Source organism: Nonomuraea endophytica (genome assembly GCF_014203235.1).
Classification (GTDB): Bacteria; Actinomycetota; Actinomycetes; order Streptosporangiales; family Streptosporangiaceae; genus Nonomuraea; species Nonomuraea endophytica.
The window spans coordinates 1-54,710 of sequence record NZ_JACHIN010000021.1; the positions used below are offsets into that span (position 1 = coordinate 1).

The following is a 54,710-nucleotide window of genomic DNA, read 5'->3' on the forward strand; positions in this document are numbered from 1 at the left end:
ATGACGAACAGGTCGCCGGGGAAGCCCGCGACGATGTCGTCCTTGCCCTCGCCCAGCACGAAGGCCCCGACCATGAACGCGGCGACGAACGCCAGAGCCCCCATGTGAACGGGCAACACGGTGGCTACGAGGAACACTGCGGCTAGCACGATGATCGTGATGACTTGCACCGACATGCGGAGACTCCAGCGGTCGACGTGGGGGGTTTTCCATTATGTGGAAACTAATTTCCGCCTTGCGAGAGTATGACCCGGCTCACATTTGCCCGTCAAGACTTTTGCGCTCTCCGAAACCGCATATATTCCGTATTACGGTAGATCTTTTCCGCATCGTGGATGTACCTGGAGATGCCAGCGGCGGCACCGGTGAGCGCTCCACCGATGCCGCCGTGGTCCTGCTTCGCGAGCTCAGGAGATGCGGGTCGCCTTGTCCGCCGTCCTGCGGAACTTCGTGCCGTCCCACCTGTAGGTCTGGCTGACGTTCAGGTCGGGACAACATCTGGGGGCTCGGTCGCTGATCACCTTGCCGCGCAGGTGCACGAGCCCGCCGCGGATCGAGACCTTCATGGACTTGAAGTAGCGGTTCGTGCCGAGCTTCCCGAGCAGGTGAGGGGTCTTGGTTTTGGCGGCTCCGCCGTAGACAAAGGCGACCAAGGGGTTGCTCGACGTCGGGCTCGGGCACGAGGACACGACGACGGTCTCGCGGCGTCCGTCCCGGGTGACGTCGCCCACGGCCGCGACGGGGGCACGCACGACGTACCAGGCGGCTTTCGGCCGCGGCTTGGGACAGTTCAGCGCCGGCTCCACCACGGACGGCCAATCGACCCGGCTCGCGGCCGATGCCGCCGCGCCATCCGTGGTGGCCGCGCTGGCGACGCCGCCGCCCAGGACCATCGTCAGGGCGGCGACGCCCGCCAAGGCGCCGAATCGACGGCCGATGTGCTCGGTAGTTGAGTTCATAGTCAATCCGACGCGCGGAGTCCCGAAGATGTTGTGACGTATGGCCCCGTCTTCTCCATCGCCACGGCATTGCCGTTTCGAAATCAAAGTCTCATAATTAGTTTTTGAGACAGCGGTAGATCGTCGCCCTGGAGACCCCGAACCGAGGTGAAGTGGTAGTAGAGCGCTGCCTTGGTGATGCCGACCTGGTCGGCGATGGCCTGCATGGACGTGGCACGGTAGCCGCGGGCCGCGAAACAGGGTGCGTGCGGCGGCGAGGATCCGCTGCGGGGTGGCACGCGGGGCGCTCACGGGGTTCCTGAGAAGACGGCACTTACCTTGGGTCAGATTCTTGGCTATTCTACTTACCGTAAGTCAGTTCACTGAAGGGCCACACCATGTATGAACGCACGAAAGTGTCCTTCCAGTCGTCCGGCACCCCCTGCGCGGGGTATCTCTACCTGCCGGCCGGCGGGTCCGGGCGTCTCCCCTGCGTCGTGCTCTGCCACGGTTTCAGCGGCACCATGGACCGCCTGTACGGCTACGCCGAGCGCTTCGCCACCGAGGGCATCGCGGCGCTGGTCTTCGACTACCGCTCCTTCGGCGAGAGCGGCGGCGAGCCACGGCAGCTCGCCAGCATTGAAGGCCAGCACGACGACCTGCGCGCCGCCGTCGCCTTCGCCCGCGGCCACGAACGCGTCGACCCCGGCCAGATCGCGTTGTGGGGCAATTCGCTCGGCGGCGCGCACGTCGTGTCCGTGGCCGCCGACGACCCGGCGATCGTCGCCGTGGTCTCGCAGATCCCGTACAACGGCTTCCCCAAGCGGGTCGAAGGGCGGAGCACCGGCCAGACCCTCCGGGTTCTCGCCGCCATCCTCTGGGACACCATCCGCGGCAAGCTGGGCCTGCGGCCGTACTACATCCCGATGGTGGGCCGTCCCGGCGAGCTCGCCGTCACCACCACCCACGAGGCCGACGAGCACATCAGCACGCTCACCGGCGAGGGCGGCCAGACGTTGTGGCGCAACAGCGTCGCGCCCAGAGCGTTCATCCCCATGATGCGCTACCGCCCGGCCGAGGACGCCGCCCGCCTCACCCAGCCGCTCCTCGTCTGCATCGCCGCCGCCGACCGGGAGACCCCCGGCGAGACGACCCGCGCCCTGGCCAACAGCGCCCCCAGGGGCGAGATCCGTGAATACCCGGGCACCCACTTCAGCTTCTACACCGACCCGGGCATCCGCGACCAGGTAGCCGCCGACCAGATCACCTTCCTCCGCCGCCACCTCCCCTCCGCGGCCCCGGCCGCCTGAACAGGCCCGAGAGGCACGACCGATGAGTTTCGGGTGCTCAGCGTGTCTACATGGGTGGCAAGGAGCCGCACCGGCTCACCATGAAGACGCCAGAACCAGGAGCACCCCGTGGTCATCGTCGCAGGGCACATCATCGTCGAACCCCAGCACCGCGATTCCTACCTCGCTGATTGCGCGGACGTCGTCCGGCAGGCTCGCGGGGCCGCGGGCTGTCTCGACTTCTCCATCACCGCGGACCTGCTCGATTCCGGCCGCGTCAACATCTTCGAGCGCTGGGAGTCGCAGGCGGCCGTTGAAGCCTTTCGCGGCAGCGGCCCGAGCGACGACCAGGGCGCGGCGATGCTTTCGGCGTCGGTGGCCGAGTACGACATCGCCGGCGTGCGCTCTTTGACCTGACGGAATATCGACGCCGATAAACTACCGGCGACGGAGCCAGGGATCCTTTGACAATGGTGACCGCATTCAAGACCGGTAAAAGTCTCGTTGCTTTCCGGTCGGAGATCGGTTCGGATGCTGGTGGGGGTGCTGAGGCACAGCACCCCGGTTCCGTACCATGCAAGGAGAGATCGGCATGTCCCATGATGAGGCACGGCGTGTCTTCCAGGCGGTCGACACCTTTGATCCCGGTGAGTTCGTCAGGTTACTGGCCGAGGACGTCAGGATGGTGTTCGGCAACGCCGAGCCCATGCTGGGACACGACGCCGTCACCAAAGGGCTGCGGGGGTTCTACGCCACCATCGCCGGCCTGGCACACAAGATCGTCAGAACGTGGCAGGTGGACGCCGACACCGTCGCCGAGACCGAGGTGACCTACCAGCGGCTCGACGGCTCGCACGTCAGCATCGCGGCCGTGTCGATCTGGCACACCCGCGACGACGGCCTGATCTCCGACTACCGCATCTTCATCGACCTGGCTCCGGTCTATTCGGGCTAGCCCCGAAAGAATGGTGAAAGATTCTGTCCCCCTGGTTGAAGCGCCGCTTTAAAGCCGCCTGAACCAGGGTCCCGCAATGGGTCTTACCGATCGGGCACGGCGACCGCATCCCGGGCAACGCCTGAGGTCGCCGTGCCACAAGCCTCATGCCAACGCTCCGCACGTCACCGCGCCGTGCTTAAAGGGTCATCCCTATCCGGCTTTTAAGGCCGATCGCGCGAAAATGACTTCTGTTGACAGTGCGATGAGCCGTCATGTATCTCTTGACCGGGTGCCCGCATTCCGCCGCATGTTCATTATGAAAGTCGCGGGACAAAGCAAATTAAAATGCATTCCCTTAAAAGGGGTAAGATGAGTTCGCGGGAACTGGCAATAGCCGACAGAGTGATCTCGGACCGCTCCGGCGCATACGTCATCGCGGAGATCGGGCACAACCACGAAGGCGACCTGGAAAAGGCGGAGCGACTCGTGCTGAGCGCCGCCGTCAAGGGCGCGAGCGCCGCCAAGCTGCAGAAGCGCGACAACAAGACATTGTTCACCAAGGCGATGTACGCGCAGCCCTACGAAGGGCGGAACAGTTTCGGCCCCACCTACGGAGAACACCGCGAGGCTCTGGAATTCGGCAGGACGGAATACACGCACCTCGCCCAGGTGGCCAAGGAGGCGGGGATCGACTTCTTCTCCACCGCCTTCGACTTCCCGAGCGTCGACTTCCTGATGGAGTTCGACCCGCCGGCCATCAAGATCGCCTCCGCGGACCTCAGCAACACCCCGCTGCTCGGCTACGCGGCCAAGACCGGCAAACCGCTGATCGTCAGCACCGGCGGCGGCACCAGGGACGAGGTACGCCGGGCCGTCGACACCATCCTCCCGGTCAACCCGAACCTGGCCCTGCTGCAGTGCACCGCCGTCTACCCCGCCGGTCCCGCGGACCTGAACCTGTCGGTGATCACCCGCTACCGCGAGGACTATCCGGACGTCGTCGTCGGCTTCTCCGGCCACGACCTGGGCGTCGAGGCGAGCCTGGTCGCCTACACGCTGGGCGCGCGGGTCATCGAGAAGCACTTCACGCTCGACCAGAGCCGCCCCGGCAGCGACCACCACTTCTCCCTGACCCCGCCGCAGCTCGGCACGCTGACCGCCGCGCTGGACACGACCCGGCAGATGCTGGGCTCCCCGGAGAAGACCTGCTCGGCGCAGGAGCTGGCGGCGGTGCGCAAGCTGGGCAAGAAGCTGGTCGCCGCCCACGACCTGCCGGAGGGGCACCTGCTGACCGAGTGCGACGTCGCCTGCAAGTCTCCCGGCGACGGGCTCAAGCCGTACCAGATGGACCAGCTTCTGGGCAGGCGCCTGGCGGTTGCGGTGCGCGAGGACGAGGCATTCGAGATGGAGCAGCTCGCCGCCGGCCCACCCACCGCCAACGGATAGGTCCACGGAATGGCCACGACAGAAAAAGTCCCGTCCCTCTTCTCGCACCAGGCCTTCCGGCGGGTGTTCATGGCGGCGGCGGCCAGTCTGGTCGGCGTCGAGATCGCCTTCGTCGCGCTGCCGCTGGTCGCCATCTCGGCGCTGAACGCCTCCCCCGGCCAGGTCGCGGTGATCGGCGTGCTGGACACGATGGCGTTCCTGCTGATCGGGCTGCCGGCGGGCGCGTGGCTGGATCGGACCCGGCGGCGCTGGGTGATGGTCGTCGCCGACCTGGGCCGCGCCCTGCTCATGGCCTCGATCCCGATCGCCTGGCTGCTGGGCGTCCTGACGGTCTGGCAGCTGTTCGCGGTGGCGCTGCTCACCGGGGTGGGGCGGGTCTTCTTCGACGTGGCCAGCCTGAGCTACCTGCCGACGGCCGTCGGCCGCGATCGCCTGGTCCAGGCCAACTCCTACCTGCAGTCCTGGGACGCGGGCGCCACCGTGGCCGGCCCCAGCCTGGGCGGCTTCCTGGTGCAGCTCGCCGCGGCGCCCATCGCGATCGCGGTCACCGCGACGACCTATCTGTGGTCGGCGCTGTGCCTGTTCGGCATCCGGGTCAAGGAGCCGGAGCCGGAGCGCCGGGCCGATCGGCACCTGGCGCGCGAGGTCGGCGAGGGCGTCTCCTTCGTGCTGCGCCATCGGCTCCTGCGGCCGATCGCGCTGCAGGGCGCGGTCACCAACCTGTTCCTCATGGTGGGCATCATCTCGATCCCGCTGGTGTTCACCCGCCTGCTCCACCTGAACGCCGGCGACATCGGCATCTTCTTCACCTTCGGCGGCGTGGGCATCCTGATCGGCTCGTCGACGGCCAGGCGGGTGGCCGACCGCATCGGCTACGGGCCGTCGCTGTGGCTGGCCGGGCTGGTCGGCGCGCCCCTGTGCCTGCTGGTGCCGCTGGTCCAGCCGGGCGTCTGGCAGTGGATCACGTACGTGTGCTGGCTCGCGGTCACGCTGCGGATCGGCATGAACAACGTGGTCCTGGTCAGTTTCCGCCAGCGCATCACCCCCGACCGGCTGCTGGGCCGGATGAACGCCACCATGCGCTTCCTCATGACCGGTTCCCTGGCCGTCGGCGCGGGTGTCGCCGGCCTGGTCGGCCAGTTCGCCGGGGTGCGCACCGCGCTGTGGGTGTCGGTCATCGGCCTGACCGTGGCCTGGCTGCCCGTCTACTTCTCGCCGCTGCGGTGGATGCGCGAGCTTCCGTCGGAAGAGGAAGGTTCAGATGTTCGCTCCGATGACTGAGCGGTACCTGGCCGAGGTGGCCGAGGGCAATCGGGCGCTGCTGGAGGCCAAGGACGCCGCGCCGTTCGGCCCGGCCTTCCTCGCCGCCCACGGCGGCGACCTCACGCTGCCGCGCCCGCTGTTCGTGGACGCCGAGCCCACCCGCGCGCTCGCCGCCGACCTGCACGCCCTCTACGAGCTGGTCTTCCAGCTGCCCGCGCGGCTGTTCGACGGCGACTTCGACGCCTACCTGAAGGAGCTGGGCCTGGAGCCGGCCAAGCACGCCGTCCTGCGCCGCTACCGCGCCACCCCTCTGCTGTACGGCAGGGCGGACGTCTACCACGACGGCGACTCCTACAAGGCACTGGAGTTCAACGTCGGCAGTTCCCTGGGCGGCATCGACCGATCCGCGGTCGAGGCGGGCTTGATGCGCGTACCGGCGTTCCGTGACTTCGCCGAGCGCCACGGCCTCTCCTACGTGAACGCGGCCGCGCGCCTGGCCGAGGAGTGGCGTAAGGCGGCGGCCCCGATCACCGGCGGCGCCGATCCCGTGGTGGCGTTCCTGGAGTGCGACGGCGGGCTGGAGGTGTACCTGCCGATGGTGGAGTCGCTGCGCGAGGCGATGGCGGGCCAGGGCATCGAGATGCTGCTCGGCGAGGTCGGCCAGGTCACCGAGCGCGACGGCCGCCTGTGGCTGCGGGGTCGTCGGATCGACGTCGTGCTCCGCTATTACACGGAGAACGAGATCGTCTCCGGCGAGGCACCGATGGCGGCGGTGGAACGCATCGAGCGCCTGCACGAGGAGGGCCGGGTGGTGCTGTGGGCGACGCTGGACAGCGCGCTCTACCACAGCAAGGGCTGCCTGGCGATGCTCTCCGACGAGCGCTGGCGCGAGGCGTTCACCGCCGAGGAGATCGCGCTGGTCGACCGGGTGCTGCCGCTGACCCGCACGCTCAGCACGTCCCACTCGGTGATCGAGGGCGAGCGGGTCGACCTCGTCGACTACTGCCGCGAGCACCGCGACGAGCTGATACTCAAGCCGCGCGCGAACTTCAGCAGCACCGGCATCGTGGTCGGCTGGGAGAGCGGCGAACGCGACTGGCGCGAGGCGCTCGACGACGGCAGGACCACCGGCGCCATCGTCCAGCGCCGGGTACGCCCGAAGCCGTTCGAGGTCATGGATCCGCGGACGAACCAGGTGTCGCGATGGGTGGGCGTGCTGGGGCCGTTCGTCATGCCCGGCGGGCGCTACTCCGGCTGCTACGCCAGGGCGATGCCCGAGGGCGCCAGCATCGTCAGGGGGCTGGGAGCAGGACCGTCCACGGGGGTCTTCCTGGTCGAAGGAGCAGCTTTATGACCGACCGTGTGACCGAGGTCTACATCGAGCGCTGCGAGGCCGGCCGCAGCGAACTCGCCAAGGCGATGAGCGACATCCGGCTGACGGACAAGTTCGCCGCCTCCTGCGCGCACCGGCTGCTGCCGCGTCCGTTCTTCATGGCGCGCGAGCGCATCCTGGGCTTCGCCGACGAGCTGACGCGGCTGTTCGACGTGCTGGTCTCGCTGCCCGAGCGGCTGCACGGCGGCGACGTGGCCGCCTTCTGCGCCGCGCTCGGCTTCGACGCGCGCAGCTCGGCGCTGCTGGCCAGATTCCCGGAACGCCCCACCCTGTACGGCAGAGCCGACCTCTACCACGACGGCGAATCCTTCCGCCTGCTGGAGTTCAACTTCGGCAGCGCGCTGGGCGGCGCCGACCGTGCCCAGATCTCCGCGGCGCTCCTGGAGGTGCCGGCGTTCCGGTCGTTCGCCGTCGAGCACGCGCTGGACTTCGTGCACACCGGCGAGCGCGTGGCCGCGGCCCTGCGCGCGGCGGCGGCCCCGGTGACCGGCTCGCGCGATCCGGTCGTCGGTTTCGTGGAGGCGGACGGCGAGCTGGGAACGTACCTGAACCTGGTCGAGTCGTTCACCGAGGCGCTGACCGGGCTGGGCATCGAGGTGGTGCTGGGCGAGCTGAGCCAGACCGCCTACGACGGCACGACCCTGACCCTGGGCGGGCGGCGGGTGGACCTGGTGCTGCGCTACTTCAACATCGGCGAGATCATGTCAGCGTCCGGCGGCGAGCAGGCGGTGGAGCCGGTGCTGCGGGCGCACGCCGACGGCGCTGCGGTCCTGTTCACGACGCTGGCCAGCGAGATCTACAACAACAAGGGCTGCCTGGCGCTGCTGTCGGACCCCGGCTGCCGGGCGACCCTGTCCGCCGGGGAGCTGGAGCTGGTGGACAGGGTGCTCCCCTGGACCAGGCGCCTGGTCCCCGGCGACCTGCCGGAGCAGTGCCTGGACCAGCAGGACGACCTGATCATCAAGCCGTGGGCCGACTTCGGCGGCAGCGGCATCGTCGCGGGCTGGGACGTGCCGGCCGAGACTTGGCGCGCCGCCGTCGAGCAGGGCGTCGCCACCGGCGCGGTGGTCCAGCGCCGGGTACGCCCCCGCCCCGAACCCGTGGTCAACCCCGACACCGGCGAGCTGGAACTGTGGGCGGCCGCCTGGGACGCCTTCCTCACCCCGGAGGGCTACGCGGGCTCGCACATCAGAGCGCTGCCGCACGCGGAGGCGCCGATCATCGGCATGGGCGTCACCCCGGCCACGAGGACCACCGGCATCTTCCTTTACTGAAACCGTCCAGCGGCACCACAGACCCGGGTGGCCCGGGGCGCCTGAGCCCCCGGGCCACCCGATCCATGTCCGCGAAATCCCGGCGTTCGGCCCATACATCGCCGACGCACAGCGGATGTATTAACCACGACGCCGAATCTGTACTCACACGGACAACAACCCGAGGAGCACAGATGAACCGTTCCGTCGTACGCGCGCACCGCTACTCCATCGCCGAGGCCGACCTCGAGGAGTTCCTGGCCCGGCGCGGCTCGCTGATCGCCACCATCCGCGAGTCCCACCCCGGCCTCACCCACGCGGTTCTGATCAGGCTCGAGGACGGCACCTACACCGACACCTGGCACTGGGAGAGCATCGGCCAGATGGGCGCCGCCTTCGCGGACATGCCCAACTTCCCCGAGGCCCCGCTGACGATGGCGCTGACCAAGGACGCCACCGCCCAGAACGGCCAGGTCGTCGACGAGTCCTGAACGGCGAGCGATACCTTTCAAGTCCAGTTTCACGAAGGAGATCCACCATGAGCACTTACGAGGGATTCTCGGCCGAGGAGCGGGCCGCGATGAAGGACCACGCCACCGAGATGAAGAAGGCGGCGCGCCGCAGCACGAAGGCCGACAAGGCCGCCGAGGCCCTGCGGGACGTGCTGGAAAAGATCGCCGAGATGACGGAGGACGACCGCGTCCTGGGCGAGCGCGTCCACGCCATCGTCACCGCCGCCGCCCCGTCCCTCGCGCCCAAGCTCTGGTACGGCCAGCCCGCGTACGCCCTGGACGGCAAGCTCATCTGCTTCTTCCAGGCCAGGGCGAAGTTCAAGACCCGCTACGCGACGCTCGGGTTCAGCGAGGACGCGAAGCTGGACGAGGGCGCGATGTGGGCGACCTCCTACGCCCTGACCGAGATGACGCCCGAGGTCGAGGCCAGGATCACCGCGCTGGTGAAGCAGGCCGCCGGCTGAGGCCGCTATCCTCGGGAGCTCTCCCGCTCCCGGATTGGTGATCTTGCAGCGTATCTCCCCGCCGGCCGAAGCACCGGTCATCTCGGGCCGTCGCGTGATCGCGGCCGTGGTGTGCGTGCAACTGGCCGCCTCGCTGGGCTACTACGCGGTGATGGCCCATCTGGTCACGCACCTGCGCGCCGACGTCGGCCTGCTCGCCGGCACGATCGCGCTGGTGCTGGGCCTGCGGGTGGCGATGCAGTATGCGCTGTTCCTACCCTTCGGCTGGCTGGTCGACCGGATCGGTCCCGGCCTGGCCGGGGCGGCGGCGTGCGTGCTCAGGGTCGCCGCGTTCGGGCTGCTGGGGCTGGCCGACGGGCCGGGCGGGTTCGTGGCGGGCGCCTTACTGCTCGCGATCGGCGGGGCGTTGTTCCATCCCGCGGCGCAGACGCTGCTGGCCAGGCTGCCTGACGGGGTGCGGCCCAAGGGTTTCGGCGTCTACGTGGTGACGGGCCAGATCGCCGCGGTCGCCGGGCCGCCGGTCGGGCTGGTGCTGCTGGCGGGCGGGTTCGTGCTCGTGGCGAGCGTGTCGGCCGCCGCGTGGGCGGTGTCGGCCGTGTTGTTCTGGACGCTGCGCCGGGTGGGCGGCCCCGACGGGCGGGCCGAGGGCCTCATGCTCGCGCGGGGGGTGGCCGAGGTCGTGCGCGACCGGCCGTTCCTGCGCTTCGCCGTCGTCACCGCGCCGGGCACGCTGCTGGTCAGCCAGGCCGTGTCCGTGGTGCCGCTGAGCGTCGGCCACTCCGGCCTGATCACCCTCTTCTTCTGTACGGTCGCCGTCGCGACGGCAGGCGTGCAGCCGTTCGTGGCCGGGAGGGCGCGACGGCCCTGGGTGATGCGGGTCGGCATGCTCTGCCTGGGCGGCAGCTACCTGGTCCTGGCCGCCTACCCGGTGCTGCCGGGGTGGGAGGTGGTGGTGCTGGTGGCGGCGGCCGTACTGAGTGGGCTGGGCAACGGCCTGACCACGCCCGCGGCCTTCCAGACGATCGTCGGCCGCGCGCCCGCGGGGCGGGTCGGGGTCTACAACGGCATGTACGCGTTCGTGTCCGGGCTGGCGGCGTTCGCGGGCGGGCTGTTCGTCGGGCCGTTGTTCGACGCGGGGGCGGTGGCGGCGGCGCTGATCGGGCTGGCCGTGCTGGCGGCGGTGTCGGCCGCGGCCCATCGCTAGGCCGGGTCGCGCGCTCGGCGAGGTGTAGTCGGGGGCCCACTCGCTGATCACGACCGACACGTTGATCGGGACGGCGCCGGCCTGGATCATGCGGGCCTTGCCGCCCTCGTGGCCCTCGATGGTGATGCGGCGGAGCAGTCGCTGGCGAAGTAGACCTCGTACCCGTCCTTGAGCGCGCCCAGGACCGTCTGGGCGAGGCAGACCTCGGTCGACAGCCCCGCCATGATCAGCTTGCGGCGGCCGGTGGCCTCGACGGCGGCCTTCACGTTGGGGTCGGACCACGCGGCCGTCGTCGTGCGGTCGATCGGGGTGACGTCGGGGAAGACGTCGCTGATCCGGGTGAAGATCGGATCGGCGAGCGCCCCGCCCTGGGCGCCGACCGTGGTCAGCACGGTCGGCACCTCCAGGAGCTTGGCCGCGCGGGCCAACATGGCGACGTTGTCGAGCAGGGCGTTGCCGTCGAGCTGGAGCATCGAGGGCGACCACGTCGCCGCGATCAAGGAGTTGGGGGACTACTTCCCGACCCGCCTCCTCGGGGCCGAGCCTCCGGCCGGATTCCGCCTTACACCGGCCCCGTTCGACCTCGACCTGCTCGGCTGAGCCAGTCGGGACGCGTCAGGGCCGCCACATGGGCCAGAACCTGGCGCCGTCCGGCAACACGATCGGCCGGCGCTCGACGTAGCCGTGCCTGGCATACAGGCGGCTGCTCTCCGGGCTGGCGGACTCCAGGTAGGCGGGCAGGCCGTTCAGGGCGGCGTGGTGGTGGTCCATCAGGGCGCTGCCCAGGCCGCGGTTCTGGTGGTCCGGGTGGACGGCCAGGAACAGCAGGTGGTGGTGGGGCGCGTGGGGGTGGTGCTCCTCCAGGAGCTCGTCCACGGTCTGGAAGCGCTCCTGGTGCTCTCCCACCGCCTCCGCCAGGCGCCGGTCGTAGTCGTCCGGCGCCGGCAGGGGCTCCTCGCGGTGGAACCAGACGGCCGCGCCCAGCAGTTCGGACTTGTCGGTGATGAGGTCGATGTGACCGCGTTTGAGGGCGTCCTCGACGAGGATGGCCGCCCAGGCGGACATGACCGGCGCGCGCCGCTCGGGGTCGGAGATCATGTACGCCACGACCCCCAGACCGGCGAAGGCGGTGCCGACCAGGGCGGCCACCTGGTCGACGTCGGTGTAGGCGGCCCGGTGGACGACGCGGGACTCGGACACGGGGTGTGCTCCTTCGAGGGGTGGCGGGATCAGGACGCTACGGCCTTGGCGCCCTGGCCGATCTGCTGGTAGATGCCGGGGCGCAGGCGTTGCAGGACGAAGGCCCAGATCAGGCCGAGTACGGCGGCGATGCCGTACAGGCTGGGCAGGATGACCGCGAGCGGGTCGCCCTCGGGCACGCCGAGCAGGGTGGCGAAGTTGGTGATGGCCAGCCCGAGCATGACGACCAGGATGACGGCGGCGGCCACCGGGGCGAAGAGCGTGTGGGTGCGGGGTTCGGTGTGGGGGTTGCGGGCGAAGTAGATCGGCACGGAGATGGCGGTCACGGTGAGCAGCACCAGGATGCCGAAGCCGCCCAGGGTGCCGCCGAAGTAGAACAGCTGGACCATCGGGTCGAGTCCGAGGATGGCGTAGACGACGATGACCAGCAGGCCGAGGCAGCTCTGGGCGATGGATCCGGTCTTGGGGGCGCCGGTGCGGGCGGTGGTGCGGCCGAACACCTCGGGCAGCACACGTTCGCGGCCGAGCGCGAACAGGTAGCGGGCGCTGGTGTTGTGGAAGGAGAGCATGGCGGCGAAGGTGCTGGTGATGAAGAGGACCCGGCCGATGGTGGCGATCACGTCGCCCATGTGGTCGGCGGCGAGGATGAAGATGGTCTCCGCGCTGTCGCGGCGGGCAACGGCGGCGATGTTGGCGGGTCCGATGGCCACCTGCATGAGCCAGGACGACAGCGCGTAGACGCCGGCGATCACGGCGACGGACAGGTAGGTGGCGGCGGGGATGGTGCGGCGCGGGTCGCGCGACTCCTCGGAGAACACGACGGCGGCCTCGAAGCCGACGAACCCGAGGATGGCGATGACCAGCAGCGCCCCGATCCCGGGCGAGAACAACGCGGCCGGTGACAGCGCCTCCCAGGCCAGCGACGGCCCGGCGGGATGGAACAGGTCGGCCAGGTCGAACAGGAGGATGACCGCGATCTCGGCGATCAGCAGGACGGCCAGCACGCGGCCGTTGAGGTCGACGCGGGACAGGCCGAGCGCCAGGACCAACGCCCAGGCCACCAGGGCGATGAGCCACCAGGGCAGGGTGACGCCGAGCCAGGCCGCCAGCAGTGGCACGGAGGCGGCGCCGAACACGCCGTAAAGGGCGACCTGGATGGAGTTGTAGGCCAGCAGCGCCCCCCAGGCGGCGGCCACTCCGGCGGGACGGCCCAGGCCGTGGGTGACATAGGTGTAGAAGGCCCCGGCGTTGGCCATGTAGCGGGCCATCGCCACGTACCCGACGGCGAACAGCGCGAGGACCGCGCCGACCACGAGGAACGCGATCGGCAGGCCGGTGATCCCGGTGACGGCGTAGCCGGTGGTGACCACTCCGGCGATGACGCTGAGCGGCCCGGCGGCCGACAGCACGAAGAACGCGACGGCGGGCACGCCGAGGCGGTTGGCGGCCAGCGCGGCGGTGATCCGGTCGCCCGGGGGGTGGCGATGCTGCGTCGTCACGGGGGGTTCCTTTCCAGGGGGTCAGAGGCGGCGGGTGCGATAGGTGAGGACGGCGTTGCCGACGGCGGCGCGTACCTGGCGGGCCAGGACGCTCAGCGGCGCGGGCAGGGCGCGCAGGACGGTCGCCAGGTAGGCCTCGCCGGTGCGGCGCATCGCGGGGTCGTTCAGCAGCACGGGGGTCAGGCCGCACGCGTCGACCAGCGCGAGGAGCATCATGTCCTGGTCGGGGACGGGGCGGTGCGCGACCAGGCAGCCCCGCAGCCGCTCCGGGGGCCAGGCGGCCCGGCCGAAGACGGCGCGGGAGGCGTAGCGGTAGCGGGGCTGGCGGTTCCTGAGCAGGCGGGGCTGTTCGCGCACGAGCAGCCCGTCGCTGATGAGCCGGTCGGCGACCATGGTGGTGGCCTGGCTCTCCATGTAGGCCAGCCAGGTGGGGATCGAGGTGTGCTGCGGGTGCGCGACCAGCTCGGCCAGCACGCTGGCGGCCAGGGGGTCCTGGACGGCGCCCCGGCCGACGACGACGAGCTGCTCTTCGCGTACGGCCAGCCGCCCGGCGAACACCAGCTCGGTCAGCAAGGCTCCGGCCAGTGCCAGAGCGATGCCGTGCGGGTGCAGGCGGGGCTGCCCGGAAATGGTGACGTCCCAGGCGACCAGGAACAGATCGTCGGCCAGGGGAAGGACGGGTCGGGATGTCATGAGGATCGGAGGGGAACGAATCGGTCAGGCTGCTCCCTCGGGCGCGCGGGTGCGGGCTGTGGGGTGGCGAGAGGTGCCATCGACGGTGCGATCCATTCCGGGCCTCCTGTCGGGATTTGCCGGCATGCAAATCCGCACTTTTCCAACCCGGCTGATCATGGTGAATACACCCACAGGGCGTCAAGCATCACTTGACTCTTCACAAGTATCGGCATGAACATAAATCACGATATGTCTCTCCGTTAGCGCAGATGGCGCTTAACGTGGGGTTCTATGCCGGGCTCGCAGGTTATGAGGCCGCTATGAGGGCGATGGGCAATTTCGCCACGTCAAATGTGACTTGTCCTCACTTCAGGTGGGATGCCAGGCCGTCCAGGACACATTCGAGCCCCTCCTCGAACTCCCGCTCGCGGGCTTCGTGCTGGTCCTGGCCGCGCTGGCCCGCGTACAGGGCGGCGAGCCTGGGGTAGGACCTGACCGCCTCCTCGGCCGCGGGCCACAGGCGTTCTGCCCATTCCTGCTCGTTCTGGCCGCGCCGGGCCAGCCTCGTCAGCCACGCGGCCTCGCTGGTCGCCCGGCCGATGATGTAGGCCATGACCGTGTTCAGCGCCCGGTCGGCCGCCTTCAGGGAGAAGCCGCCCGCCTCGAACACCGCGAGCGTGCCCTCCGACATGCGCAGCACGTTCGGCCCCAGGTAGGCCACTCCGGCCTCGCCGAGCACGGATCCGATCCAGGGATGACGCAGCAGTCCCGCCCGCACGTTCCGGGCGAAAACCACGATGTCCGCCCGCCAGTCCTCCCCCGGCGCCGGCGGTTCGATCTCGCCGTAGACCTCGTCCACGACCAGTTCGAGCAATTCCTCCTTGCTGGCCACGTGCGTGTACATGGAGGTGGCGCCGGCTTTGAGCCGGGCGCCGAGCTTGCGCATGCTCAGGGCGTCGATGCCTTCGGCGTCCAGTAGCTCCAGCGCGGCGGCGACGATCTGCTCGCGGCTCAGCACCGGCTGCTCGCGCCGCTGAGGCCGCGGACGGGTCCACACCGACAACTCCTTCTCGCCGGACATGCCTTCTCCTCGTCTCGCGCACTCCCTCCCGCACAGTGTACGGCTTGCGCACACCCAACGCTGTCCGTACAGTGTGCGGAGTCCGAACACTGTACGGAGGTAGCCATGACAACCCCGTTTTCCGCCGACCGGTGGCAGGCCAGGCTCGACGAGCTGCGCGCCGCCCACCACGTGCCCGGAGCCACGCTGGCGGTGCTGACCGGCGGCACTATCCACGAACTGGCCAGCGGCCTGCTGCACCGCGGCACCGGCGTGCGCGCCACACCCGACTCGGTGTTCCTGGCCGGGTCGCTGGCCAAGGTCTACACCGCCACCCTCGTGATGCAGCTGGCCGCCTCGGGCGAGCTGGACCTGGACGCGCCCGTGGCCGCCGTGCTGCCCGAGTTCGGCACCCCGGACCCGGACGCCTCCGGGACGATCACGATCAGGCAGCTGCTCTCGCACACCGGCGGCATGACCAACGACTTCATGTACGACTCGGGGCGGGGCGACGACTGCCTGGCCCGATACGTCGAGGCCCTGCGCGGGGTGCCGCTGGACTGCCCGCCCGGCATGGTGCTGTCCTACGGCAGCTCCGGCTACGTGGTGCTGGGCCGGCTGGTCGAGGTGCTGACCGGCCTGACCTGGGACCAGGCCTTGAGGGAGCGGGTGTTCGAGCCGCTGGGGCTGGAGCGGTCGATGACGCTGCCGGAGGAGGCGCTGCGCTTCCGTGCCGCCATGGGCCACGTGGGCGAGCCCGGCCGGATGCCGGAACCGGCGCCGATCTGGGACATGATGCCGCGTTCGGCGGGGCCGTACGGGAGAGTGATCGTCTCGGCCGGGGACGTCGTGCGCTTCGCGAAGATGCACCTGGACGGCGGGCTCGCCCACGACGGCGCCCGGGTGCTGGCCGCCGACGCGGTCGCCGCGATGCGGCGGCGTGAGGCCGACAGCCTGGACAAGTGGTCCGTCTCGGCGGACGGCTGGGGACTGGGCTGGACCCTGCACGACTGGAACGGGGTGCCCGGGTTCGGGCATGACGGGAGCGCCGTCTCCCAGTTCTCCTTCCTGCGCGTGCTGCCCGGCGCGGGCGTGGCCGTCGCGCTGCTGGCCAACGGCGGTGCGGTCGGCCGCCTGTACTCCGACCTGGTCGGGGAGCTGCTCGAAGAGCTGGCCGGGGTACGCGTGCCGCCGCCCTTCGCCCCGCCCGCGAACCCGCCTGAGGTGGACCTGACGCCGCTGGTGGGGACATACCCTCGGGCCGGAGTCGTCACGACCATCAGCCGGGGCGCGGACGGCGGCGGGCGGCTGCGTTACGAGTTCGTCGATGAGATGCGGCACTTCGCGCCGCCGCTGGAGGCCGATCTGGTGCCGGTGTCGCGGACGGCGGCCGGCACGGTGTTCGCCGCCGTGGGCATGCCGGTCGGGGACGAGTTCTGGCCGGTGGTCTGCGCCACGCTGCCGGACGGCCGGCCGTACGTGCAGGTCGGCATGCGTGTAGCCGTCAAAGCCACCTGACCGGTCACTGGGTCGTGCCGGTGAACTCCGCCCGCGCACCCGCGATCACCGTGCAGGTCAGCGAGACAGCGATGATCATCTCGGCCCACAGGAAGGCCGCGTAGTCCACCAGGCAGCCGAACGGCGGGCTGCCCGGCGCGGTGCCGCGGAAGGCCGCCAGCGCGAACAGCGTCGCCGCCATCCACCCCAACGCCGGCCAGACCAGCCCACGCCGGCGGGAGATCAGGAACCAGGTCGCGATCACCACCGCCCCGGCCAGCGCCCACATGGCGGCCATCATGAAGAGCGCGAACAGCAGCACGCTGGTCGTCCGCTCGACCGTCACCCCGAAGTACGCCACTCCCCCGGCCGCCTCCGCCGCCACCCGCTGGGTGAACAGCGGGTCGCGTCCGGTCAGCGTCATGTTCACCGGTACGGCGGCGCCGTCCATCTGGGCGGCTACCTCGATCTCGCTCTCGTAGGCGTCGAAGGGGTAGTCGGCGGCCGATCCCCCGCTCAACGCCACCGGCACGTCCACGCTGGAGATCCGGGTGTGGGCCGGGAAGCGCAGATCGCCGCGGACCGGCGCCGAGGTGAGCAGCGTGAGGTCGGAGACCGGGGAGAGCCCGCCCGCCTCGGCCAGGTCGCCGCGCGGGACGACGAGCAGGCGCAGCGTCAGCTCCCTGGCGTTGGCGTCCACCCGCTGGATGGAGGCGCGGATGTCGACGCGGTCGCGGGCGGTGGAGGTCGCGGCGTGGGTCACGCCGAGGGTGCGGCGCTCGTCGATCTGCAGCCAGACGCCCAGCCCGATCGCCACGGCCGCGGCCACCACACCCGTCACCAGCAGCAAGCGCCGGGCCATGGCACCCCTCCGAACGAGCCTGCCAGCCCGTAGACGGTCGGGCCGGGCAGCCCGCAGATGGTCGAGACCGGCGGCGCACCGACGGTCGAGGCCGGCGGCCCGCTGACGGTTGAGAGCGGCGGGCCTCCAGTGGTTGAGCGTGGTGTGCCCGGGGTGGTGGGCGGGGCAACCGGGGCGGGGGACATGTTTAGTTCCGCTTGGGCATCTGCTGGGTCGCGCAGTGGATGCCGCCGCCGCCCTCGCCGAGGGTGTCGACGGGCACCTGGACCACCTCACGCCCCGGGTAGAGGTCGGTGACGATGGCGACGGCGTCCCTGTCGGCCTTCTTGTCGCCGAAGCGGGGCAGGACGACGCCGCCGTTGACCACGTAGTAGTTCACGTACGTGGCGAGGAAGCCCTCGCCGCGGCGGCCGATGTCGACCGGCTCGGGCAGTTCGACCAGTTCCAGCCGCTTGCCGCGGGCGTCGACGGCCCGGTCGAGCACCTTGCGGGCCTGGTCGTAGGCGCCGGTCCAGACGTCCTGGGGAGCGTCGTCGGGCGGGGTGCTGATCACCACGACGCCGGGCTCGGAGAACCGGGCCAGGGCGTCGATGTGGTAGTCGGTGATGTCCTTGCCCTTGACGCCCTTCACCCAGATGAAGGTGGTCGCGCCGACGGTCTGCGTGAGCGCGCGTTCGATGTCGGCGCGGCTCTTGCCGGGGTTGCGGTTGTCGTTGATCAGCGAGCTCTCGGTGGCCATCAGCGTGCCCGCGCCGTCGACCTCGATGGAGCCGCCTTCGGCGACGATCGGCGCCTGGATCCTGGTGACGCGCTCCCTGGCCAGGATCTCCCGGGCGACGTCCTTGTCGCGCGAGTGCTTCTGCTTGCGGCCCCAGCCGTTGAAGTTGAAGTCGACGCCGGCGATGTCCTTGCCGCGGAGCACGAAGCTGGGACCGGTGTCGCGCATCCACAGGTCGTCGACCGGGATCGGCACGACCTCGACCTGTGAACCGCAGGCCCGCTGGGCGGCCTTGACGTCATCGGGGTTGGCCAGGAGCACCACCGGCTCGAACTCGGCGACCGCGCGGGCGATGCCGGCGATGTCGTCACGCACCCCCGCGGTGTCGGACTTCCAGATGAGCTCGGTCGGCCACGACATGAACGTCTTCTGGTGCGGATGCGTCTCCTCCGGCATCAGCCATCCGGCGGCCTTCGGGCCGGGCTTCGGGGTGGGCCCCTGCTTCGCCGCCCCGCTTCCCGTCACGGACGTGCCGCAGGCGCTCAGCGCGCCCCCCATAGCGGCAAAAATCGCCGTTTGTAGCGTCTGACGTCGAGAAATACGCATCACAGTCCCCCTGACTGAAATTTTGGTTAGGAGCAGCCTAGCCCGGCGGCCGGGGTACCGACGCCAGCAGGAGCCGGGTGTAGGCGTGTCGTGGATCGGCCAGCACCTCCGCCGTCGTGCCGCGCTCCACGACCTCCCCCTGCCGCATCACCACCAGGTGGTCGGTGACCTGACTCACCACGCCGAGATCGTGGGTGATGAACAGGAACGCGGTGCCGGTCCGCTCACGCAGATCGGCCAGCAGGTTGAGGATCTGCGCCTGGACGCAGACGTCGAGGGCGGCGACCGCCTCGTCCAGGACCAGGACGGACGGCTCGACGGCGAGCGCGCGGGCGATGGCGACCCGCTGGCGCTGGCCGCCCGACAGGTGGCGCGGCAGCGCGTCCGCCTCCCGCTCCCCCAAGCCCACCTGGTCGAGAAGCTCCGCGATCCGCCGGGCGTGGTCGAGGTCGGGGAAGTGCAGCTTCAGGGTCTCCCGCAGCACCGTCCTGGCGCTGAGCCGCGGGTCCAGGGACAGGAACGGGTCCTGGAAGACGATCTGCACCGCACGGGCCAGGCGCAGCCGTTCGGCCCGCCCGCGCCGCCGTACGGAGCGGTCGGGCCGGCGTTCGGAGCGGTCGGGCCGGCGTTCGGAGCGGTCGGGCCGGCGTTCGGAGTGGTCGGGCCGGCGTACTGAGCCCAGTCGCAGGGAGCGGTCGTGACCGTCCACGGTGACGCTTCCGGCGTCGGGGCGCTCCAGGCCGAGGATGATGCGGGCGGTGGTGGTCTTGCCGGACCCCGACTCGCCGACGACGCCGAGCGAGCCACCTGCCGCCAGCGTGAAGCTGACGTCGCGGACCGCCCGGACGCTTCCGTAGGACTTGGACAGCCCGTCGACTTCAAGCACGCTCTCCTCCGGGGATGCTGTGGTGGCAGGCGACGATCCCTTCGCCGTAAACAAGCGGTTCGGGCGGGTCGTCGTGGCACTGCGGCGTCGCCCGGGGGCAGCGCGGGGCGAAGGCGCAGCCGGTGAGCTCGGTCCGCAGGTCGGGCGGCTGCCCGGGAATGGTGGCCAGCCGTGCCTGCCGCGTCTCCACTCTCGGGGTGGCCGCGAGCAGGGCCGCGGTGTAGGGGTGGCGCGGGCGGGTGAACAGCGTCGCCGCCGGTCCGCTCTCCGCGATCCGGCCCGCGTACATGACGTACACGCGGTCGGCGATGGCCGCGGCGAGCTCCAGATCGTGGGTGACGAACAGCAGCCCGGTCCCGTATCTCCGCCGCACCTCGGCCAGCAGCGCGACGATCTCGGCCTGGGTGGTGACGTCGAGCGCGGTGGTCGGCTCGTCGCACAACAGCAGCTTCGGATCGCCCATCAACGCCCCGGCGATCATGACCCGCTGCAGCATGCCGCCCGACAGCTGGTGCGGGTACTGCCGCAGCACCCGCGCCTCCAGCCCGACGGCGGCGACCAGCTCGCGGGCACGATCCTGCGATCCCGGCCGCCCCTCGACGAGGAAGTCGCCGATCCTGCGCAGCGGGTTGATGCCCGCCCTCGGGTCCTGGAAGATCATCGCGACGGTACGGCGCCGCAGCTCCCGAAGCCGGGAAGGGGCCAGCGCGAGCACGTCCTGCCCCGCGACCTCCACGCCGCCCTCGACCGAGGCGCCGTCGGGAAGCAGCCCGAGCACGGCCCGCGAGGTGAGGCTCTTGCCCGAGCCGGACTCCCCGACCAGCGCCACGGTCTCGCCCTCGCCCACGCTCAGCTCGACGCCGTCGAGGACGGGCCGCGCCGTGCCGGGCAACCACATCCGCAGGCCGTTCACGCGCAGCACGCTCATCCCCGCCTCCGTGACACCCGGTCGGCCCAGTGCTCGGCGACGACGTTGAACGCCACCACGGTGAGCACGATCGCCGCGCACGGCAGGATGGCCGAGAGGGGATGGCCCTGGAGCAGGGCGGACTGGCCGTCGTTGATCATCGATCCCCAAGTGGGTGTCAGGGGCGGCACGCCCAGGCCCAGGTAGGACAGGGCGGACAGGTCGAGCAGGGCGTAGCCGAAGTTGACCGACGACTGGGCGAGCACCACGGGCGCGATGTTGGGTATCAGGTGGCGTACGCAGATGGCCAGGCCGGAGAAACCCTGCACCCGGTACGCGGCCAGGTAGGGCAGCCGGCGTTCCGAGAGGGTGAGGTTGCGGGCCAGGCGGCTGACGTACGGCAGGTAGGCCAGGGAGAGGGCGATGACCGGGGCGGCCAGGCCGGTGCCGTACAGAGAGACGAAGACGATCGCCACGAGCAGGGCGGGGAAGGCGAGCAGCAGTTCGGCGGCGCGCGACAGGAACGTGTCGGGCCAGCCGCCGAACCAGCCCGCGGTGACGCCGACCAGGACTCCCGCGACGGTGGAGAACAGGACGACGGCGATCGGGCCCAGCAGCGAGGCGCTCGCGCCGGCGAGAAGCCTGGAGAGGGTGTCGCGGCCGGCGGCGTCGGCGCCGAGCGGGTGGGCCGGGGACGGGCCGGTCAGGGCGGCGCCGAGGTCGCTCGCGTTGGGGTCGGCCGGGGCGAGCCAGGGCCCGGCCAGCGCGACGGCGACCATCAGCGCGGCGAAGGCGAGGCAGGTCAGGTAGAGCCGGTTCCGGCCGGTGCGCAGGCCGGCGAGGACCGGGCGGTGGATGATCGGGTCGACGGCGCTCATCCGGCGTCGCTCCGCACGCCGAGCCGGACCCGGGGGTCGACCAGGGGGTAGCAGAGGTCGACGATCAGGTTCGTCACCGTGAACAGCGCGACCACCAGCAGCGTGATGGCCTGGACGACGGGGAAGTCCTTGACCTGCACGGAGCTTTCCAGCAGCGCGCCGAGCCCGCCGATGCCGAAGGCGGCCTCGACCAGCACGGTGCTGATGACCAGGCCGGACAGGGTCAGGCCGCTGACGGTGGCGACCGGGCCGAGCGCGTTGCGCAGCACGTGCCGGCGGATCACCAGGCGTTCCGGCAGGCCGCGGCTGCGGGCGACGGTGACGTGTTCGAGGGCGAGCTGGTCCTTCATGGCGCCGCGGGTGACCCGGGCGAGCCAGCCGGTCCAGTACAGGGCCAGTGCCAGTGACGGCAGCGTCAGGTGGTAGATCATGTCGGGCAGCCCGTCGCCGCTGCCGATCGTCGGGAACCAGCCGAGCTGCACGGAGAACACCCACAGCAGGCCGATGGCGGCGACGAACGACGGGGTGCCGAGCGCGACCGAGGTGCCGACGAGTACCGCCGAGTCGGTGGCGGGCCCGCCGACCGCGGCCAGCCGGCCCAGGCCGATGCCGAGGACCACGACCAGCACGGCGGCCATCGTGATGAGCAGCAGCGTGCTCGGCAGCCGGGCCTCGATCAGCCCGAGCACCGGGCTGCGATATTGCATCGACCGGCCCAGGTCGCCGGTGAGCACGCCGCCGGCCCACTTGAGATATTGCAGGAAGAACGGGTCGTCCAGGTGGTACTGGGCCCGGATCGCCGCGAGCGCCTCAGGGCTGGCCGCCCGGCCGCCGAGCAGGAAGGTCTCCGGGCGGCCGGGGGCCAGGTGGACCGCGCCGAACACCAGGAACGACGCGGCCACCAGCGTCAGCGCCAGCTCCAGCAGGCGCCGCAGGACGAAGCGGGCGATCATCCGGCCGCGCCCACGTCGGCCGCCCACGGGTAGTACATGTAGGCGATGGAGGTGGGGGCGCCGGTGATGCGCCGGCTGAGGTAGAGCGACGTGGGCCATTCGGCGACGGGGATCCACAGCACCTGCTCGGCCTCCTTCCGCCGCAGCCCGTCGGTCAGCGCCGCCCGCTTGACCGGGTCGTACTCGGCGACGGCCCGGTCGACGAGCGCGTCGTAGGCGGGGTCGGCGTAGCCCATGTAGTTCTCGAAGCCGTCGCTGCGGAAGATCGAGTAGCTGGCCAGCGGGTCGGTGATCGACAGGTAGTAGGTGCAGGGGAACAGGTCGACGGCCGCGCGGGCCTTCGGGTCGGAGAACAGCGCGGTGTAGGCGTCGGGCGCGATGGTCTTGAGCTCGACGTCGAGGCCGATCTCGGTGCCCGCCGCCTGTACGGCCGTGGCCAGCAGCGACACGTCGGTGCCGATGGGGCTGGTCGCCACGGTGATCTTCTTGCCGGTGGCGCCGGCCTGCCGGACGAGCTCCCTGGCCGCGGCCACGTCGCGCTTGGCGCCGGGCGGCGCTTCCGTCTGCTTCGGCCAGGCGTCGCGGGGCGCGGGGGCCGCGGCGATCGAGCCGACGCCCTGCAGGCCCGTCTTGACGAAGCCGTCGCGGTCCAGGGCCAGCGACAGCGCCCGCCGTACCCGGACGTCGCTCAGTGTGCCCTTGAGGTTGGTGAAGGCGAGGTTGACCGTGGTCAGGCTCTTGCCGAAGTAGAGCGTGCCCTTGCCGCCCGCGCGCAGGCCGGCGTAGCTGTCGGGGGCGATGAGGTAGCCGCCGTCGACCTCGCCGGTCAGCATCGCGTTGGTCCTGGCGGCCGGGTCGGTGATGAAGCGGAAGGTGACCTGTCCGGCTTTCGGCTTCTTGCCCCAGTAGCCGGGGAAGCGGTCGAGCGCGATCGACTCGCCCTTGCGCCACGGGCCGAGCCGGAAGGGGCCGGTGCAGTCGACGCCGCCGTCCGGGTTGCCGTAGTCGCGGCCCTTGGCCTGGACGGCGCGCGGGTTGACGACCGTTCCGGCCGAGGTGGCCATCCACTGGTTGAACTGGGAGTCCGGCCGCTTCAGCCGTACGGTCACCTCCATCGGGCCGCTCTTGCCGATCGAGGCGACCCGGTCGAAGGACTTGGCCCAGTAGGAGCCCAGGGCGGCGTCCAGGTGGCGGCGCAGGCTGAAGACGACGTCGTCGGCGGTGACCTCGCCGCCGCCGTGGTACTTCACCCCGGGCCGGATGCGGTAGACGAACGTCTTGGCGTCCAGCTGCTTCACCTCCTCGGCCAGGCCGGGCTCCAGGCCGAGCTGCGGGGTCCAGCGCATCAGGCTCTCGCAGACGTTGGACAGGATCATGTTCTGCGGGTAGTCGAAGGCGTAGATGTAGTCGAGCGTCGGCGGCTCGGCGTAGATGGACCAGGTGAAGCCGTCGATCTCGCCCTTGGCCGGCGGCGTCGTGGGCGACAGCGTGAAGCTCGGGCCGGCGGTGGAGTGGGGGGTGGCGGCCCCGCCGCAGGCCACCGCCAAGAAGGCGACGGCCGTGAGTGCTGCGATCCGCATGGGCTCTCCCTGGGGTCAGATCGGGCGGGTCAGCGCGCCGTAGAGCTCCGGCCGCCTCGTGTTGATCAGGCCGAACTCCAGCCAGTCGCGCCGCTGGTCCAGATCGAGGTCGGCGACGAGCACGGCGGGCCGGTCCCGCGGAGCGCGCAGCATCACGCGGCCGTAGGGGTCGGAGATGAACGACGAGCCGTAGAAGGTGATGAGCCCCTCCGCGCCGACCCGGTTGGGCACCACCATGAACAGAGCGTTGGCCAGCCCGTTGGCCGAGATGGCGTGCTCCCACATGGGCCGGGTGTCGAAGTGCGGCAGTTCCGGCTCCGAGCCGATCGCGGTCGGGTGGACCAGCACCTGCGCGCCCTCCAGCGCGTAGGTCCTGGCCAGCTCGGGGAACCACTCGTCCCAGCAGGTGGGGAAGCCGAACCTGGCGCCACCCACCTCCACCACGGGGAAGCCGGTGTCGCCGGGGCGGAAGCACAGGTCCTCGTGGTAGCCGGGGAAGCGTGGGATGTGCAGTTTGCGGGTGCGCGCCAGCAGTGTGCCGTCCGGGTCCACGCAGATCGCGGTGTTGTAGCCGAGGCCGCCGTCGGTGGCCCGCTCGTACAGGGAGGCGTGCACCGTCACGCCCAGGTCGGCGGCCAGTTCGGTGGCCAGCGCCGTGGTGGGGCCGCCGGGCAGGTCCTCCATGTAGCGGGCGGCGTCCTGTGCCCGCGTCTTGTCGGCGGCGAAGTAGGGGCTGCGGGTGAGCTCGGGCAGGCAGACCACCTCGGCGCCGAGGCCGGCGGCCAGGCGTACGCCGGTGCGCAGGGCCTCGTCGTGGGCCCGCTCGTCGGACTGCCAGCGCATCTGGACCAGGCCCACGCGTAGCAGCGTGCCGGGTTCCGCGCCGGGCCGGGCGGGTGAGCCGAGCGGCGAGCCGTAGGAGGTGAGTTCGACGTAGTTCACGACGCCTGCCCGGCGGCCGGGATCTGCTGGGTGACGCAGTGCACGCCGCCGCCGCCGTAGGCGATGACCGGGGTGCGCACGCCGACCACGGTGCGGCCGGGGAAGGCGCCGGCGATGACGGCCAGGGCCTTCTCGTCGGCCTCGACCCCGGCGACGGGGACGACCACGCCGCCGTTGGCCACGTAGAAGTTCAGGTAGCCGACCTCGATCCGCTCGCCCGCCACCTCGGTGAACGCGCTCTGCGGCAGTTCGACCAGGTCGAACGCTCTTCCGGCGGCGTCGGTCGAGGCCTCCAGGACCGCCTTGTTGGCGCGCATGCGGGCATAGTCGGGGTGCCCGGGGTCGTCGGGGAGCTGGATGAGCACCCTGCCGGGGGCGACGAACGCGGCGACGCCGTCCACGTGGCCGTCGGTCTCCCGGTCCTCCAGCCCGCCGTACGGCAGCCAGATCACCTTGGTGACGCCCAGCCTGGCCTTGAGCTCGTCCTCGATCTCGGCCCTGGTCAGGTCCGGGTTCCTGTTGGGGTGGAGCAGGCACTGCTCGGTGGTGATCAGCGTGCCCTCGCCGTCGACGGTGATCGCGCCGCCCTCAAGGATCATGCGGGACTCGACGCGGGCGACGCCGAGGCGGTCCAGGAGCAGGGCGGAGATCCGGTCGTCCCGGTCCCAGGGGTGGTGCTTGCCGCCCCACGAGTTGAAGCGGAAGTCCACGCCGGCGCGGGAGCCGTCCGGGCCGAGCACGAAGATCGGGCCGGAGTCGCGCAGCCACGAGTCGTCGATGGGCAACTCGACCACCTCGACCGTGTCGCCGCACCGCTCACGCGCCTGCTCGCCCTGGCCGGGCAGCGCCACCATCGTCACCGGCTCGAACCGCGCGATGGCGCGGGCCACCGCCGCGTACTCCTGCCGGGCGGAGGTGAGCACGTCGCCCCACAGGTCCTCCCGGGTCGGCCAGGCCATGAGGCAGCCGTCATGGACGGCCCATTCGGCGGGCATACGCATGATCACTCCTGTCTGAAAATTCAGTCAGCCTTGCGGAGTTGCTATAGTGCCCACCGACTGAAGATTCAGTCAAGGTGTCCCCGACCCTGCGACGTGAGGTGAAATGTCGTCAGATCGCCAGCGGCAGATCCTGGAAGCGGCCGTCCGCGTCATCGCCCACAGCGGCGTGCGCGGGCTACGGGTGGAAAAGCTGTCCGCCGAGGCCGGAGTCTCGACCGCGCTGATCTACTACCACTTCGGCGACCGCGCCGGGCTCATGCGCAAGACGCTGGAGTTCGTCAACGAGCGCGCCGGCCGCTACACGCACGAGGCCATGGAGATCGGCAAGGACCCGCGCGAGCAGCTCGAACTGCTCCTGCTCCTCGAACTGCAGGACACCCCCGCGGTCCGGGAGAACAGCGCGGCCTGGGGCGAACTGCGGGCCAGCGCGGTCTTCAACCCCGACCTGCGCGAGCCGCTCAGCACCTCCACGCGCGGCTGGGTCGACGACCTCGCCGCGATGATCAGGCAGGCTCAGGCGGCCGGGCTGGCCGCCGCGCGGGCCGATCCGCTCGACGTGGCGGAACGGCTGACCGCCCTGGTCGAAGGCGTGAGCGAACGCTGGCTCAGCGGCTCGATGACCCTGGAGCGGGCCCGCGAACTGGTGGAGGGCGCCGTCATCGCGGAGCTCGGGGAAGGGTCGAGTCACGTTCCACGAGACGGGTCGGCAGGGCCCGCGTGACGGGACCCTCCGCCCTGCCCTCCAGGAGGTCGGCGAGGAGCTCGGCTCCATAGCGGCCCATGAGGCGCGGGTTGAGGTCGATGGCCGTGATCGGCGGCTTGGCGGTCCAGAGGGAGGAGTGGTCGACACAGGAGGCGATGAGCATGTCATCGGGCACCCGGATGCCGCGCCGTTCCGCCGCATGGAGGATGCCGAGCGCGCCGCCCTCGGGCGCGCTGACGACGGCGTCGATCTCCGGGTGATCGTGCAGTAGCTGGTCGGCGGCCTGGTAGCGGGACTCCGCCGAGTCGACGAAGGGAGTCTGGCTGATGAGCGGAGGCTGACCGCGCGCGGCGCACCAGTCGAGGTAGGCGGCGCGCACGTCGCTGCCGAACGCGGTGTCGCCCGCCAGGCCGAGCAGGCCTGTCGTCGTGGCGCCCTGCCGCGCGAGGTGGCCGAGCAGTTCGTGTACGGCGGCGCGGTTGTCGGCCGTCACCACACCGGCGAACCTGGCCGGCGAGCCCAGGTCGCGCTCGCAGCTCACGATGGGCACGTCGAGTCCGGCCAGCGTGTCGAGCACGGGGTCGGTGAGCATGGGGTCGACGACGATCAGGCCGTCCAGGAGGTCGGCGGAAATCTTCTGCCGGGCGTCGGGCCTGATGGGCATCAGGGTCAGCGTGAGGTCATGGGCGAAGGCCGCGTCGGCTGCGCCGAGCGCGACGTTCATGTAGTAGTCGAGGCCGGAGGCGCGGTCGGGCAGATACAGCCCGATGGCGCCGGTGCGGCCCTGGCGCAGGCGGCGCGCGTTCGGGCTGGCGTGGTAGCCGAGGCCGGCGGCCACGGCGACGACGCGGTCCCTGGTGGCGGCGGGCAGGCGGCCCTTGCCGTTGAGCGCGTCGGAGACGGTGGTGATCGAGACGGCGGCCGCCTTGGCCACGTCACGGATCGTCACTCGCTTCGGCCTGCCCATGGTCGGAAATCTACCGCCTGACCGGGGCCCGAAAACTGAAAAAACGTTTCTGCAACGACTCTTGAAGAAACGTTTCTTCGCGCACACACTGTGGCCTCTAGGCACCGACGCCGCTCCAAGGAGGCCCCATGTCGCAGGCGGAACCCCTGGCCATCGAGCGACATTCGATCGACTGGATCCCCCTCTCGGAACGCCACGGCCGGCTGCCCAGCCTCGGCGCCATCTGGTTCGTGGGCAGCCTCAACCTCACCGGCTTCGCCACCGGCGTGGTCACCCTGTCCATGGGCGCCACGCTCGTCTGGACCGTCGTCGCCACCGTGCTCGGCTCCCTGTTCGGCACGTTCTTCATGGCCTTCCACTCCGCGCAGGGGCCGCAGCTCGGCCTGCCGCAGCTCGTGCAGTCCAGGCCGCAGTTCGGGTACGTGGGCGCGGCCCTCACCGTCTGGGTGTTCGCGCTGGTCAACTACATCGGCTACAACACCTCCGACGCGCTGCTGGCCGGGGACGCGATGCACTCGCTGTTCGGCCTGCCGGACTGGCTCGGGTACGTGCTCGCCGCCGCCGTCGCCACCGTGATCGCGCTGCTCGGCCACGACTGGATCCACGCCGTCAACCGGTGGCTGACCTGGCCGTTCGTCGCCGTCATGGTCGCCATCACGGTCGCCGCGCTGCTCACCGGCGGCATCCCGGGCTCGGCCTGGGAGGCGGGGCCGTTCGACGCGACCACGTTCATGCTGGTCTTCGTCTTCGTGGCCGGGTTCCAGCTCGGCTGGGCGCCGTACGTCTCGGACTACTCCCGCTACCTGCGTCCCGATATTTCAGTACGTCGCACGTTCTGGTGGACGTATTTGCCGAGCGCGTTGTCCGGCATCTGGGTGTTCGTCCTGGGAGCGGCGGTGTCGGCCGCGGCGCCGAAGGGCGCCACGCCGGTCGCCGCGCTGCGGCTGGCCGCCGACCGCCTGTTCGCCGGGTTCGGCGCCGTCGCGGTCGGCGTCCTGCTCATCGGCCTGCTGTCGATCATGGCCATCAACCAGTACGGCGGCAGCCTCACCATGATCTCCATCGCCGACTCCTTCCGCCCGGTCCGGCCGACGCGGGAGATCCGGGTCGTGACGATCGGCATCATGCTCGTCAGCGTCGGGTCGATCGCCTCGTTCGTCGGCATCGACCAGTTCGCCTGGTTCTACGCCAACGTCGTGGTGCTCCTGACGTACCTGTTCATTCCATGGACCGCCATCAACCTGGTGGACTACTTCTTCGTCCGCCGGGGCCGCTACGTGATCGCGGAGATCTTCAACCGCGACGGCATCTACGGGCGGTGGGCCTGGCGGGGCAACCTCGCCTATCTGATCGGCCTGGCCGCCATGACGCCCTTCATGGTCGTGGCCGGCCTGTACACCGGCCCGGTCGCCGCGCTCCTCGGCGGCGTCGACTACTCCCTGTTCGTCGGCCTGCCCGTCGCGGGCGGCTGCTATCTGCTCTTCGCGCGCAGCCTCGACCTGGCCACGGAGCGCGAAGAGGTCCACTGAGAAAGGAGTCACCCATGTCCGAGATCAGTAGACGTTCGATGCTGGCCCGTACGGGGCTCGCCGCGGCGGGCCTGGCGGCGGCGCGGGCGCTCGGCGACACCCCGGCCGCCTCAGCGGCGGCGGCCACCTGGCGGGTGCCCGGCGAGGAGACGGCGCACAGCCGGACCTGGATGTCCTGGCCGTCGAGCACCACCATCTGGGGCAACCTCCTGTCCAGGATCCAGGCCGACATCGCCAAGCTCGCCAAGGAGATCGCCCGGCACGAACCGGTCACCATGTGCGCCGGCGGCTCCACGAACGCGGCGCGGGCCCGGACGCAGTGCGGCTCCACCGTCACGGTGATCAGCTCCGTCCCGGTCTCCGACTGCTGGATACGCGACACGGGACCCATGTTCCGCGTCGACGGAGCCGGCGGCCGCGACACCATCGGCCTCAACTTCAACGCCTGGGGCGAGAACGCCACCAGGTTCCTCGGCATCCCCGCCTCCGCCTACAACAACGACCGGCGGCTCGCCCAGAACCTGGCCGCGCACATCGGCCTGCCGTTCACCAGAGCCGGGGTGGTCGGTGAAGGCGGCGGGATCGAGTACGACGGCGACGGCACGCTCATGGCCACGGAGAGCTGCTGGGTCAACTCCAACCGCAACCCCGGCAAGTCCAGAAGCCAGATCGAGGCGGAACTGCTGGCCCGCTTCGGCGCGACCAAGATGATCTGGCTGCCCGGCGTGCGGGGCCAGGACGTGACCGACGGCCACGTCGACGGCACCGCACGCTACATCAGGCCCGGCGTCGTGATGGTGCAGCTGGCCGGCGACGTGCGCCCCGACGTCTGGACCGCCAACGCCCAGGCCATCCACAACGTCCTGGTGAACGCCACCGACGCCAAGGGGCGCAGGCTCCAGGTGCTGACCATCGAGGGCCCGGACACCCTCCCCCGCATCCCGTCCGGTCAGCGGGACGAGTTCCTCAGCTCCTACATGAACTGGACCGTCACCAACCAGGCCGTCGTCACCGCGCAGTTCGGCGACACCGCCAAGGACACCGCCGCCAGGAACGCGATCGCCGCGGCCTTCGGCAAGCCGGTGGTCATGCTCAACCTGGACAACCTCTACGGCAACGGCGGTGGCGGCGCGCACTGCGTCACCATGCAGGAACCCACCCCCTGACCTGACCAGCGGGGGCGGGCACCCCGACCAGGGCTGCCCGCCCTCGCCCGGTGTCCGCTCCGTGCCCTATGGTGGATCTTGAGTGCGGGCCAGAAGACCACGACCGGAAGGCGGAATCCGGATATGCCAGAAGCTCCACAGAACCGGCCCACCCCGATAGATCTGCAGACCCACCGGCCGCACTCCGCGCGGGTCTACGACTACATCATGGGCGGCAAGGACAACTTCGCCGCCGATCGGGAGACCGCGGCCAAGGTGCTGAGCAACTGGCCAGGACTGCGCACCTCGATGCTCGCCAACCGCGCCTGCATGCACCGGATGGCCCGATACCTGGCCGAGGCGGGCGTACAGCAGTTCGTGGACATCGGCACCGGCATCCCGTCCTCCCCGAACCTGCACGAGGTCGTCCAGGAGAGCGCCCCCGAGGCCCGGATCGTCTACGTCGACAACGACCTCATCGTGCTGACCCACGCGAGAGCCCTGCTCGCGGGCACACCCGAGGGCCGCATCGCCTACATCCAGGCCGACATGCGCTCCCCCGATGCGCTCCTCGGCGACCCCACCCTGCACGAGGTGATCGACCTCACCCGCCCGGTCGCGCTGACGGTCATCGCCATGCTCCAGTTCGTGGAGGACGCCCAGGGCCTGGTGGAGGCCCTGCTCGCCCCTCTTCCCCCGGGCAGCTACCTGGCCGTCACCATCCCCACCGCCGACCTGGCCCCCGAGTCCGAGGAACTGGCCAGGGAGTACACCAGCAGCGGCATCCCCATGTACCTGCGCACCCGCGCCGAGGTGGAATGCCTGTTCACCGGCCTGGACCTGCTGGACCCCGGCGTCGTCCCGATGCCCCGCTGGCGCCCCGGCCCCGGCGACCAGCCTCTCCCTGACACCGCCACCAACATGTACGCCGCGGTGGGCCGCAAGCCGTAGCTACTCCGCGTCGTCGACGACCGCGACGGCGTCGACTTCGAGCAGGTACTCCGGCCTGGACAGCGCGGCGACCCCCACCAGCGTGTCCGTCGGCTTGTGATCGCCGAACAACGCGACCCTGCCCTCCTCGATCTGCGCGAGATGCTCACGCCGGTACCCGGCGACGAGGATCGTCAGCTTGGTCACCTGGTCGGGACGGGCGCCCGCGGCGGCGAGCGCGTGCCCTATGTTGACGAACACCTGGCGCGCCTGGGCCGCCATGTCCCCGGGCCCGACGAGGTCACCCGCCCGGTCCTCGGCCACCTGACCGGCGACGAAGACCATCCGCGTGCCGGTGGCGACGACGACGTGGCTGTAGGTCTCCGGTGGGTCCAGTTCGCCGGGATTGATGGATTCCAAGGCCATGGGAGCAACTCTTTCCACAGGACGGTGTCACGGGCGGCGGGTCGCGTAGTGGTGGATGATCAGGGCCGCGATGAAGCCGATGCAGATGATCCCGGCGATCAGGCCGGCGACCTGGGCCGGGCCGCCGATGGTGCCGCCGATGGTGTTGACGGCGGCGAACACGAGGAAGCCGATCCACAGGAGTACACGGCGGCGCGGGTCGTTCATGCCGACCAGTCTAGAAAAATCCCGCCAACTGGGAGAATGCCGCAGCCTGCAGGCCCGGTGGTAGTGCAGGCGGGAACGAACATCACAGGGCCTCCATACCCGGCAGACTATTCACTACCGAACATCCTGTTCGACATCGGAGGCGATCATGGGCTTGGGCAGGCTTCTGCACCGGCACGAAGAGCACGCCGACCACGGCGGCACGATCGACCACCCCCGCGCCTACGGCATGGGCGCCGCACTCGGATTCCTGGGCCGGCGCCGCGAGGTCTTCACCCGCCTGGCCACCAGAGCCGGGGTGCGGACCGGCGACCGGGTCCTCGACGTGGGCTGCGGCACCGGTTACCTGACCAGGATCGTCGCCCCGATCGCCGCCGAGGTCACCGGCGTGGACCCTTCGCCGCCCATGGTGGAGCACGCCCGCTCGCGCGCTCCGGGCAACTGCGCCTACCTGGTGGGCGAAGGGCAGGCGCTGGCCCTGCCGGACGGCTCGTTCGACGTGGTCATGTCCACGCTCGCGGTCCATCACATCCCGGCCGGCCTGCGCGGCGCCGCCGTACGGGAGATGTTCCGGGTTCTGCGTCCGGGCGGACGGCTGCTCATCGCCGAGTTCCGCCCGCCGAACGGCCGGCTGGCCGGGCGGCTCATGCGGTCGCTCACCGGGCCCGCCATGCGCCACAGTCCGCGTGACCTCCTCGGCGACCTGATCCCCGCTGCGGGCTTCCGGGTCGAGGGGGAAGGCGAGCTCAGCCCGATGATCTATTACGTCACCGCGGTGCGCCCGACATAGCAGTCCGGGCCGGAGGGCTCATTGCCCGTTCGGGGGGTCGGACACGGCTGACCTGTCCGGGAGTCAGCCGTCGAGCAGGGCCGCCACCTGTTCCAGGTTGTCGATGCGCAGGTCGGCGGGGACGCCCTTGAGCGCGGCGACCACGGCGCCCGCGGCCTTGCCCGCGGCGACGCCCGGGTGGCTGTCCTCGACCACCAGGCACCTGGCCGGGTCCACGCCCAACCCGGCGGCGGCGGCGAGGTAGCCCTCGGGGTCCGGCTTGCCGTTGGTGACATCGTCCAAGGTCAGCAGCAGCGGCGGGACGATGCCCGCGGTGTCCAGCGTGACCTTGGCCATGCGGGCGTCGGAGCTGGTCACCACCGCCCACAGCAGTCCCCGCCGATCCAGCGTCGCCAGCAGCTCCGGCGCGCCCGCTCCCGGCACGATGCCGGACAGGTCGGCGTGCTGGATCGCCTGCAGGCGCGCCGTCGCCGCGGCGCCATGAACGGGGCCGTGGCCGTGGGGCTCGACCACATCACCGGTGAAGCCGCGCTGGCGGCCTGGGCCCGCCGTTCATGACCGTGCAGGCGGACCACGGTCAGGACCGCGCGCCCGCCAAGCGGGCCACGGTCATGACCGCGTGTTCTCCAGGCGGGCCACGGCCTCGACCATCTGGGGGAAGGTGTCGATGAACGCGTCGACGTGGTGGTCGGCGAAGTCGGCGCGCCGCCGGACGCCGCTCTGCATGCAGGCGATGAAGCGCAGGCCTGCGCCGTTGGCGGCGTGGGCGTCGCCGGGTGAGTCGCCGACGTACAGGCAGTGGCGGGGGTCGAGCCCGGTGGCGGCGAGGAGTTCGTCGAAGGCGCGGGCGTCGGGTTTGCTGTAGCGCATGTTGCCCGCGTGGTAGACGGCGGCGAGGCGGCCGGTGAGCGCGTGGTCCGGGGCCAGCAGGTGCTCGACCTCGGCTTCCGTACGTGAGGTCAGCAGCATGAGGCTACGCCCGGCGGCGGCGAGCGCGTCGAGCGCCTGGAGGTTCTCCTGCGCCACGACGTCCAGCCGCCCGTCCGCCACGTACCGCCGGAGCACCGCCGGGTACGCGGCGGCGAAGGCCTCCAGGTCGATGCCGGGCGAGCGCAGCGTCATCGCCTCCAGGAGCGGCTGTCCCCACGTCGACAGGTGCACGTCCCGGGACATCGGCTCGCGGCCGATGCACGCCAGGACCTCGTTCTCGAGTTCAAAGCACGCCGCCTCGGTGAGGCAGAGCGTGTCGTCCACATCAATCACCACGGCGCGGATCACCCCGTAAGGATACGGAAGCGCCGGGCGGGCCCCTTTTGATCCAGATATTGACGACCTGGCGGGCAGGGGTTAACGTCGCATGTAATTAAAAGGAAACTTTCCTAAGAGTTTCTGAGCCTCTCTTCATCCCACCCCCCAAGCACCGGATGTCGGAGCACTATGAAGCATCGCAAGACACTCGCAGTCCTGGCGGCCTTACTCTTGCCACTCGGCGCAGCGGTGGTCGCCCCGCCCATGGCCTTCAGCGCCAGCAGCACCCAGGTCGCGTTCGCGGACTGGGCCCCGTGGACCGCGTACACCGCGGGCACCCGGGTCACCTACAACGGCGTCGAGTACGAATGCCGGCAGAGCCACACCTCCCAGCCGGGCTGGGAGCCGCCGAACGTCGCGGCCCTGTGGAAGACCACGGGCGGCGGTGGCACCGACACCCAGGCGCCCACGGTGCCGGGCAACGTGCGCTCGACCGGCGTCACCGCCAGCAGCGTCTCGCTCGCCTGGAACGCCTCGACCGACAACGTCGGCGTCACCGGCTACGAGATCTACCGCGGGAGCACCCTGGTCACCACGGTGACCGGGACCACGCACACCGACACGGGCCTGAGCGCCAGCACCGCCTACACCTACACGGTCCGCGCCCGTGACGCGGCCGGCAACCGCTCGGCCGCCAGCGCCGCGGTCACCGCGACCACCTCGGGCGGCGGCGGCGACACGCAGGCGCCCACGGTGCCGGGCAACGCGCGTTCGACCGGCGTCACCGCCAGCAGCGTCTCCCTGGCCTGGAACGCCTCCACGGACAACGTCGGCGTCACCGGCTACGAGATCTACCGAGGCGGCACCCTGGTCACCACCGTGACCGGAACCACCCACACCGACAGCGGCCTCACCGCCAGCACCAGCTACACCTACACCATCCGCGCCCGCGACGCCGCCGGCAACCGCTCCGCCGACAGCGCGCCGGTCACCGCGACCACCTCGGGCGGCGGCGGCGACACCCAGGCGCCCACCGTGCCGGGCAACCTCCGCTCCACCGGCGTCACCTCGAACAGCGTCTCGCTCGCCTGGAACGCCTCGACCGACAACGTCGGCGTCACCGGCTACGAGATCTACCGAGGCGGCACCCTGGTAACCACCGTGACCGGAACCAGCCACACCGACGAGGGCCTCAGCTCCAACACCGCCTACACCTACACCGTCCGCGCCCGCGACGCGGCGGGCAACCGCTCGGCCGACAGCAACTCGGTCTCGGCCACCACCACCGGCGGCCCCGGCGGCGGCGGTAACAAGGTGCTCGGCTACTTCGTCCAGTGGGGCGTCTACCAGCGCGGCTACCACGTCAAGAACATCGACACCAGCGGCTCGGCCGCCAAGATGACCCACATCAACTACGCCTTCGCCAACACCACGGGCGGCCGCTGCACCATCGGCGACTCCTTCGCCGACTACGAGAAGTCCTACTCGGCGGCCGAGAGCGTCGACGGCGTCGCCGACACCTGGGACCAGCCGCTCCGCGGCAACTTCAACCAGCTGCGCAAACTGAAGAAGAAGTACCCGAACCTCAAGGTGCTGTTCTCCATCGGCGGCTGGACCTGGTCGGGCGGCTTCACCCAGGCCGCGGCCAACCCCACCGCCTTCGCCGAGTCGTGCTACCAGATGGTGGAGGACCCGCGCTGGGCCGACGTCTTCGACGGCATCGACATCGACTGGGAGTACCCCAACGCCTGCGGCCTGACCTGTGACACCAGCGGGTTCGCGTCCTTCAAGAACGTGATGCAGGCCGTACGCGCCCGCTTCGGCCCGAACAACCTGGTCACCGCGGCCATCACCGCCGACGGCACCAGCGGCGGCAAGATCGACGCGGCCGACTACGGCGGCGCCGCGCAGTACGTCGACTGGTACAACGTCATGACCTACGACTTCTTCGGCGCCTGGGCCGCGCAGGGCCCGACCGCCCCGCACTCGCCCCTCACCTCCTACACCGGCATCCCGATCGCGGGCTTCTACTCCGACAACGCCATCCAGAAGCTCAAGAGCAAGAACATCCCGGCGAGCAAGCTGCTCCTCGGCATCGGCTTCTACGGCCGAGGCTGGACCGGCGTCACCCAGGCCACACCTGGCGGAACCGCCACCGGCCCGGCGCCAGGCACCTATGAGCCGGGCAACGAGGACTACAAGGTGCTCAAGACCCGCTGTCCCTCCACCGGCACCGTCGCGGGCACGGCCTACGCCTTCTGCGGCAACCAGTGGTGGAGCTACGACACGCCGGCCACCATCGGCGGCAAGATGACCTACTCGAAGAACCAGGGCCTCGGTGGCGCGTTCTTCTGGGAGCTCAGCGGCGACACCACCAACGGTGAACTGATCACCGCGCTCAAGAACGGTCTCGGCTGACCGTCTGACCGTTGAGGGCCGGTCCCGTACGGGGCCGGCCCTCTCGTCGTGTCCCGGGGTGCTCAGCCGCCCAGCTGGTAGACGTGGTCGGGGGTGACGACGCCGGTGACGGCCCGGCCGAGGACCGTGCTGGGTTCCTGGCCCTCGTACGAGATGTCGGTGTTGAGGAGCAGGACCAGCGTCGCCTGATACTCGGGCAGGTAGATCGTCAGCGTCTGGTAGCCGGGCAGCGAGCCGTTGTGCCCGATCCAGCCCTCCACGTTGAAGACGCCGAGCCCGTAGCCCGTGCCGGAGATCTGCGTGGTTCCGGTCTTGAGGCGCTCGGCCTGCGTGCGCGGGGTCAGCAGGGTGCCGGTGGCCAGGATCCGGGCCCACTTCCGCTGGTCCTCCAGGTCCGAGATCATCGCACCGGCGGCCCAGCCCCAGGAGGGGTTCCAGCCGGTGGCGTCCTCGACCGCGCCGGACGCGGTCTGGTTGGTGTAGCCGTGGGGGTGCGGGCTCGGGAAGGCGGCGTCGGTCGGGAAGACCGTCCGGTTCAGCCCCTGGGGCTTCAGGATGTTGGCGCTGACAAACTCGTGCAGCGGCCGCCCGCCGAGCTTCTCCACCACCAGCCCCAGCAGGATGAGGTTGGTGTTGCAGTAGGAGAACTCGGCGCCCGGCTCGAACAGCACGGGATGCTTGAAGGAGAAGGCCAGCAGCTCCTGCGGCGTGAAGGAGCGCGTGGGGTCGCCGGTGAGCGCCTTGAAGAAGCCCTCGTCCTCGCTGTAGTTGAACAGCCCGCTGCGCATGCCGGCGAGCTGGCGCAGCGTGATGCGCTCCCCGTTCGGGACGCCTTCGACGTAGGCGCCGATCGGGTCGTCCAGGCCCGCCTTGCCCCGGTCGACGAGCTGGAGCAGCGCGGTCACGGTGAACGTCTTGGTGACGCTGCCGATCCGCGAGTAAACGCCGGGCTTCATCGCGGCGCCGGTCGCCTTGTCGGCGACGCCGAAGGCCCGCACGTACGAGCCCTTGCCGGGCGCCGACAGCCCGACGACGACGCCGGGCACACCCGCTTCACGCATGGTCTTCCGTACGACGGAGTCCAGCCGGGCGGCCACGGCAGGTGTCAGCTCGGGAAACTCCCGAGCCACTGCCGCGGCAGGCGTCTGCAGGGCCAGCAGCCCGGCCAGGGCCACCAGCGCGCGCATTCGTGAGCACCTCATGGATGAGCCTCCCCCCGAACCCTCCTACCAGCGTAGACGTCCTCAGATCCGGAACTGTGACGACCTGGTGACTAGCCGCGATCCCGGCTTCTGCGGGAAAAGAGGGAGTTCATATCCATGCCCAACCGGGACGGAGCGCAATGAAGCGTGCAAAAAAGAACCAGGACCCGACCGCAGGCGACACCGACACCACGCCGGTGGAAGGGCCGATTCCTCTGGTTGCCCAGTCCCACCCCGACCTGTCCAAAGGCGCCACCGTCTACCTGCGCCCGGCGATCCTGCCGCACCCGGGCAGAGACGTCATCCGGCGCGTGGTCATCAGCCCCCGTCCCCGCACCCCCTCCCCCTTCGGCGGGCGCATGGGCGACCACACCATCGCGTGGCAGGTCCACCTCGACGCGCTCAAGGCGGTCCTGCACAACCTGACCCTCCCCGAGGCGATCAACAAGGTCCAGACCCTGTACGACGGGGCGACCGCCTGGATGTCCAAGCTCGACTCCACCCAGATGAAGCTCTTCCTGTGGCTGGAGGACCACGAGGATCGCGCGCCCAGGCTGGAGGACGCGGCCCATCGCACGGTGACCGGCCTGGACCTGGCCCGCAGGGTGCTGGTCGACGGCCCGCGGAAGAAGAAGGACGGCTCGATGGAGACCCAGGACGAGGTGCACGCCCGCGCCGCCGACACGCTGGGCGTGGCCGTCGCCCACTACCTGGCCTACGTGAACTACCTGCCGTACGCCACCGTCTTCAACCCCTCGGCCCGCGGCTCGATCGGATCGGGTGAGGGCCGCTACCGGAACCTGCTCATCGCCCACGAGCGCCACTCCTTGCACCTGGACCGCCTGGCACACCAGCGGGAGGAGGACGCGAAGCTGGCCGCCGAGCAGATGGACACCGAACAGCCGGGGCAGCCGGCGCAGCCCAAGCCGCAGCCGCCGAAGGACCCGGACCCGCCCTACACCGCCGACCAGGTCAAGGACGCGCTGTGGCGGATGTTCTCCTACGACGCCGCCCTGCGCGAGTCCGGGATCGTCTTCCTGCTCGACCCCGAGGCGGCCAAGGTCCCGCGCGCCAGCTACGAGGAGCTCTCGACGCTGGCCGAGAACCTGGAGAAGCTGGTCAGCGGCGTCGGCTCGGTCGCCATGACCCCCACCGACGTCGAGACCAAGGCCGAGACGATCGCGCAGAGGTACGCCAGGCCCACCGACGACCAGGAGCTCTTCCACGCCGCCAAGGCCATCAAGACCGCGGCCCGCAGCGTCGTCGGCCTGTCTCCGGGCACCGGCAAGCAACGGCTGCGCGAGCTGCGCGACGGCGAGGGCCGGCACATCGGCACCTCCCTCAGCCGGGCCCTGCTCTCGGTCCAGGCCATCGAGGCCCTGGCCAAGGACGCCGCCGCCCGGGTCGAGGCGATCATCCCGACGCTGGTCCACGAACATCAGAGCCTGGTCGCCGCCGCGTACCCGCGCAGTGTCACGTATTCGGGCTTCTTCGGCGCCTCCGCCGCCGAGGCGGCCAAGGCCAAGCTCACCGCCGAGCTGCGCCGCCTGTTCCCCAAGGCCGACCTCGGCAAGGAGGCGGTCACGAAGCTGCTGACCCGGATCGCCGCGGCCTGGACCACGATGTCCGCCCTGCCGGACGCCACCGCCGGCTCCAACGCCTGGGTGGACGACGCGGCCAACGACCCGCTCGTGGTGACCTTCACCGCCGGTCAGCCGCTGGTCGTCAACGGCCGCGCGCCCGCGCCTCCCGGGGTCACCGGGATGGGCTGCCACACGACCGCCTGGGTGGTCCAGTGCGGCGCCCTGTCGCGCCAGCTCGCCAGGGCGGCCAACGAGGACCGCGCCATGGAGACGGTACGCCAGCTCGTCGCCGACGACCTGAAGTCGGAGGTCATGAAGCTGGACCGGCTGCTGCCGATCATCCAGCTGGAGGGCGGCCAGCTCGACGAGCTGTTCGACGCGGCGCTGGAGGCGCTGACCGCGGCCACGGCCGGTGAGGCGGCCACCGCCTACCTCAGCTTCCGCAACCTGCTGCCCTTCGCCACCGTGGACACCGGGGACCGGGGCGGCCACGGCGAGAAGACCGACGCCGGGCTGAAGGAGACCTACGACGCGAAGGCACTGGCGGACACGGTGTCGCTGGTGGCGGAGGACCTGGCCATGCTGCGGGCCCAGTCGTACGGCGCACGCCTGTCCAAGATCGCCACTGGCCTGCGCAAGAGCCTGAAGGAGGGCGAGACATACTGGGGCAGCCCGACGGCCCTGCGCGAAGCCGTCACCGCCTCAGCCAGCCGCCTCAACGCGCTGGCCAGGGACCTGCGCCGCGGCAGCGTGCCGGACGCGACCAAGGTCATCAGCGCCGCCCGCTGGGACGAGCACAACCGGCTCTACAACCTGTTCCACTCCTAGCCCCCGCGCGGGCCGCCGGCGTCGCGAAGACCCCGGCGGCCCGCCCCACCGTCACGCCACGGACGTGCGATCGCTCCCCGGCTGTCACGCCATGACGTGCGCCCGCTCAGCCGGTACGGCATGCCGCAAAGACTCCCCGGAGACCAGGCGGCGCAGCTCGTCCACGACCAGTTCCCCCATGCGCGCCCGCTCACCGCCCAGGGCCCCGGCCACGTGCGCGGTCAGCACGACGTTGGGCAGGGTGAACAGCGGCGAGTCGGGCGGCGGCGGTTCCGGCCAGGTGACGTCGAGCACCGCGGTGAGGTCGGCCCTGCGGCGCAGGACGTCCACGACGGAAGGCTCGTCCACGAGGGCGCCGCGGGCGGTGTTGATCAGCGTGCCGCCGGGCTCCAGGAGGTCGAGCAACGAGCCGTTCACCAGGCCCTCCGTCTCGGGCAGCAGCGGCGCGTGCAGGCTGACGACCGAGCAGGCGGCGAAGAGCTCGGGCAGCTCCACCAGGCGCACGCCGAGCCCGGCGGGGTCGGCCACGGGGTCGCAGGCCAGCACCTCCACGTCGAAGCGCCGCAGGTGGCCGGCGACCAGGCGGCCGATCGCGCCGAGTCCGAACAGGCCCACGCGGGAGCGGTACCCGCCGGCGACGGGCGGGTCGTGCGGGTAGCGGCGGGTGGCCCGGATCTCGCGGGCGATCCGGTGGGCCTGCTTCAGCGCCAGCAGGATCTGGGCCAGCGCGAACTCCGCCACCGGGATCGCGTTGGCCGAGGCGGCGGAGACGATCGGGATCTCGCGGGCCCAGAACTCCGGCGTGGTCAGCGGCCGTACCGACCCGGCGGCGACCAGCACGGCGCGCAGCCGGGGCGCCCCGCTCAGCAGCGTCGCGTCGAGCCGGGGCGGGCCCCACCCGGTCAGCAGGATCTCCACGTCCGCCAGCACGTCCGGGTCCTGGGCGAGCTGCTCGACGGTGCGCGGCGGCGCGCTCCACCTGACCAGTTCGTCCAGGTCGCGCAGGACCTCGGGCGGGTAGACGTCACCGCGCCGCCGTTCCTCCATGACGAGCAGGGCGGTGGGCCGGGGATCGGGCTCGGACATGAACGCTCCAGAGTCATCAAGAGTCATCGGGTCAGTGGCACCGCGCGGCTTGTTACGCATCGATTTCGGCCGGGAGTCATCGGACCATTGACCGTGCCAATGAGGCAACGCTAGCTTCTCGGAAAGCGTTATCCAAGAGACTGGGAGCCGTTCACATATGCGGACACATGCCAAATACAAGGTGAGTTGTCTCCTTGCTGCCGCGCTGGTGCTGACCGGGTGCGGCTCCGGTCCGGCGGGAGGCGACGTCGAACAGGACGCCTCGGCGCCCCTGGAGCTCTGGACCAGGACGACGCCCGGCGGGCCGGGCGAGCAGGGCACGATCAAGCTGGCCGCCGCGTTCGAGAAGGCCACCGGCCACAAGGTCAAGGTGACGGCCATCTTCGACGACTTCGAGACGAAGATGCAACAGCGTGCCGCCCAGAAGGACCTGCCGGACATCGTCATGAACGACGTCGCCCAGCTGGGAACGATGCAGAGCCAGGGCCTGCTGCGCGAGATCGACCTGTCCAAGGTCGCCGCCGCCAAGGACGTCAGCGAGCGGGCCCTGGCCGCGGGCAAGGCCGTGGACGGCAAGCAGTACGGCCTGCCGTACTCGGCACAGGCCACCGCGCTGCTCATCCGCAAGGACTGGCGCGAGAAGCTGGGCCTGAAGCCGCCGCAGAGCTGGGCGGACCTGGCGGCGATGGCCAAGGCGTTCACCGAGAAGGACCCCGACGGCAACGGCGAGGCCGACACCTACGGGCTGGCGGCGCCGCTGTCGACCAAGCGCGGGTACGCCTCCTGGTACTTCTCGAACTTCCTCTGGGCCGCGGGCGGCGACTTCGTGGCCGACGCGGGCGGCGGCAAGTACAAGCCGGCCATGTCCACCCCCGAGTCCGTGGCCGCGATGCAGTGGTTCCGCGACCTGGGCTGCAAGGACAAGGTCATCCAGCCGGGCGCGGTCACCATGGACACGCCGCCGACGAACGAGACGTTCGAGGCGGGCAAGGCCGGTCTCTACGTCGTCGGCCCGTACCTGCTGCCCCGCTTCGACAAGGCGCTGGGCAAGGACAAGTACGAGGTCATGGCCATGCCCAAGGGCGCCAAGAGCGCCGAGGTGCTGGCCGAGGGCGGCGCGGTCTACCTGATGGCCGGCTCGCCCAACCAGGCCGCGCAGGACGCCTTCGCCGCCTTCGCCATCTCGGCCGAAGGCCAGAAGATCGGCATGGAGGGCGAAGCGGCGTACATCGTGCAGTTGCCCGTCAACACCACCGTCGACATCGCCCAGGTGCGGCCCGACCCGCGCTGGAAGACCTTCGCCGAGGCCTACCAGACCTCCGGCAGGTACGCGCCGTCGCTGCCGAACTGGACCCCGGTGCGCCAGGCGTCGGCCGAGACCGTCAACGCGCTCGTGGCCGACTGCTCACTCGACCTCAAGGCCGAACTCGGCAAGCTCGACACCAAGCTCGCCGCCGTCCTCACCGAACAGGGCATCGCCGCCTCATGAGCGTCGAGCAACTGAGTCCTGTCGCCGCGCCCGCGACGACCGGCGCCCCCGCCCCCCGTTCCAGGAACGGGGGGCGGGACGGCCGCTGGTGGATCCCGTGGCTGTTCCTGGCCCCGGCGATCATCCTGTTCGCGCTCTTCAAGTTCATCCCGATGGGCAACGCGCTGGTCATGTCCTTCCAGGACGTCCAGCCGTTCCTCGGCAACAAGTGGGTCGGGACCGGCAATTACGCCACGATGCTCGCCTCCGAGGGCTTCCATCAGGCGGCCTGGCACACGATCGTGCTGGCCGTGGGGCAGACCGTCGGCTCGATGGCGCTCGGGTTCGCGCTGGCGCTGCTGATGGAGGGGCAGAGCCGCAAGCTCGGCTTCATCAGGTCGGCCGCGTTCCTGCCGGTCGTGGTGCCGATGGCGGTGGTCGCGGAGCTCTGGCGGATCATGTACCACCCGACGGCGGACGGCATGATCAACTCGATCATCGGTCTTGTCGGGCTCGGGCCCTCCGGGTTCATCAACGACCCGGACGCCTCCATGGCCTCGGTGATCATGACCGGGATCTGGCGGGGCGCGCCGTACGACATGATGATCTTCATGGCGGGACTGGCCGGCGTCAACCGGGACCTCTACGAGGCCGCCACCGTCGACGGCGCCTCCCGGTGGCGGCGGATCGTGCACGTGACACTGCCCGGCCTGCGCTCGGTCTTCACGATCCTGTTCGTGCTGGCCGCCATCCGCGGGCTGCGGGTCTTCACCGAGGTGTTCCTGCTGACGAACGGCGGGCCGAACGGCTCCACCGAGGTGGTCATGACCCTGATCTACAAGCTCGGCCTGGAGCAGAACCGGCTGGGCGTCGGCGCGGCGGGGGCGGTCCTGCTGTTCGTCGCGACACTCGTGCTGACGGTCTTCGTCTACCTGCTCAGAAGGAAGGAGAACCGATGAGCGAGACTGCTCTCGGTCTCAAGGAGAACGCGACCCCCGCGGGCCGCGCGACGAAGCTGGTGATCTACTCGCTGGTGCTGGTCGTGTTCGCGGGGCCGCTGCTGGCCCTGCTGGTCAGCGCCTTCAACCACGTCTCCGACCCGACCCAGCTGAGCCTGGTGCCGACCAGCCCCACGCTGGACAACTTCACCGTCGCCGTCGACCAGGGCGTGCTGAAGTATCTGCTCAACTCCTTCCTCGTCGTGGGCTTCGGGCTGCTGCTCCAGGTCACGGTCTCGGTCCTGGCGTCGTACGCGCTGGCGCGCAAGCGGTTCCGGTTCATGTCACTGGTGTTCGTGGCCATTCTCGCCACGCTCATGCTGCCCGAGGAGATCCTGGCCATCCCGCTGTCGATCATCCTGGCCGACGTGCCGGTGATCCACGTGAACCTCATCGGGACGCTGGCCGGCATGATCGTGCCGCTCGGCGCCTGGGCGTTCTCGATCCTGGTGATGACCGAGTTCATGAAGGACGTGCCGCGTGAGCTGGAGGAGGCGGCGCGGATCGACGGGGCGGGCGAGCTGCGGATCTTCGCGCAGATCATCCTGCCGATGTGCAAGCCCGCGCTCGGGGTCATCGGCGTGTTCGGCTTCACCATGATCTGGGACCAGTACCTGCTGCCGCTGCTGGTGGCGCAGGACTCCTCCTCCTACACGCTGCCGCTGGCGCTGCGGACCCTGCGCATCGACCCGATCGTGACGCCCGGCGTGGTCATGGCGGCCTCGCTGCTGGCCCTGCTGCCCTCGGTGATCGTATTCCTGTTCTTCCAGCGTTCGTTCGTCCATGGCCTGTCCTCCGGCGCCCTCAAGGGATGATTTTTCATGACGTGGTTCACCCATGACAGATTCGGGATGTTCGTCCACTGGGGCCTGTACGCCCTGCCGGCCCGGCACGAATGGGTCAAGACCCGGGAGAAGCTGACCGACGAGCAATACCAGGTCTACTTCGACCACTTCTCCCCCGACCGCTACGACCCGGTCAGCTGGGTACGCGCGGCCAAGGCGGCCGGGATGCGCTACGTGGTGCTGACGACCAAGCACCACGACGGGTTCTGCCTGTGGGACAGCGATCTGACCGACTACAAGGCGACCCGCACGCCGTACGGGAAGGACCTGGTTGGGCCCTTCGTCGAGGCCTGCAGGGCCGAGGGGCTGAAGGTCGGCTTCTACCACTCGCTGATCGACTGGCACCACCCGGCCTTCCCCGTCGACGGCACCCACCCGCGCCGCGACGAGGTGAACGGCGAGGGCGGCGGCGACATCGCCGAGTACCGGCGCTACCTGCACGGACAGGTCCGCGAGCTGCTCACCCGATACGGGCGGATCGACTACCTGTTCTTCGACTTCTCCTACGCCGGCAGGAAGGAGTGGTGGGGCGGCAAGGGCGCCGAGGACTGGGGCTCGGCCGAACTGCTGGAGATGGTCCGCGAACTGCAGCCCGGCATCCTGGTCAACGACCGCACCGGCCTGCCCGGCGACTTCGTCACGCCCGAGCAATATCAGCCCTCCGGCCCGCTGGCCGAGGTGTGGGAGGCCTGCCAGACGCTCAACGGCAGCTGGGGCTACGACCGCGACAACCTCGACTACAAGAGCCCGGACCTGCTCATCCGCATGCTGGTCGACGGCGTCGCCAAGGGCGGCAACCTGCTGCTCAACGTGGGCCCGACCGGCCGGGGCGAGATCGACCCCAGGGCGCTGGCCATCCTGTCCGAGATCGGCGCCTGGATGGACCGGCACGAGCGCGCGATCCGCGGGTGCGGGCCGGCGTCGTTCACCCCGCCGGCCGACTGCCGCTACACCCAGAACGGCGCCCGCCTCTACCTGCACCTGTTCAGCTGGCCGCTGCGCCACGTGCACCTGCCGGGACTCGCCGGCAAGGTCCGCTACGCGCAGCTGCTCGACGACGCCTCGGAGATCAGGATGGTCGTCTCCAAGCCCGGCGAGGTCGCGCAGAACACCAAGATGGGCGGGCAGCCGGAGGGCACCTTGACCCTTCAGCTGCCCGTTCAGCGTCCCCCGCTCGCCGTCCCGGTGATCGAACTCTTCCTTGCCTGACCGCTCACTCCCGCCAGGCAGGCCCGGTGTCCGCCGTGCCCGCGCTCCGCGGGATCCGCGGGGCGGCCTTCCCCGCGAGCGGCACGACCGTGATGCCGTCGGCGGTGTTGGGCGCGTTGACGTCGAGCGTGCCGCCGACGACGACGTTGCCGAGGAAGGTGTTGGGCTCGAAGGTGAACTTCCGCAACGGCGGCGCGGTGTCCTGCACGCTGGTCTGCACCGAGACGCCGCCCGCCGGGCGGTAGGCCAGGTTGCCGGTGAAGGTGTTGCGCGTGGGCAGGAGGACCATCTGGTAGCCGGGCCAGTGGTTCTTGTAGAACCAGCCGAGGTGCATGTCGCTCTTGGCGTTGCCGACGAACATGTTGCCGGTGAACCGGCTGTCGGTCACCTGGCCGTAGTGGAAGAGGTAGCCGTGGGGGGCCAGCGGGTTCTTCTGCGGCACGAAGCCGGGGGTCAGGTAGTCGAGCTGGTTGTTCTCGTCGAACATGTGCTCGCCGCTGGTGACCTTGAGCCCGTAACCGGAGACTCCTGCCACGTAGTTGCCGCGTACGGTGTGGTGGTCGCCGCTGACCCGGATGCCCTCGCTGGCCGGGTACCCGTCGCCCAGGATGACGTTGTTCTCGACCGTGTTGTAGTTGCCGTAGCGCAGGACCAGGCCGCCGCTCGACTGCCTGATCGTGTTGCCGCGCACGGTGTTGTGGTTGGACTTCAGCGAGATGATCTCGTCGTCGCCGTCGACGTGCTCGAAGAGGTTGTTCTCGATGGTGAAGTACGCCCCCTCCGTCGTCCCGAGATCGCCCCACTGCCCGTAACCCCAGATGCGCAGCGCCTCCATGCCGTTGCGCCCGATGTTGGGGACGTTGGCGAAGCGGCTGTGATCGACCTTGTTGTACGTGGCCCGCGGCCCACGGTCGTTGCCCACCACCGGCTCCTGGTGGTTCTTGCCCTCCAGCAGGACGTGGTCGAGCCGGTTGGCGCCGCCGCGGAAGTAGACCCAGTAGTAGGGGATTTGCGGCTCGGCCGGGTTGAAGTTCACCACGGCCGTGTCGGTGACCCGGCCCCGGTCGCTGTTGAACGTGATGACCGACCCCTTGCCGTCGGGCACGGTGCCGTCGGTGAAGGTCAGGCCGCTGACCACGAGGTCGGGGCTGTTCAGCGAGATCCCCGACCGGCCGGTGAGCACCACCTTGCCGGGCGTCTGCGCCCGCAGCGTCACCGGCCTGCCGGGCGCGGTGGCGGCGCTGAGGTCGAGGAAGGCGTTCTCCCAGGTGCCGTCGGCCATGACGATCGTGTCGCCGGGGCGCGCGTCCGCCAGAGCCCTGGTGAGCTCGGCCGGATTCGCCACGAGCACCTCGGCCGCAGACGCGGACGTGGCCGTGTCCGTGGCCGTGGCCGTGTCCGTGGCCGTGTCCGTGGCCGTGGCCGTGGACTCGGCCGTGGCCGGGCTCTGGGCCAGTCCTAAGGCGAGGACCGCCGCGGCGAGCAGGCGCGGGGCGTTGGTCATGAAACCTCCTACTAATCACGGGAAATATCCCGAAAAACTGGCTTAAGGACAGCCAGATGCCGATATTCATCGGAGCACTGGGAGAACCGTAGCCGTCGGGCAAGCGTTTTCCAAGAGCCCATGACTTGCGCGACGTTTGCACGCGCTGACGCGCTGTCAGTCATGCCGTCATGGCCCGCGGCCAGGTCCCGAACCGACAGTTGAGGTCATGAGCCCATCTGGTATGACCGCGGACCTCCTGCGGCAGGAGATCGACCTCAATGCGCTCGTCGACGCGCTCGGCGAGCGCGCCCCTCAGCTACGGTCGACCATCGAGTCGCGCGTGTCCTCCGCGATCAGCGCGCGCACGACCTCGGAGCTGCTCACACTGACCGTCACCGAAGGCGGCCACACCCGGACGGTGAGCCCGTCCCCCACCCCCGACTACGCCAAATCGCTCTTCCACTACGTCAAGGGCACCGGCGGCGCGGCCATCTCCTGCCGGATCGAGGACGTCGTCGAGGCCGCCGTCGTCGCGGCCACCACGGAGTTCTACCAGTCGGAGGAGACGATGTCGGCCCTGGCCGAGGTCCTCGGCCGCCAGCTCGTGGAGAACACCGCCATCCACCACATCCTGGAGGAGGAGTTCCGCGACCTCGCCGCGCACGTGCAGCGGGAGGTGAAGGACTCCATCACGCTCTCGACGCACACCACCGTCGGCGAGCAGGCGGCCGACATGGCCCTAGCGAGCGCCACGCACGCCATGCACACCACGCTCGGCGCCACCGTCGCCGCCCTGCTGGCCAAGGCGCTCGCGCTGCCCATGGTGAAGGTCGCGGTGGCCAAGGCCGTGGGCGCCGTGCTGGCCAGCGCGGCGTTCCAGAAGGTCCTGATCATCCTGCTCAAGAAGATCGGGGTGGCGCTGGTCCTGAAGATGTTGCTGGTCAAGCTGTTCGGCGCGGGCGCCGGCGCGCTCGTCGGCTTCATCGTCATCCCGCTGATCGTCGCCTTCCTGGTGTACGAGTGGAACACCTTCCCCCAGAAGATCGCGGCCAAGATGTCGGGGCAGGTGGCGGGGAAGCTCGTCGACCAGAGCGCCGACCTCAACCGGCAGGTAGCCGCCTCCTTCGTGGCCGCCGCACTCGACGAGGTGCTCGGCAAGCTGCACGACGACCTGCTCTCCCCGGCGAACTGAAGCCCCCGCGCATGCCAGGAAGAAGCGGCGGCCCCGTCCGCTGATGCGGGGGGCCGCCCTAGCGTGGCCTTGAATCTGCGAAGGGGTAACCTAGGCGTTCGTGACGACGTTTCGTATCAGTGAAGCCGCCGCGCTGCTCGGGGTCAGCGCGGACACGGTCCGCCGCTGGGTGGACGCGGGCCGCCTCGGCGCCGAGCGCGACGAGCACGGCCACCGGCAGGTCGACGGCGCCGAACTGGCCGCGTTCGCCCGCGCCCAGGTCGAGGAGGTCGAGGGTGGCCGTTCCTCGGCGCGCAACCGCTTCCGCGGCATCGTGACCGAGGTGATCCGTGACGCGGTGATGGCCCAGGTGGAGATCGCCGCCGGGCCGTTCCGTGTGGTGTCGCTGATGAGCCGCCAGGCCGCGGACGAGCTCGGCCTGGAGGTGGGGGTGGTGGCGGTCGCCGTGATCAAGTCCACCAACGTCGTCGTCGAGATCCCCGGTCACGAGCGCGTGGCCGGTGCGGCTTAAGGAGCCCCTCGATGTTCAGGCGTCTTTTCCCATGGGTCATCGCGCTGGCCGTGCTGTCCGGGTGCGGTTCCGGCGGGCCCGCCGCGACCACGGCCTCGGCCTCCCCCGCCGGTGGGGCCAAGGAGCTGACGGTGTTCGCGGCGGCCTCGCTGACCGGGACGTTCACCGAGCTCGGCAAGACCTTCGAGGCCGCGCATCCGGGCACGACGGTGAAGTTCAACTTCGGCTCCAGCGCCACGCTGGCCCAGCAGATCGTCCAGGGCGCCCCGGCCGACGTGTTCGCCGCCGCCAGCCCGGCCACGATGAAGACCGTCACCGACGGCGCCCTGGCCACCGCGCCGGCCACGTTCGTCCGCAACAAGCTGCAGATCGGGGTCCCGGCCGACAACCCGGCCAAGGTGGACGACCTGAAGGACCTCGCCGACCCCAAGGTCAAGGTCGCGCTCTGCGCCGAGCAGGTGCCGTGCGGGGCCGCCGCGGTCAAGGCGCTGGCCGCGGCCGGGCTCAAGGTCACGCCGGTCACGCTCGAGCAGGACGTCAAGGCGACGCTGACCAAGGTCGAACTCGGCGAGGTGGACGCCGCGCTGGTCTACAAGACCGACGTGATCGCCTCGGCGGGCAAGGTGACCGGGATTCCGTTCCCCGAGGCCGACAAGGCGATCAACGACTACCCGATCGCCACCCTGACCAAGGCGCCGGCCGGTGACCTGGCCAAGCAGTTCGTCGACCTGGTGCTGTCGCAGCAGGGCAAGGACGTGCTGACCAAGGCCGGCTTCGAGGCGCCCTGATCCCTGATGAGCTCTTCCACGCGGGAGCGGGCGGGGCGGCTGCCGTGGATGCTGGTGGTGCCCGCCGTCGCGGGCCTGGTGTTCCTGGTACTGCCGCTGGCCGGGCTGCTGATCCGCGCGCCCTGGTCCACGCTGGGCCCGAGGCTGGCCGAGCCGCACGTGCTGGAGGCGTTGCGGCTGTCGGTGGTGTGCGCTTCCGTGGCCACGCTCATCTGCCTGGTGCTCGGCGTGCCGCTGGCCTGGCTGCTCGCCCGGGTGAGCTTTCCCGGGCGGCGGCTGGTGCGGGCGCTGGTGACCGTGCCGCTGGTGCTGCCGCCGGTGGTCGGCGGCGTCGCGCTGCTGCTCGTGCTGGGGCGGCGGGGGATCGTCGGGCAGTGGCTGGAGTCGGCGTTCGGGATCACGCTGCCGTTCACCACGGCGGGTGTGGTCATCGCCGAGGCGTTCGTGGCGATGCCGTTCCTGGTGATCAGTGTGGAGGGGGCGCTGCGCGGCGCCGACCAGCGTTTCGAGGAGGCGGCGGCCACGCTCGGCGCCTCCCGGTGGGTCGTGTTCCGGCGGGTCACGCTGCCGATGATCATGCCAGGAGTGGTGGCCGGGGCGGTGTTGTGCTGGGCGCGGGCGCTGGGTGAGTTCGGGGCGACGATCACGTTCGCCGGGAACTTCCCCGGCACCACCCGCACGATGCCACTGGCGGTCTACCTGGCGCTGGAGACAGAGCCGGAGGCGGCGATCGTGCTCAGCCTGGTGCTGCTCGCGGTCTCGGTGATCATCCTGGCCAGCCTGCGCGACCGGTGGGTGAACAGCCCATGAGCGTGCGTGATGCGGCGGGGGGTGAGGAGCCGATGAGTATGCCTGCTGCGGCGGGCGAGCCGGTGAGCGGGCGTGGTGCGGCCGGCGAGGAGGCGGTGAGTCTGCGTGCTCGGTTGCGGGTGAATCGGCCTGCGTTCACGCTCGACATCGCGCTCGACGTGGCGCCCGGTGAGGTGGTGGCGTTGCTCGGGCCCAACGGCGCGGGCAAGACCACCGCGTTGCGCGCTCTGGCCGGGCTCACCCGGATGTCGGGTGGCCGGATCAGCCTGCGCGGGCGGGACCTGGACGGCCTGCCCGCCGAGAGCCGCCCGATCGGCATGGTCTTCCAGGACTACCTGCTCTTCCCGCACCTGTCCGCGCTGGAGAACGTCGCGTTCGGCCCGCGCTGCCGCGGGGTCGCCAAGGCCGAGGCGCGTCGTGCCGCCGCCGCGCTGCTGGAGCGGGTCGGGCTGGCCGACAAGGCCGCCGCCAGGCCTCGGCAGTTGTCCGGCGGGCAGGCGCAGCGGGTCGCGCTGGCGCGGGCGCTGGCCGTACGGCCCGAGCTGCTGCTGCTGGACGAGCCGCTGGCCGCGCTCGACGCCCACACCCGGCTGGAGATCCGCTCACAGTTGCGCCGCCACCTCGACGACTTCGACGGCGCCACCGTCCTGGTCACCCACGACCCGCTCGACGCCATGGTGCTGGCCGACCGGCTGATCGTCGTCGAGGGCGGGGCCATCGTGCAGCAGGGCGCGCCCGCCGAGGTCGCCCGCCGCCCCCGCACCGACTACGTGGCCCGCCTGGTCGGGCTCAACCTGTACCGCGGGGTGGCCGCCGGCTCCGGGGTCAAGGTGGGCGAGCTGCTGCTGCACGCCAGCGAGCACTTCGACGGGCCGGCGTTCGTGGCCTTCCCGCCCGCCGCCGTGGCCCTCTATCGCTCCCGGCCGGACGGCAGCCCGCGCAACCTGTGGCAGGCCCGCATCGACGGCATCGAACGGCACGGCGACAACGTCCGCGTGCACCTCGGCGGCCCCGTCTCCGCGTTCGCCGACATCACTCCGGCTGCCGTGGCCGAGCTCGACCTGTCCCCCGGCCAGCGGATCTGGGCTTCGGTCAAGGCCACCGAGACCCACGCGTACCCGGCCTGACACCACGGACGGGCGGCGAAGACCGGCCTGACGCCACTCCCCTGCAACGAGAACCTCTCCCGGCCCACCCGGCGGAGACGTGAGGCGACCCATGGGATAGGAAGAGAGTGGAACGGGGTGATGTGTCGTGATCGTTGTCGGCGTGGATGGTTCGCGGGCCGGGCTGGAGGCCGCCGGTTGGGCGGCCAGAGAGGCGGCGCTGCGCGGGCGGACTCTGCTGGTCGTGCACGCGATGCCGGCCTGGGCGCACGCCGCCGCTCCCGGTGAGCGGTATGCCGGGGTGGCCGAGTGGATGCGGGACGGCGCCGCGACCGTGCTGGCCGCCGCCGTCGAGCGGGCCGGGCAGGAGGCGCCGGGCCTTGCCGTCGAGCGGCGGGCCGTACCTGGTGATGCCCGTGCGGCGCTGCTGGAGCTGTCGGCCGGCGCCGACCTGCTCGTGATGGGCAGCCACGGGATGGGCGGGTTCCGAGGGCTGCTGCTCGGCTCGGTGGCGGCAGGGGTGGCCGGGCACGCCGCGTGTGACGTGGTCATCGTCAGGGAACCGTCCGCCGCCGCGCGCCGCGGCGAGGTGGTCGTGGGGGTGGACGGCTCCGCGGCCGGGCAGCGTGTGCTCGCGTACGCCTTCGAGCACGCCGACCGGCGCGGGCTGACGCTGCGGGCGGTGCACGCCTGGAACCGGCTCGACCTCGACGGGGTCCTCGCGTCGGCCTCGGCGGAGGAGGACGAGCTGCGGCTGCTGAAGGAGGCGGTCGCGGGCTATCGCGACCGCCATCCCGACGTGCGGGTCGTGTGGGAGGTGGTGCACGACCATCCGGCGCAGGCGCTCAGGAACGCCTCCGAGGGCGCCGATCTGCTGGTCGTGGGGACGCACGGGCAGGGCGCGTTCGCCGGGCTGCTCCTGGGTTCGGTGAGCCAGGCGATGCTGCACTACGCCGAGTGCCCGCTCGCGGTGGTACGCAACGCTCCCGCTGTGCGTTAGGCGCGTTCGGCCAGGCCCAGGGTGAGCTCGCTGTTGAGGTTCTCCAGGTTCCATCTACCCGTGCTGTAGGCCTGGTTGGTGATCCAGAAGACCATGACGCGCCTGCCGGTGAAGCGGGCGTACTCGCCGAAGGACCAGTCGTTGCCGCCGTCGTGCTCGGCGACCCGGCCGAGGCGGGTGCGGGGGACGATGCCCCAGCCGTAGCCGTAGTACAGGCGCCCGCGCTTTTCGGTGAGCACGCGCGGGGTGAACATCTCGGCCTTGGCCCGGCGCGACAGGACGGTGTCGGCTTCCAGGGCGCGGTGCCAGCGGTACATGTCGGCGGCGGTGGAGAGCATGCCGCCGTTGCCGCGCAGGTACCAGTACGGGCCGTCCTTGGCCCAGGGGTGCTCGGTGGGACGGCCCTGCCGCCTGCCGCCTTTGTCGTACTCGACGGCCAGGTCGCCGGGTGACCAGCGCGGCAGCACGTACCCGGTGCGGGTCATTCCGGCGGGCGCGAACAGGTGCGTGGCCAGGAACCTCTCGTAGCCGAGACCTGAGGCGCGCTCGACGACGGCGGCCAGCAGGCTGTAGCCGAGGTTGGAGTAGCGGAACCCGGCTCCGGGGGCTGCACGTAGCGGCGTGGCCAGGGCGCGGCTGATCATGGTGTCCCTGGAGACGGGGACGTAGTCGTCGCCGAGGTCGCCCAGGCCTGAGGTGTGCGTCAGCAGGTGGCGCAGGGTGATCGCGCGCTTGTCGGCGGGGACGCGGCCGAGGTGGGCGCTGATCCGGTCGGTGGTGCGGAGTTTGCCCATCATCTGCAGCTTCATGATGGCCGCGGCGGTGAACTGCTTGGTGATCGACATGATGTCGTAGACGGTTTCGCACCCGGCGGGCGTCTTGCGTTCGCGGTCGGCCAGGCCGAAACCGGCGCAGTGCACGAGCCTGCCGTCGCGCACGACGGCGACGGTGCCGCCGGGACCGTCCGGGAGCGTCCGGTCCAGGTAGGACGCGATCCCCTTGTCGACGGGGGCCGGTGCCAGCAGCGTGCCGGCCAGGGCGGCGTGGATCCACACGGAAGTCATGGCTTCGACGCTGGCCCGCCGGCCCTCTTGACGGTGGCGGGATGGGTGTTCCGGGTTGTGCGGGTCTGTGCGAGTCGGCTGTACTGCCGGGTTATGAGCGACACGACTGATCCTTCTGACGTGCGGACCGGTGCCGAGTTCATGAGCGGGTTGCGCCGGCTCAAGGCGTGGTCGGGGCGGAGTTACCGGGAGATCCAGGCGCAGGCGGAGCGGGCCGGGCACGCGCTGCCGTACTCGACGGCGGCGGGGATGCTGAAGCGTGCGACGCTGCCGCGCGAGCAGGTGGTGGAGGCGTTCGCGCGCGGGTGCGGGCTCGGGGCCGAGCAGGCGGCGGCCTGGGTGGCCGCCCGCAAGCGGGTGGCGATGGAGGCGGCACCACAGCCCCAGCCGCAACCGCAGGCCGAGGGGCAGGCGCGGGCGGAGGGGCAGGCTCAGGTGCAGGCGGAGGTGCGGGCCCGGGCTCGGGCGGTGCGGGGGTGGGCTGTGGGGCGGTGGCGGTGGGTTGCGGCTGTGCTGGTAGTGGCGGGGCTGGTGGGGGTGGCCGCCACATACCAGGCGGAAAGCGAGTTTGTCGTGGTGTCGGATGTTCAGGAGATCGAGCCGTAGCTCGGCAGGTGGGAGAGGTCGGCGGTCATGCGGGCCGCGGCCGAGGTGAGTTCGGGCAGGATGCCCTCCAGGAGGGTCTGGACGGTGGCGCGGCTGGCGTGGGTGGCGACGTTGACCGCGGCGACCACGTTGCCGTCGCCGTCGTGCAGGGGCACCGCGATCGAGCGGACCCCGTCCTCCAACTCCTGGTCGACCAGCGCGTAGCCGTCGGTGCCCGCCTGCCGCACGGCCTCGGCCAGCAGCGCGGGGTCGGTGACGGTCCGGCTGGTCAGGGGCTTGAGCTCCAGCGCGGCCAGGCGGTCGGCGGGCTCGGCGGCCAGGAGCACCCGGCCCATCGACGTGGCGTGGGCGGGGAAGCGGGTGCCGAGGGTGATGTCCACGCTCATGATGCTCGCGGTGGGTACGCGGGCGACGTAGACGACGTCGTCTCCGGACAGCACGGCGACCGAGGCGGACTCGTGGACCCGTTCGGCGAGCGCCGCCAGGTGCGGCTGGACGACCTCGGCGAGGGTGAGCGCCGACAGGCGCGCGTACCCCAGCTCCAGGACGCGCGGCAGGGGCACGAAGCGGGTGCGCCGCGCGCTCACGTAGCCGAGCCCCTC

The 54,710-nt window shown here is 70.6% G+C and carries 57 protein-coding genes (1 of these 57 running past the window's edge); 30 read left to right on the forward strand and 27 right to left on the reverse strand.

The window, feature by feature from the left end:
- From HNR40_RS47335 to HNR40_RS47345, 3 genes are all read right to left on the reverse strand, one after another.
- On the reverse strand, nucleotides 1-176 hold a 176-nt coding region (locus HNR40_RS47335; RefSeq protein WP_512699322.1), incomplete at its 3' end, for a transporter permease.
- A 231-nt stretch (nucleotides 177-407) separates the two neighbouring features.
- Entirely contained in the window at nucleotides 408-959 is a 552-nt protein-coding gene (locus HNR40_RS47340) for a hypothetical protein (protein WP_184973740.1), read from the reverse strand.
- Nucleotides 960-1,042: 83 nt separating this feature from the next.
- The gene (locus HNR40_RS47345) at nucleotides 1,043-1,237 is read right to left on the reverse strand and encodes a helix-turn-helix domain-containing protein (RefSeq protein WP_312896796.1); all 195 of its coding nucleotides are present in this window, start codon (nucleotides 1,235-1,237) and stop codon (nucleotides 1,043-1,045) included.
- 99 nt (nucleotides 1,238-1,336) lie between these two features.
- Here HNR40_RS47345 and HNR40_RS47350 point away from each other — a divergent pair, with 99 nt between their 5' ends.
- From HNR40_RS47350 to HNR40_RS47395, 10 genes are all read left to right on the forward strand, one after another.
- Nucleotides 1,337-2,248: an alpha/beta hydrolase gene (locus HNR40_RS47350; protein ID WP_184973744.1), complete on the forward strand. Its 912-nt coding sequence runs from the start codon at nucleotides 1,337-1,339 to the stop codon at nucleotides 2,246-2,248.
- Between the two features lie 108 nt (nucleotides 2,249-2,356).
- Nucleotides 2,357-2,644 (forward strand): putative quinol monooxygenase, encoded by a 288-nt coding sequence (locus HNR40_RS47355; RefSeq protein ID WP_184973746.1) that lies wholly within the window; start codon nucleotides 2,357-2,359, stop codon nucleotides 2,642-2,644.
- Nucleotides 2,645-2,819: 175 nt separating this feature from the next.
- Entirely contained in the window at nucleotides 2,820-3,182 is a 363-nt protein-coding gene (locus HNR40_RS47360) for a nuclear transport factor 2 family protein (protein WP_184973748.1), read from the forward strand.
- A 351-nt stretch (nucleotides 3,183-3,533) separates the two neighbouring features.
- Nucleotides 3,534-4,610: an N-acetylneuraminate synthase family protein gene (locus tag HNR40_RS47365; protein WP_184973749.1), complete on the forward strand. Its 1,077-nt coding sequence runs from the start codon at nucleotides 3,534-3,536 to the stop codon at nucleotides 4,608-4,610.
- Nucleotides 4,611-4,619: 9 nt separating this feature from the next.
- A complete protein-coding gene (locus HNR40_RS47370; RefSeq protein WP_184973751.1) occupies nucleotides 4,620-5,891 on the forward strand; it encodes an MFS transporter in 1,272 nt (423 codons plus the stop codon).
- Nucleotides 5,884-7,227 carry a hypothetical protein gene (locus HNR40_RS47375; RefSeq protein WP_184973753.1) on the forward strand — a complete coding sequence of 448 codons (1,344 nt, stop codon included), beginning with the start codon at nucleotides 5,884-5,886 and terminating at the stop codon, nucleotides 7,225-7,227. Before HNR40_RS47370 ends, HNR40_RS47375 begins: the two co-directional genes overlap by 8 nt.
- Nucleotides 7,224-8,540, forward strand: coding sequence for a hypothetical protein (locus tag HNR40_RS47380; RefSeq protein WP_184973755.1), 1,317 nt, complete (start codon nucleotides 7,224-7,226; stop codon nucleotides 8,538-8,540). Before HNR40_RS47375 ends, HNR40_RS47380 begins: the two co-directional genes overlap by 4 nt.
- Before the next feature lie 173 nt (nucleotides 8,541-8,713).
- Nucleotides 8,714-9,010 (forward strand): hypothetical protein, encoded by a 297-nt coding sequence (locus HNR40_RS47385; protein ID WP_184973756.1) that lies wholly within the window; start codon nucleotides 8,714-8,716, stop codon nucleotides 9,008-9,010.
- Between the two features lie 47 nt (nucleotides 9,011-9,057).
- Nucleotides 9,058-9,495: an iron chaperone gene (locus tag HNR40_RS47390; RefSeq protein WP_184973758.1), complete on the forward strand. Its 438-nt coding sequence runs from the start codon at nucleotides 9,058-9,060 to the stop codon at nucleotides 9,493-9,495.
- 43 nt (nucleotides 9,496-9,538) lie between these two features.
- Nucleotides 9,539-10,699 (forward strand): MFS transporter, encoded by a 1,161-nt coding sequence (locus HNR40_RS47395; RefSeq protein WP_221341695.1) that lies wholly within the window; start codon nucleotides 9,539-9,541, stop codon nucleotides 10,697-10,699.
- Between the two features lie 86 nt (nucleotides 10,700-10,785).
- Here HNR40_RS47395 and HNR40_RS47400 read toward each other — a convergent pair whose 3' ends face one another.
- Nucleotides 10,786-11,172: an isochorismatase family protein gene (locus HNR40_RS47400; RefSeq protein ID WP_184973762.1), complete on the reverse strand. Its 387-nt coding sequence runs from the start codon at nucleotides 11,170-11,172 to the stop codon at nucleotides 10,786-10,788.
- Here HNR40_RS47400 and HNR40_RS47405 point away from each other — a divergent pair.
- Nucleotides 11,153-11,299, forward strand: a complete 147-nt coding sequence (locus HNR40_RS47405; protein WP_184973763.1) for a hypothetical protein — start codon at nucleotides 11,153-11,155, stop codon at nucleotides 11,297-11,299. The genes HNR40_RS47400 and HNR40_RS47405 overlap by 20 nt on opposite strands.
- 15 nt (nucleotides 11,300-11,314) lie before the next feature.
- Here the strand turns inward: HNR40_RS47405 and HNR40_RS47410 are convergent, their stop codons facing one another.
- The 4 genes from HNR40_RS47410 to HNR40_RS47425 all read right to left on the reverse strand — a co-directional run bounded on the left by HNR40_RS47410 (nucleotide 11,315) and on the right by HNR40_RS47425 (nucleotide 15,154).
- Entirely contained in the window at nucleotides 11,315-11,899 is a 585-nt protein-coding gene (locus HNR40_RS47410; RefSeq protein ID WP_184973765.1) for a GNAT family N-acetyltransferase, read from the reverse strand.
- A 29-nt stretch (nucleotides 11,900-11,928) separates the two neighbouring features.
- Nucleotides 11,929-13,398: an APC family permease gene (locus tag HNR40_RS47415; RefSeq protein ID WP_312896797.1), complete on the reverse strand. Its 1,470-nt coding sequence runs from the start codon at nucleotides 13,396-13,398 to the stop codon at nucleotides 11,929-11,931.
- Nucleotides 13,399-13,419: 21 nt separating this feature from the next.
- Nucleotides 13,420-14,091 carry a GOLPH3/VPS74 family protein gene (locus HNR40_RS47420; RefSeq protein WP_184973767.1) on the reverse strand — a complete coding sequence of 224 codons (672 nt, stop codon included), beginning with the start codon at nucleotides 14,089-14,091 and terminating at the stop codon, nucleotides 13,420-13,422.
- A 346-nt stretch (nucleotides 14,092-14,437) separates the two neighbouring features.
- Entirely contained in the window at nucleotides 14,438-15,154 is a 717-nt protein-coding gene (locus HNR40_RS47425; protein ID WP_184973769.1) for a TetR/AcrR family transcriptional regulator, read from the reverse strand.
- A 105-nt stretch (nucleotides 15,155-15,259) separates the two neighbouring features.
- On the opposite strand from HNR40_RS47425, the gene HNR40_RS47430 reads away from it, so the two are divergent.
- Complete coding sequence (locus tag HNR40_RS47430) at nucleotides 15,260-16,651, forward strand: serine hydrolase domain-containing protein (protein WP_184973770.1); 1,392 nt, start codon at nucleotides 15,260-15,262, stop codon at nucleotides 16,649-16,651.
- A 4-nt stretch (nucleotides 16,652-16,655) separates the two neighbouring features.
- Here HNR40_RS47430 and HNR40_RS47435 read toward each other — a convergent pair whose 3' ends face one another.
- The 9 genes from HNR40_RS47435 to HNR40_RS47475 form a co-directional block, all read right to left on the reverse strand.
- The gene (locus tag HNR40_RS47435; protein ID WP_184973772.1) at nucleotides 16,656-17,492 is read right to left on the reverse strand and encodes a DUF4436 family protein; all 837 of its coding nucleotides are present in this window, start codon (nucleotides 17,490-17,492) and stop codon (nucleotides 16,656-16,658) included.
- Between the two features lie 187 nt (nucleotides 17,493-17,679).
- Nucleotides 17,680-18,768 carry an agmatine deiminase family protein gene (locus tag HNR40_RS47440; RefSeq protein ID WP_221341696.1) on the reverse strand — a complete coding sequence of 363 codons (1,089 nt, stop codon included), beginning with the start codon at nucleotides 18,766-18,768 and terminating at the stop codon, nucleotides 17,680-17,682.
- Between the two features lie 85 nt (nucleotides 18,769-18,853).
- Entirely contained in the window at nucleotides 18,854-19,702 is an 849-nt protein-coding gene (locus tag HNR40_RS47445) for an ABC transporter ATP-binding protein (RefSeq protein WP_312896798.1), read from the reverse strand.
- Nucleotides 19,695-20,630 (reverse strand): ABC transporter ATP-binding protein, encoded by a 936-nt coding sequence (locus HNR40_RS47450; RefSeq protein ID WP_184973777.1) that lies wholly within the window; start codon nucleotides 20,628-20,630, stop codon nucleotides 19,695-19,697. The genes HNR40_RS47445 and HNR40_RS47450 overlap by 8 nt, the downstream gene beginning before the upstream one ends.
- Nucleotides 20,627-21,487: an ABC transporter permease gene (locus HNR40_RS47455; protein ID WP_184973779.1), complete on the reverse strand. Its 861-nt coding sequence runs from the start codon at nucleotides 21,485-21,487 to the stop codon at nucleotides 20,627-20,629. Before HNR40_RS47455 ends, HNR40_RS47450 begins: the two co-directional genes overlap by 4 nt.
- Nucleotides 21,484-22,467 (reverse strand): ABC transporter permease, encoded by a 984-nt coding sequence (locus HNR40_RS47460; RefSeq protein WP_312896799.1) that lies wholly within the window; start codon nucleotides 22,465-22,467, stop codon nucleotides 21,484-21,486. The genes HNR40_RS47455 and HNR40_RS47460 overlap by 4 nt, the downstream gene beginning before the upstream one ends.
- Complete coding sequence (locus tag HNR40_RS47465; protein WP_184973780.1) at nucleotides 22,437-24,020, reverse strand: ABC transporter substrate-binding protein; 1,584 nt, start codon at nucleotides 24,018-24,020, stop codon at nucleotides 22,437-22,439. The genes HNR40_RS47460 and HNR40_RS47465 overlap by 31 nt, the downstream gene beginning before the upstream one ends.
- A gap of 15 nt (nucleotides 24,021-24,035) precedes the next feature.
- Nucleotides 24,036-24,962, reverse strand: coding sequence for a nitrilase-related carbon-nitrogen hydrolase (locus HNR40_RS47470; RefSeq protein ID WP_221341697.1), 927 nt, complete (start codon nucleotides 24,960-24,962; stop codon nucleotides 24,036-24,038).
- The gene (locus tag HNR40_RS47475) at nucleotides 24,959-25,963 is read right to left on the reverse strand and encodes an agmatine deiminase family protein (protein WP_184973782.1); all 1,005 of its coding nucleotides are present in this window, start codon (nucleotides 25,961-25,963) and stop codon (nucleotides 24,959-24,961) included. The genes HNR40_RS47470 and HNR40_RS47475 overlap by 4 nt, the downstream gene beginning before the upstream one ends.
- A gap of 103 nt (nucleotides 25,964-26,066) precedes the next feature.
- Between HNR40_RS47475 and HNR40_RS47480 the strand changes: the two genes are divergently transcribed.
- On the forward strand, nucleotides 26,067-26,684 hold the full coding sequence (locus HNR40_RS47480; protein WP_184973783.1) for a TetR/AcrR family transcriptional regulator: 618 nt from the start codon (nucleotides 26,067-26,069) through the stop codon (nucleotides 26,682-26,684).
- On the opposite strand, the gene HNR40_RS47485 is transcribed toward HNR40_RS47480, so the two are convergent.
- Entirely contained in the window at nucleotides 26,620-27,633 is a 1,014-nt protein-coding gene (locus HNR40_RS47485) for a LacI family DNA-binding transcriptional regulator (protein WP_184973785.1), read from the reverse strand. The genes HNR40_RS47480 and HNR40_RS47485 overlap by 65 nt on opposite strands.
- Nucleotides 27,634-27,761: 128 nt before the next feature.
- Between HNR40_RS47485 and HNR40_RS47490 the strand changes: the two genes are divergently transcribed.
- The 3 genes from HNR40_RS47490 to HNR40_RS47500 all read left to right on the forward strand — a co-directional run bounded on the left by HNR40_RS47490 (nucleotide 27,762) and on the right by HNR40_RS47500 (nucleotide 31,258).
- Complete coding sequence (locus HNR40_RS47490) at nucleotides 27,762-29,162, forward strand: purine-cytosine permease family protein (RefSeq protein WP_184973787.1); 1,401 nt, start codon at nucleotides 27,762-27,764, stop codon at nucleotides 29,160-29,162.
- A 14-nt stretch (nucleotides 29,163-29,176) separates the two neighbouring features.
- Nucleotides 29,177-30,328 (forward strand): agmatine deiminase family protein, encoded by a 1,152-nt coding sequence (locus HNR40_RS47495; RefSeq protein WP_184973789.1) that lies wholly within the window; start codon nucleotides 29,177-29,179, stop codon nucleotides 30,326-30,328.
- 123 nt (nucleotides 30,329-30,451) lie between these two features.
- Nucleotides 30,452-31,258: an SAM-dependent methyltransferase gene (locus HNR40_RS47500; protein ID WP_184973791.1), complete on the forward strand. Its 807-nt coding sequence runs from the start codon at nucleotides 30,452-30,454 to the stop codon at nucleotides 31,256-31,258.
- On the opposite strand, the gene HNR40_RS47505 is transcribed toward HNR40_RS47500, so the two are convergent.
- Nucleotides 31,259-31,663 (reverse strand): RidA family protein, encoded by a 405-nt coding sequence (locus HNR40_RS47505; RefSeq protein ID WP_184973793.1) that lies wholly within the window; start codon nucleotides 31,661-31,663, stop codon nucleotides 31,259-31,261.
- Between the two features lie 27 nt (nucleotides 31,664-31,690).
- Nucleotides 31,691-31,870: a hypothetical protein gene (locus HNR40_RS47510; RefSeq protein ID WP_184973795.1), complete on the reverse strand. Its 180-nt coding sequence runs from the start codon at nucleotides 31,868-31,870 to the stop codon at nucleotides 31,691-31,693.
- A gap of 148 nt (nucleotides 31,871-32,018) precedes the next feature.
- On the opposite strand from HNR40_RS47510, the gene HNR40_RS47515 reads away from it, so the two are divergent.
- Nucleotides 32,019-32,660: a class I SAM-dependent methyltransferase gene (locus tag HNR40_RS47515; protein WP_184973797.1), complete on the forward strand. Its 642-nt coding sequence runs from the start codon at nucleotides 32,019-32,021 to the stop codon at nucleotides 32,658-32,660.
- A 63-nt stretch (nucleotides 32,661-32,723) separates the two neighbouring features.
- On the opposite strand, the gene HNR40_RS47520 is transcribed toward HNR40_RS47515, so the two are convergent.
- Together HNR40_RS47520 and HNR40_RS47525 are read right to left on the reverse strand one after the other, a co-directional pair.
- Nucleotides 32,724-33,173 (reverse strand): HAD-IA family hydrolase, encoded by a 450-nt coding sequence (locus HNR40_RS47520; RefSeq protein WP_184973799.1) that lies wholly within the window; start codon nucleotides 33,171-33,173, stop codon nucleotides 32,724-32,726.
- A 96-nt stretch (nucleotides 33,174-33,269) separates the two neighbouring features.
- Entirely contained in the window at nucleotides 33,270-33,938 is a 669-nt protein-coding gene (locus HNR40_RS47525; protein ID WP_221341698.1) for an HAD family hydrolase, read from the reverse strand.
- A 234-nt stretch (nucleotides 33,939-34,172) separates the two neighbouring features.
- Here HNR40_RS47525 and HNR40_RS47530 point away from each other — a divergent pair, with 234 nt between their 5' ends.
- Nucleotides 34,173-36,326 (forward strand): glycosyl hydrolase family 18 protein, encoded by a 2,154-nt coding sequence (locus HNR40_RS47530; protein ID WP_246510709.1) that lies wholly within the window; start codon nucleotides 34,173-34,175, stop codon nucleotides 36,324-36,326.
- A gap of 62 nt (nucleotides 36,327-36,388) precedes the next feature.
- On the opposite strand, the gene HNR40_RS47535 is transcribed toward HNR40_RS47530, so the two are convergent.
- The gene (locus HNR40_RS47535) at nucleotides 36,389-37,513 is read right to left on the reverse strand and encodes a serine hydrolase domain-containing protein (protein ID WP_221341699.1); all 1,125 of its coding nucleotides are present in this window, start codon (nucleotides 37,511-37,513) and stop codon (nucleotides 36,389-36,391) included.
- Nucleotides 37,514-37,668: 155 nt separating this feature from the next.
- Between HNR40_RS47535 and HNR40_RS47540 the strand changes: the two genes are divergently transcribed.
- Nucleotides 37,669-39,939, forward strand: coding sequence for a hypothetical protein (locus tag HNR40_RS47540; protein ID WP_184973805.1), 2,271 nt, complete (start codon nucleotides 37,669-37,671; stop codon nucleotides 39,937-39,939).
- Nucleotides 39,940-40,023: 84 nt separating this feature from the next.
- On the opposite strand, the gene HNR40_RS47545 is transcribed toward HNR40_RS47540, so the two are convergent.
- The gene (locus HNR40_RS47545; protein ID WP_184973807.1) at nucleotides 40,024-41,025 is read right to left on the reverse strand and encodes a hydroxyacid dehydrogenase; all 1,002 of its coding nucleotides are present in this window, start codon (nucleotides 41,023-41,025) and stop codon (nucleotides 40,024-40,026) included.
- 157 nt (nucleotides 41,026-41,182) lie between these two features.
- Here HNR40_RS47545 and HNR40_RS47550 point away from each other — a divergent pair, with 157 nt between their 5' ends.
- Genes HNR40_RS47550 through HNR40_RS47565 form a run of 4 tightly spaced genes read left to right on the forward strand, consistent with a single transcriptional unit; the run spans nucleotide 41,183 to nucleotide 45,545 of the window.
- Nucleotides 41,183-42,514, forward strand: a complete 1,332-nt coding sequence (locus HNR40_RS47550; protein WP_184973809.1) for a sugar ABC transporter substrate-binding protein — start codon at nucleotides 41,183-41,185, stop codon at nucleotides 42,512-42,514.
- Nucleotides 42,511-43,452, forward strand: coding sequence for a carbohydrate ABC transporter permease (locus HNR40_RS47555; protein WP_184973811.1), 942 nt, complete (start codon nucleotides 42,511-42,513; stop codon nucleotides 43,450-43,452). The genes HNR40_RS47550 and HNR40_RS47555 overlap by 4 nt, the downstream gene beginning before the upstream one ends.
- Nucleotides 43,449-44,306, forward strand: coding sequence for a carbohydrate ABC transporter permease (locus HNR40_RS47560; protein WP_184973813.1), 858 nt, complete (start codon nucleotides 43,449-43,451; stop codon nucleotides 44,304-44,306). Before HNR40_RS47555 ends, HNR40_RS47560 begins: the two co-directional genes overlap by 4 nt.
- A 6-nt stretch (nucleotides 44,307-44,312) precedes the next feature.
- Nucleotides 44,313-45,545 (forward strand): alpha-L-fucosidase, encoded by a 1,233-nt coding sequence (locus HNR40_RS47565; RefSeq protein ID WP_184973814.1) that lies wholly within the window; start codon nucleotides 44,313-44,315, stop codon nucleotides 45,543-45,545.
- 4 nt (nucleotides 45,546-45,549) lie between these two features.
- On the opposite strand, the gene HNR40_RS47570 is transcribed toward HNR40_RS47565, so the two are convergent.
- A complete protein-coding gene (locus tag HNR40_RS47570) occupies nucleotides 45,550-47,049 on the reverse strand; it encodes a polysaccharide lyase 6 family protein (RefSeq protein ID WP_184973816.1) in 1,500 nt (499 codons plus the stop codon).
- A gap of 208 nt (nucleotides 47,050-47,257) precedes the next feature.
- On the opposite strand from HNR40_RS47570, the gene HNR40_RS47575 reads away from it, so the two are divergent.
- The 6 genes from HNR40_RS47575 (at nucleotide 47,258) to HNR40_RS47600 (ending at nucleotide 52,438) form a co-directional block, all read left to right on the forward strand.
- Nucleotides 47,258-48,223, forward strand: a complete 966-nt coding sequence (locus tag HNR40_RS47575) for a hypothetical protein (RefSeq protein WP_184973818.1) — start codon at nucleotides 47,258-47,260, stop codon at nucleotides 48,221-48,223.
- A gap of 100 nt (nucleotides 48,224-48,323) precedes the next feature.
- Nucleotides 48,324-48,734, forward strand: a complete 411-nt coding sequence (locus HNR40_RS47580; RefSeq protein WP_184973819.1) for a TOBE domain-containing protein — start codon at nucleotides 48,324-48,326, stop codon at nucleotides 48,732-48,734.
- 11 nt (nucleotides 48,735-48,745) lie between these two features.
- Nucleotides 48,746-49,522, forward strand: coding sequence for a molybdate ABC transporter substrate-binding protein (gene modA, locus HNR40_RS47585; RefSeq protein ID WP_184973821.1), 777 nt, complete (start codon nucleotides 48,746-48,748; stop codon nucleotides 49,520-49,522).
- A 6-nt stretch (nucleotides 49,523-49,528) separates the two neighbouring features.
- A complete protein-coding gene (locus HNR40_RS47590; RefSeq protein ID WP_184973823.1) occupies nucleotides 49,529-50,332 on the forward strand; it encodes an ABC transporter permease in 804 nt (267 codons plus the stop codon).
- Nucleotides 50,333-50,370: 38 nt separating this feature from the next.
- Nucleotides 50,371-51,459 (forward strand): ABC transporter ATP-binding protein, encoded by a 1,089-nt coding sequence (locus HNR40_RS47595; RefSeq protein ID WP_184973999.1) that lies wholly within the window; start codon nucleotides 50,371-50,373, stop codon nucleotides 51,457-51,459.
- Between the two features lie 127 nt (nucleotides 51,460-51,586).
- Nucleotides 51,587-52,438 carry a universal stress protein gene (locus HNR40_RS47600; RefSeq protein ID WP_312896800.1) on the forward strand — a complete coding sequence of 284 codons (852 nt, stop codon included), beginning with the start codon at nucleotides 51,587-51,589 and terminating at the stop codon, nucleotides 52,436-52,438.
- Here HNR40_RS47600 and HNR40_RS47605 read toward each other — a convergent pair.
- On the reverse strand, nucleotides 52,435-53,502 hold the full coding sequence (locus HNR40_RS47605) for a serine hydrolase domain-containing protein (protein ID WP_184973824.1): 1,068 nt from the start codon (nucleotides 53,500-53,502) through the stop codon (nucleotides 52,435-52,437). The genes HNR40_RS47600 and HNR40_RS47605 overlap by 4 nt on opposite strands.
- Nucleotides 53,503-53,595: 93 nt before the next feature.
- Between HNR40_RS47605 and HNR40_RS47610 the strand changes: the two genes are divergently transcribed.
- The gene (locus tag HNR40_RS47610) at nucleotides 53,596-54,108 is read left to right on the forward strand and encodes a hypothetical protein (protein WP_184973826.1); all 513 of its coding nucleotides are present in this window, start codon (nucleotides 53,596-53,598) and stop codon (nucleotides 54,106-54,108) included.
- On the opposite strand, the gene HNR40_RS57680 is transcribed toward HNR40_RS47610, so the two are convergent.
- Nucleotides 54,090-54,710 carry the end of an IclR family transcriptional regulator domain-containing protein gene (locus HNR40_RS57680; RefSeq protein ID WP_184973827.1) on the reverse strand. Its footprint extends 843 nt past the window's final position, so only the last 621 of its 1,464 coding nucleotides appear in the window; its start codon lies off the right edge, out of view — the gene reads right to left on this strand; it ends in the stop codon at nucleotides 54,090-54,092. The genes HNR40_RS47610 and HNR40_RS57680 overlap by 19 nt on opposite strands.

Excerpts from the sequence above, each read along its gene's own strand:
- HNR40_RS47340 (WP_184973740.1), bottom strand. The coding sequence starts at position 959 with ATGAACTCAACTACCGAGCACATCGGCCGTCGATTCGGCGCCTTGGCG.
- HNR40_RS47350 (WP_184973744.1), top strand. The coding sequence starts at position 1,337 with ATGTATGAACGCACGAAAGTGTCCTTCCAGTCGTCCGGCACCCCCTGC.
- HNR40_RS47360 (WP_184973748.1), top strand. The coding sequence starts at position 2,820 with ATGTCCCATGATGAGGCACGGCGTGTCTTCCAGGCGGTCGACACCTTT.
- HNR40_RS47365 (WP_184973749.1), top strand. The coding sequence starts at position 3,534 with ATGAGTTCGCGGGAACTGGCAATAGCCGACAGAGTGATCTCGGACCGC.
- HNR40_RS47370 (WP_184973751.1), top strand. The coding sequence starts at position 4,620 with ATGGCCACGACAGAAAAAGTCCCGTCCCTCTTCTCGCACCAGGCCTTC.
- HNR40_RS47375 (WP_184973753.1), top strand. The coding sequence starts at position 5,884 with ATGACTGAGCGGTACCTGGCCGAGGTGGCCGAGGGCAATCGGGCGCTG.
- HNR40_RS47380 (WP_184973755.1), top strand. The coding sequence starts at position 7,224 with ATGACCGACCGTGTGACCGAGGTCTACATCGAGCGCTGCGAGGCCGGC.
- HNR40_RS47385 (WP_184973756.1), top strand. The coding sequence starts at position 8,714 with ATGAACCGTTCCGTCGTACGCGCGCACCGCTACTCCATCGCCGAGGCC.
- HNR40_RS47390 (WP_184973758.1), top strand. The coding sequence starts at position 9,058 with ATGAGCACTTACGAGGGATTCTCGGCCGAGGAGCGGGCCGCGATGAAG.
- HNR40_RS47400 (WP_184973762.1), bottom strand. The coding sequence starts at position 11,172 with ATGCTCCAGCTCGACGGCAACGCCCTGCTCGACAACGTCGCCATGTTG.
- HNR40_RS47420 (WP_184973767.1), bottom strand. The coding sequence starts at position 14,091 with ATGACATCCCGACCCGTCCTTCCCCTGGCCGACGATCTGTTCCTGGTC.
- HNR40_RS47425 (WP_184973769.1), bottom strand. The coding sequence starts at position 15,154 with ATGTCCGGCGAGAAGGAGTTGTCGGTGTGGACCCGTCCGCGGCCTCAG.
- HNR40_RS47430 (WP_184973770.1), top strand. The coding sequence starts at position 15,260 with ATGACAACCCCGTTTTCCGCCGACCGGTGGCAGGCCAGGCTCGACGAG.
- HNR40_RS47435 (WP_184973772.1), bottom strand. The coding sequence starts at position 17,492 with ATGGCCCGGCGCTTGCTGCTGGTGACGGGTGTGGTGGCCGCGGCCGTG.
- HNR40_RS47440 (WP_221341696.1), bottom strand. The coding sequence starts at position 18,768 with ATGGGGGGCGCGCTGAGCGCCTGCGGCACGTCCGTGACGGGAAGCGGG.
- HNR40_RS47450 (WP_184973777.1), bottom strand. The coding sequence starts at position 20,630 with ATGAGCGTGCTGCGCGTGAACGGCCTGCGGATGTGGTTGCCCGGCACG.
- HNR40_RS47455 (WP_184973779.1), bottom strand. The coding sequence starts at position 21,487 with ATGAGCGCCGTCGACCCGATCATCCACCGCCCGGTCCTCGCCGGCCTG.
- HNR40_RS47465 (WP_184973780.1), bottom strand. The coding sequence starts at position 24,020 with ATGCGGATCGCAGCACTCACGGCCGTCGCCTTCTTGGCGGTGGCCTGC.
- HNR40_RS47475 (WP_184973782.1), bottom strand. The coding sequence starts at position 25,963 with ATGCGTATGCCCGCCGAATGGGCCGTCCATGACGGCTGCCTCATGGCC.
- HNR40_RS47480 (WP_184973783.1), top strand. The coding sequence starts at position 26,067 with ATGTCGTCAGATCGCCAGCGGCAGATCCTGGAAGCGGCCGTCCGCGTC.
- HNR40_RS47485 (WP_184973785.1), bottom strand. The coding sequence starts at position 27,633 with ATGGGCAGGCCGAAGCGAGTGACGATCCGTGACGTGGCCAAGGCGGCC.
- HNR40_RS47490 (WP_184973787.1), top strand. The coding sequence starts at position 27,762 with ATGTCGCAGGCGGAACCCCTGGCCATCGAGCGACATTCGATCGACTGG.
- HNR40_RS47495 (WP_184973789.1), top strand. The coding sequence starts at position 29,177 with ATGTCCGAGATCAGTAGACGTTCGATGCTGGCCCGTACGGGGCTCGCC.
- HNR40_RS47500 (WP_184973791.1), top strand. The coding sequence starts at position 30,452 with ATGCCAGAAGCTCCACAGAACCGGCCCACCCCGATAGATCTGCAGACC.
- HNR40_RS47505 (WP_184973793.1), bottom strand. The coding sequence starts at position 31,663 with ATGGCCTTGGAATCCATCAATCCCGGCGAACTGGACCCACCGGAGACC.
- HNR40_RS47510 (WP_184973795.1), bottom strand. The coding sequence starts at position 31,870 with ATGAACGACCCGCGCCGCCGTGTACTCCTGTGGATCGGCTTCCTCGTG.
- HNR40_RS47515 (WP_184973797.1), top strand. The coding sequence starts at position 32,019 with ATGGGCTTGGGCAGGCTTCTGCACCGGCACGAAGAGCACGCCGACCAC.
- HNR40_RS47530 (WP_246510709.1), top strand. The coding sequence starts at position 34,173 with ATGGCCTTCAGCGCCAGCAGCACCCAGGTCGCGTTCGCGGACTGGGCC.
- HNR40_RS47535 (WP_221341699.1), bottom strand. The coding sequence starts at position 37,513 with ATGCGCGCGCTGGTGGCCCTGGCCGGGCTGCTGGCCCTGCAGACGCCT.
- HNR40_RS47540 (WP_184973805.1), top strand. The coding sequence starts at position 37,669 with ATGAAGCGTGCAAAAAAGAACCAGGACCCGACCGCAGGCGACACCGAC.
- HNR40_RS47545 (WP_184973807.1), bottom strand. The coding sequence starts at position 41,025 with ATGTCCGAGCCCGATCCCCGGCCCACCGCCCTGCTCGTCATGGAGGAA.
- HNR40_RS47550 (WP_184973809.1), top strand. The coding sequence starts at position 41,183 with ATGCGGACACATGCCAAATACAAGGTGAGTTGTCTCCTTGCTGCCGCG.
- HNR40_RS47555 (WP_184973811.1), top strand. The coding sequence starts at position 42,511 with ATGAGCGTCGAGCAACTGAGTCCTGTCGCCGCGCCCGCGACGACCGGC.
- HNR40_RS47560 (WP_184973813.1), top strand. The coding sequence starts at position 43,449 with ATGAGCGAGACTGCTCTCGGTCTCAAGGAGAACGCGACCCCCGCGGGC.
- HNR40_RS47565 (WP_184973814.1), top strand. The coding sequence starts at position 44,313 with ATGACGTGGTTCACCCATGACAGATTCGGGATGTTCGTCCACTGGGGC.
- HNR40_RS47570 (WP_184973816.1), bottom strand. The coding sequence starts at position 47,049 with ATGACCAACGCCCCGCGCCTGCTCGCCGCGGCGGTCCTCGCCTTAGGA.
- HNR40_RS47575 (WP_184973818.1), top strand. The coding sequence starts at position 47,258 with ATGAGCCCATCTGGTATGACCGCGGACCTCCTGCGGCAGGAGATCGAC.
- modA (WP_184973821.1), top strand. The coding sequence starts at position 48,746 with ATGTTCAGGCGTCTTTTCCCATGGGTCATCGCGCTGGCCGTGCTGTCC.
- HNR40_RS47590 (WP_184973823.1), top strand. The coding sequence starts at position 49,529 with ATGAGCTCTTCCACGCGGGAGCGGGCGGGGCGGCTGCCGTGGATGCTG.
- HNR40_RS47595 (WP_184973999.1), top strand. The coding sequence starts at position 50,371 with ATGCCTGCTGCGGCGGGCGAGCCGGTGAGCGGGCGTGGTGCGGCCGGC.
- HNR40_RS47605 (WP_184973824.1), bottom strand. The coding sequence starts at position 53,502 with ATGACTTCCGTGTGGATCCACGCCGCCCTGGCCGGCACGCTGCTGGCA.
- HNR40_RS47610 (WP_184973826.1), top strand. The coding sequence starts at position 53,596 with ATGAGCGACACGACTGATCCTTCTGACGTGCGGACCGGTGCCGAGTTC.